We start from the raw sequence: 57,671 nt of genomic DNA, 5'->3' as shown, positions 1-57,671 counted from the left end.
CACGGCGATGACGGCGATCCCCACCGAAGCTCTCGCCGGTCCGATGGGCGTCGCCCCGCCGTCGACTGTGGGTCTCTCGGCCCCGGTCGATCAGGTCTGGTACCGCCGCGGCTATGGCTATGGCTATCGCCGGCCCTATTACGGGGGCTATTATCGCCGCGGCTACAACCCCGGCGCGGCGGTTGCGGCGGGCGTGGGCCTCGGCCTCCTCGGCGCGGGCCTCGCCGCCTCGAGCAGCGGCTATTACGGCGGCTACTATCCCTATTACGGCGGCGGCTATTATTATCCCTCCTACGGATATGGCTACGCCTATCCTGCCTACAATTATTGGGGCTGGTAAGTTCACCTCTGACAAAGTGGCGATGACGCCCATCGCGCTTCGAGACGCCTGCTACGCCGGCTCCTCAGCGTGACGGGCTTCTCCATCACTTAGGCCTCATCCTGAGGCGCGAGCGACGCTCGCGTCTTGAAGGACGAGGCCGCTTCGGAAGTTTGTCGGCAAACGGCGGCGGCGCGCAAGTGCGCCGCCGTTTTTTTAACGCCGTTCCGACTATAGATTCCGCCCCGTCGGCGTTTTTTTTTGGGAAGATCCCGGCCGCACGCAGAGGCAGAAATGGCGAAAGAAATCGCGACTACCCCTTATCAGGATCAGCGTCCCGGCACCTCGGGGCTGCGCAAGAAGGTTCCGGTCTTTCAACAGCGCCATTATGTCGAAAACTTCGTGCAGTCGATCTTCGACAGCCTGGAGGGCTTCGAGGGGCAGACGCTCGTCGTGGGCGGCGACGGTCGTTACTATAATCGTGAAGCGATCCAGAAAATTCTCAAGATCGCCGCCGCCAATGGCTTTGGCCGCGCGGTGGTCGGCCAGGGCGGCATTTTATCGACGCCCGCCGTCTCGGCGCTCATCCGCTCGCTCGAGGCGTTCGGCGGCATCGTGCTTTCGGCGAGCCATAATCCCGGCGGCCCGGAGGGCGACTTCGGCATCAAATATAACGTCGCCAATGGCGGTCCCGCGCCGGAAAAAGTGACCGAGGCCATCTACGCCCGCACCAAGGAAATAACCTCCTTCAAGATCGAAGAGACGCCGGACGTCGACATCGACACGATCGGCGCGACGCAGCTCGGCGCCATGCGCGTCGAAATTGTCGACAGCGTCGAAAATTACGCGGCGCTGATGCAGACGCTCTTCGATTTCGACCGCATCCGCGATTCTTTCCGTTCGGGCTTCTCCATCAAATTCGACGCCATGTCGGCGGTCACCGGCCCTTACGCGCACGCCATTCTCGAAGGCATGCTCGGCGCCGCGCCGGGCAGCGTGCTCAACGGCGAACCCCTGCCCGACTTCGGCGGCCATCATCCCGACCCCAATCTCGTCTACGCCAAGCATCTCTACGATCTCGCCATGTCGGACAAAGCGCCGGACCTCTGCGCAGCCTCGGACGGCGATGGCGATCGCAATCTCATCATCGGCCGCGGGCGTTTCGTCACGCCTTCCGACAGCCTCGCCATCCTCGCCGCCAACGCGCATCTTGCGCCGGGTTACAAGAACGGCATTGCCGGCATTGCGCGCTCCATGCCGACGAGCGGCGCCGCGGACCGCGTCGCGGCGAAACTCGGCGTCCACATGTATGAAACGCCGACGGGCTGGAAATTCTTCGGCAATCTCCTCGACGCCAGCCTGGTCACCATTTGCGGCGAGGAGAGCGCCGGCACGGGCTCGAACCATGTGCGCGAGAAGGACGGGCTTTGGGCGGTGCTGCTGTGGCTCGACGTGCTCGCGGCGCGCAAGCAGAGCGTCGATACGATCGTGCGCGAACATTGGGCGACCTATGGCCGCAATTATTATTCGCGCCACGACTATGAGGAAGTCGACAGCGACGGCGCCAATGCGCTCATCAAGACGCTGCGCGACCGCCTGCCTTCGCTCAAAGGAAAAACCTTCGGCGCGCTCGAAGTGTCAGACGCCGATGACTTCGCCTATCACGATCCCGTCGATGGCTCGGATTCGAAGAACCAGGGATTGCGCGTGATGTTCGCGGATGGCGCGCGCATCGTGTATCGCCTCTCGGGCACAGGCACGGCGGGCGCGACTCTGCGCGTCTATATCGAGCGCTATGAGGCCGATCCGGCGAAACAGTTCGTCGAGACGCAGCAAGCGCTGTCCGACCTCATCGCGCTCTCGCACGAGATCGCCGAGATCGAACGCTTCACGCAACGCAGGACGCCGAGCGTGATTACCTGACGCGGGCTGGAGTTATACCATTTTGGTGAATAGCGCGCATTGGGGCGTGTCATTCTCGGCGGGCTGAAAGCCCAACGGGAATTTAGAGCCACAGAAACGCAGGTTTTACCCAGCTCCCGTCATTGCGAGCGAAGCGAAGCAATCCAGGACAGCGATGCGGCCCTGGATTGCTTCGTCGGCTCCGCCTCCTCGCAATGACGGCGGTGATTTTCCTGTGTGTCCAAACGACGCGAGCGTCGGGGATGGCGCCGAAGCAATTAAGCGGATCTCGTATCAGTGGTGAGAATTGGCCTTTTTAATTCACCAACACGCCCGCGCCGCATTTCACGCCGCCGACCCAACTATCCGCCTGGCCGAGCCCGACGCCGAGGGTCTGGAGCAATTGCGACAGCGTCTGATCGATGGGCGTCGTGGCGGCCGCCAGCGTCGTCGCCACGGTCTGATCCAGGCCGGCGGGAACCAGCAGGCTGAGACCCAAGGCCGTCACCTTCAACTGTAAGCCGCCGAACAGATTGTAGAGGAGCGACGAAACGAAATCCGTGGTCGAGGTCGTCTTCTTCGTCGCCAGCAAAATTTCGGAATAGGAGAAGGAGACCGGCGTCGGCTGCAGATTTGTGATCGTCGCGTGGGCAAGGCCGCTTACAGTGGCGACATTGGCCAGATTGAGCAGTGTCGCGGGGCCGGGATTGGGCGCGCTGGTAAAGTTGGTGAACTCTGTGCCCGACACATTGCCGATCCAGGCGTCGACGACAGCCGGCGTAACGCCGAGCGTGACCGAAGAGCTGGTCGGGTCGCCCGACGCGCATTGGACGCTCGACAACTGCGCTGTTCCCGAAGCGAGCTCGACATAGAGAGGCGCATGGACCGTCGTCGAGAGGCCCGGAACCGTGAGTTCAAGCGTCAGCAAGAGCCGCGTTTGCGCGGTGTGGACAGACGCCCCGGCCGCGCCGACCGCGACCCAGCTCGTTCCGACCGGCCGCTCGCCGATCGCGAGCTGCAGGGACGCCGAAGCGACGCCGGGGAGACCGAGATTGAGGGCCGCCTCTATCTGATGCTTGCCATTCGCGATTTGCGCGATGGCGGAAACGAGGTCGAGCGCAGAGACGCTGACAGACATTGGCGCGGCGGAGCCGACTGTCATCGACCCATAGGGGCCATAGGAAAGCAACTGATTGATCGGCGCCGTCACATTCGGCGCGGCGGCGGCGATCTGCGACAGCGCGCCGATCGCAGTCGATCCGATCGTGGCATTGGCTTTGGCGGCGTCGAGCGCCGCGCCCAGAAGGTCGCCCGTCTTGAAGCTGCCCGCGGCGAGCTGATCATAGGTTACGGCGGTCAGGCTCGCGCGCGTCGCAAGCGCATTGGAAAAAGTGAAGAGGTCGATATTGGCGCTCGCGAGCGCCTGATAATCCATAAGGGAGAGGCTCAGATTGGCCCCGAGCAGCGCCCCGAGCACAGAGTTCAGGACGCCGCCGTTGAGACTGGCGAGCCGCGATCCGATGGCGAAGGAGGCCAGCGCGTTTTGCGCCGCAGTTGCCTGAGCGGAAATCGTCACGCCCTGCTGGGACGCGCTTCCGCCGGCCGCCCCGCAAGGCGATGAGCTGGCGCATGAGTCGGAGACAGCGGCGGCCGCGGCCGGCGCCATCATCGCAAAGATGGCGCTGAAAATGCGCGGCGTGGTGATCTGCGTCCTGAGCCGCACGCCATTCGACGTCGCGAGCGGCTGCACGGTAAAGCGCTTGTCGGCGGGCACGGAGGGATCGGCGACATAGGCTCCGGTTTCCACCGTCTGCAAAGCGTTTGCCGCAAATCCATTCAGCGCCAGCGTTGCAACGGCGGCGTCCTGCGCCTTGGCGAGATTGCCCGCCGCCGCGACCGCGGCGAGATCCGTAGCCGCCTGGAGCCGCCTTTTTTGATAGAAGAAGCTGCCGAGATCGACCGCCAATGCGGCGACGCCGACGACGACCAACATGGCGAGAGCCGAAAGGATCGCGACCGAGCCCTTGGCGTCGGAACAAAAGCGCCTGCGGCTGGGCGCGTTCCCCATGCGTCGTCTTTCCATCTCAATATCCGCCATTCTGGACGGCCGCGGAGCGTGTGATGGTCGGCGACGCCGAGGCGAGAACATTGTAAAGCTTGAATGCGAGGGAGGCCGACATGTCGTAGGTGAGCGTCACCCGGAATGTCCCGCCCTGCGAATTGGTCGCAACAGAGAGCTTTTGCGGGTCGAGCATCCCGTAGACGCCGACGTTCTTCGTCACATAGCTTTTGGCCAATTGGTCGCGTTCCGTGGCGCTCAGCCCGCTGACCGAAGCGCGCGCCGATTCCGCGGCGAGTTGTTGCACCGAATTATAGACGCCGAATACGAGGCCGAAGCATATGATCCCGAACAAGACCAAGAATAGGGCCGGCCCGATAAAGGCGAATTCTACCGCGACGACTCCCAAGCGATTGTCAAGGAATCGCCGATTCAGCCGTTTAGCCATTGAAGTTATTCCTGAATTTCCCACCACAGCGCAGGGCTCGAAAGTGGCGGCAAAGTCCTAATAAATGCATTATTCGAAAGGATTTATTTCGAAATATCCACGTGAAACCAGCATTGATAAGCTGAAACGCAGCCATTGAGGGCTTTGTGCAAGCGAAAGCACTGCTTTAAACGCGCGGGTGCAAATCGAGCGGATTGGAGCATTGCGGCTTGCCCGAGAGTCGAACGGGACATTAGCCTAGACTTGCTGAAAACCGTGGGAACACGAAGAATGCTCAAGTTATTTCGTCTTGTTTGCCTCCTTATGCTGATCTCGCCGCTTCCAACGCGCGCCGCCTCTTGCGGCGGCTCGGCGACGGGCTTCGGCGCCTGGCTCGATGACTTCAGGCAGGAAGCCGCCGCCAAGGGGATTTCACAAAAGACGCTCGATGCGGCGCTCGCCGACGTCGCCTATGATCGCGCCATCATCTCGCGCGACCGCGGCGCGCAGAAGGTCTTCAAGCTCAGCTTCGACAAATTCGCCGCCCGGCTGATCACGCCCTCCCGGCTGGCGCGGGGTCGCGATCTGCTTCAGCGCCATGCTGATCTCTTGCGCCGGATCGAAGCCCGCTACGGCGTGCCTGGTCCTGTGCTGATCTCGATCTGGGGCCTGGAGACGGGCTTTGGCGCTGATAACGGCAATTTCAAAACACTGCAGGCGCTGGCGACGCTCGCTTATGACTGCCGACGCTCGCCGCAATTCACGCAGGAATTGAATGACGCGCTCACAATCGTCCAATCCGGCGACATGTCGCCCGCCCGCATGCGCGGCGATTGGGCCGGCGAGATCGGGCAGACGCAGTTCATGCCGTCTTCCTATCTCACATACGCGGTCGATTTCGACGGCGACGGGCGGCGCGATCTCATCCGCTCGACGCCCGACGCGCTTGCCTCGACCGCGAATTTCCTGCGCGGCAAAGGCTGGCAGGCGGGCGCCGGCTGGGCGGAAGGCGAACCCAACTTCCCCGTTTTTCTCGAATGGAACCAGTCGCGCGTCTATGCGCGGACGCTCGCCCTTTTCGCCACGAAGCTTGCGGGCGAGCGATAATACGCGATCCGCTCGATTGGTTCGCTGTCGATCCCCACGCTCGCTCGAGCGAACGATTGGGAATGACACGAGCAAAATAGCGCTGGTTTTGCCCAGAGCCCGTCATTGCGAGCGAAGCGAAGCAATCCAGGGCAGCGATGCGGCACTGGATTGCTTCGTCGGCTTCGCCTCCTCGCAATGACGGCGGTGATTTCCAGAGACGCCGACCCAATCAAGCGGATCTCGTATGACAAGTCCCAACGCGAGCTGTTCAAACGAAAAGAGTGTTACGCTGCGCTCTTTTGATAGTCCTTCACATCCGAGAACTTGATCGCCGGATTGCGCTCCGCGTCATAATTGAGCTGGAAGGCCGAGGTGCTCATGAACACCGGCGCGCCATCAAGATCGTCGGCAATGCTGGAGCCGTTAGAGTCGACGAAGCTTTTGAGCTTCGCGGGCTCGTCGGAAGTGATCCAGCGGCAGATGGTGAAGCGCGACGTTTCGTAGCGCGTCGTCAATCCATATTCGGCGCCGAGCCGCGTCGCCAGCACGTCGAGCTGCAGCGCGCCGACGACGCCGACGATGGAGCCGGAACCGTCATGCGGGGTGAAGACCTGCACGACACCCTCCTCCGCTAATTGCTGCAAGGCTTCGCGCAGCTTCTTGGCTTTCATCGCGTCGGAGATGAGAATGCGGCGCAGGATTTCCGGCGCGAAACTCGGCACGCCGCGAAAGACGATGTCCTCGCCTTCGGTCAGCGTATCGCCGATGCGCAATTGACCATGGTTCGGCAGGCCGACGACGTCGCCCGCATAAGCCTCGTCGGCAATCGAGCGGTCGCGCGCGAAGAAGAATTGCGGCGCGTTGATCGGGATATTCTTGCCGGTGCGAATGAGCTTCGCCTTCATGCCGCGCGTGAGCTTGCCGGAGCACACGCGCATGAAGGCGATGCGGTCGCGGTGGTTGGGGTCCATATTCGCCTGGATCTTGAAGACGAAGCCGCTCATCTTCGGCTCATTCGCCTGCACCACGCGCTTGTCGGCTTCCTGCGCGCGCGGGCTCGGCGCATATTCGGCCATGGCGTCGATCAGATCGCGCACGCCGAAATTGCGCAACGCGCTGCCGAAGAAGACGGGCGTGAGATGCCCCTCGCGAAAGGCCGCGAGGTCGAAAGGCTTTGAGCCCTCCTCGGCCAGCATCGCCTCCTCGCGCCAGGCGTCGGCGGCGTTGGGCAGGAGCGTATCGAACAGCGGATCGTCGAGGCCGCTCGTTTGCAGCAGGTCCGCGTCCTTGTCGATCTGGCGCACCGTCTTGGTCGCGAAGCGATAGGTGCCGGCGAAATTCTTGCCGCCGCCGATGGGCCAGGTGATCGGCGTGGTGTCGAGGGCGAGCGTCTTCTCGATCTCGTCGAGCAGCTCGAAAGGATCGCGGCCCTCGCGGTCGAGCTTGTTGACGAAGGTGACGATCGGAATGTCGCGCAGGCGGCAGACTTCGAACAGCTTGCGCGTGCGCGCCTCGATGCCCTTGGCTGCGTCGATCACCATCACCGCCGCGTCGACGGCCGAGAGCGTGCGATAGGTGTCTTCGGAGAAGTCCTCGTGGCCGGGCGTGTCGAGCAGGTTGAAGACGCAATCGGCATATTCGAAGGTCATCACCGAGGTGACGACCGAAATGCCGCGCTCGCGCTCGATGCTCATCCAATCCGAGCGCGTCTGCTGAGCGTTGCGCTTGGCCTTCACCGCGCCGGCAAGCTGAATGGCGCCGCCGAAGAGCAGGAGCTTTTCGGTAAGCGTGGTTTTACCGGCGTCCGGGTGCGAGATGATCGCGAAAGTGCGTCGCCGCGAGACGGGGTCGCGGGTGGTGGCGGTGGTCAAGAGTGGCTCGTTTCTAGAGGAACTGGTTTGGCGATGGGATTAACGGCAAGCCGCTCCCTTCGCAACTTCCCCTGCGGGACGCCGCCTTCGTCGGCTCCTCGGCGCAAGGAGGTGGTTGCCCGATCGTCCTGCGCAACTCGCCCTGCGGCTCCGCTCCTTGACGAAGCGCCGGGGCGCGAGCAAATCTGATCAGGAGCCCCCCATGATCAAGACTATATCCGCGCTCGCCGCATTATCGCTCGCCTTCGTCCCCCTACACATCCCGGACGCCGCCGCATGGCATCTGCCGAGCAAGCGCGCTTGCTTTAGACACGCCCATGCGCCCGACTGCGGCTCATCCGCAGTGGCGATCTGCTTGTCGAGGCGCGTGTGCGCCCTCGATACTGGAAAGACCATCCACGTCTGCACAAGCTGGCGATGCCAGCCGAAAGACATGCGCCGGATGTGAGACTTTTGACTCTGTGCGCTTTCTCATCGCACGCATGATTCCATGCGAGCGCAAAGCGCGCTAAGCGAAATCCTGCGCGAGCGCGTCGCGCGTCGCCTCCGACATCACCGCCATATGGCTATAGTTCGGATGCGACAGCCCCAGGATCGCCCGTGCATTCGGCTGCCGGAAGGCCTCGACCTGCGCGTCGGTGAAGAGAAAATGCACGAATTGCACGCTGCTCGCCTTGCCGTCGGCGGTGGTGCGGTCCTGGTCGGTCTCCGCCTTGCCGATGACGCGCTCGGCGCCGATCTCGATGAAGGCGGCGTCCTCGACGCCGCCCAGCCCCGCCAGCACGCGGGCGCGGCGCAGCGGATCGTCGATCTCGATCATAAAGGTCGCGACAAGCTCGCGCCCCTTGGGGATGAGCGGATTATAGGCGGCGAGCTCTTCGGGAATCTGCGCGTCGCCGCCGCGCTCGATGTGCAGCATCTCCTGCACTTGCAGCCACATCGTGTCGAAGCTCTCGAAATAGAAGGTCACGAAGGGCCCGACCTCGACGCGGCGGTTGCGCTTGATCGCCGTGATGCGCTTGCGATGCTCCGCGCGCGTCTTGGCGTATTCCGCCCAGGGGAGAATGTCGGCTCGGGTGATTTCGGTTTTGATTGACATGAGACTCTCTCGACCCCCCAGCCTGAGTGTGAATAGCTAATCTGCCGTCGTTGGCCCCAATACCTCCCCTTTACGGGGAGGTCGGTCGCCGAAGGCGGCCGGGTGGGGTTCACGCCGCAACGGTAGTGGTGGGGCTTACCCCACCCGACCCGGCCATAGCCCGTCTGAACGACGGGCGTCTTAAAAGACGCCCTTTGGCCGGGCCACCCTCCCCGTAAAGGGGAGGGATGAGTCGCCCCACGCCCAACCGCCCTACTCGCTCGCGACGCCGTAAGCGCGCGCCATCAGCACGATCGGGTGGCTCACCCGCTCGGGCTTTGGGTTGTCGCCGGCAAGCGTCTCGATCCCCTGCTCGATGTGGATGCCCGCCAGCGGACATTCCGACACCACATGCTTCTTGCCGGCGGTATCGAGCTGGCGCATGGCCGGCTTGCCGACCTTCATCGCGGTTTCGAAATTGCCCTTCTTATAGCCCCAGGCGCCGCCATGGCCCGAGCAGCGCTCGACCACCGCAACGTCGGCCTGAGGAATGAGCCGCAGCAGCTCCGCGCCCTTTTGGCCGAAGTTCTGCGCACGTGAATGGCAGGACATATGGAAGGCGACCCCGCCCTCGACAGGAGCCATGCCTTCGGCGAGCCCCTCTTTCTTGGCGATGTCGACGATATATTCTGAGAGGTCGAAGGTGGCGTCCGCGAGGCGCTTCACGCTCGCGTCATTGGGCAGAATAAGCGGCCATTCGAATTTCAGCATCAGCGCGCAGGACGGCACCGGCGCGACAATGTCGTAGCCTTCGTCGATATAGGGCGCCAGCGCCGCCGCGACCTTGCGCGCGCCATCGGCGACCTCGTCGAGCAGCCCCTGCTCCAGCTTCGGCATGCCGCAGCAGCCCGGATAGACAACCTTGGTCTCGACGCCATTTTTAGCAAGCACCGCCAGCGCCGCCACGCCGATCGAGGTGTCGTTGTAATCGCCATAGCAGGTTGCGTAGAGCGCGACCTTGCGGGCCTTGGCGGGCGCCGCCTCGTCGCGGGCTGGCGGATTGGCCTTGGCGCGCGCTTCCAGCGTCTGGCTGGCGTATTTCGGCAGCTCGGCGTTCGGATCGATGCCCGCGAATTTTTCCTCTAACCCGCGCACGGGGCTGCCGCGGCGCGTCGCCCAATTCACGGCCCCCGAAATCAGCGTCGCCCATTTGCCGTTGCGGTCGGTCTCCGTCAGCGCGCGATCGGCCGCGCCGACGCCATTCTTCTTCGCCTCGACCGCGCGGTACCGCAGCAGCAGATGCGGGAAATCGAGATTGAACTCATGCGGCGGGACATAGGGGCACTTGGTGAGGAAGCACATGTCGCAGAGCGTGCAGGCGTCCACGACCTTCTTGAAGTCTTTGCTGTCGACCGTATCGAGCTCGCCGTTCGCAGATTCGTCGACAAGATCGAAGAGCCTCGGAAAGCTGTCGCAGAGATTGAAGCAGCGGCGGCAACCATGGCAAATGTCGAAGATGCGGCGCATTTCCGCGTCGAGCTTCGCCTCGTCGTAGAAATCGGGATTTTCCCAATCCAGAGGAAGTCTGGTTGGCGCCTCGAGACTGCCTTCTCTCATGATCGTCCTGCTTGAAGCCGCGTTTTGGCCTCTCCCCATAAAAACGGGGAGAGGCTGGTCGTCAGGGGCCAGCGAGAGGAACTGGGGCTAGCCCGGCCCCTCACCCTCGCCGCACTTAGGCGTCTCTCGACGCCCCATGCGCGACGAGGGAATTCTTCGAAAAGCTTATTTCAGCTCGTCGAGCGCCTTCTGGAAGCGGCCGGCGTGGGAGCGCTCGGCCTTGGCGAGCGTCTCGAACCAATCGGCGATTTCCTCGAAGCCCTCTTCGCGGGCCGAGCGGGCCATGCCCGGATACATGTCGGTGTATTCGTGGGTCTCGCCGGCGACGGCGGCCTTGAGGTTATCGGCGGTCTTGCCGATCGGCAGGCCCGTGGCCGGATCGCCGACGACCTCGAGGAATTCCAGATGGCCGTGGGCGTGGCCGGTCTCGCCTTCCGCGGTGGAGCGGAAAACGGTGGCGACGTCATTGTAGCCTTCGACGTCGGCCTTTTGAGCGAAATAGAGATAGCGGCGGTTCGCCTGCGATTCGCCGGCGAAGGCGGCCTTCAGGTTCTCTTCGGTCTTGCTGCCCTTGAGCGTTGCCATTATTGCCTCCAAGGAGAAATTTCGTAACGGAGCCCATAGGGCCCCGCGACGCAATCTTAGAATAATTCAAAACTGAGCCGTCGTCCAACTGAAATCTGGCGACGCGCGGTGTCTTTCCCGCCCTTTTCGCCAGCCCTTTTTCACTCCGCCTGTTTGATCCCCACGACCATTGAGTCTGGGCCCACCAGATGCTCGACGCGGGTCTCGCTGAAGCCCGCCTCCTTCATCCAGCCCTGACAGTCGGCGCCGGTGTAATCGAAGCCGCCAAGGGTTTCGATGAGCATATTGAGGCTCATCAGCAGGCCGAAAGCGTTTTGGCGGCGATCGTCGTCGATGAGCGCCTCGTAGACGATGAGCGCCCCGCCAGCGGGTAAGGCGTCATAAGCCTTCTTCACGAGGAGGCGTTTCTGCTCGAGATCCCAGTCGTGAAGGATGTGCCCCATGATGATCACATCCGTTTGCGGCAGCGCGTCTTTGAAAAAATCGCCCGCGTGGAACTGCAACCGCTCCGACAGTCCGTTCGCGGCGACGAATTCCTCGAAGATCGGCCCGACGGGCGGCAGGTCGAAGCCGCCGCCGCTCAAATGCGGATGGGCGCGCGCGATGGTGACAGGAACCATGCCCTGCGCCACGCCGACATCGACGAAGCTCTTATAGTTTCTCCACGGAAACTTCCCGGCGATGGCGTTGGCGGCGCCGGCGCTCACCCCGCTCATCGCCGCGAGGAAGCCGCGCAGCCTTGCGGGATCGGCATAGAGCGCCGCGAAGAAGTCGCTCTCTTCCTTGTTCTCGCTCTGGCGTCGGCCGGTCCTCAGCGCCTCGGTGAGATGGCCCCAGCTTTCGTAAAGCCGGGCGTTGGCCATCTCCAAAAGCCCGCCGACATAGCTGGGCCTGGCGCGCACGAGGAAGAAATCGGCGTCGGGCGCATTGCGATAGTCGCCATCCTGACGCTCCAGCAGCTTCAAAGCGACCAGCGCGTCGAAGAAATCCCGCGCCGAGCGCTCATGGAGGCCGAGCCGCGTGCGGAGCGATTCGAGATCGGCGGGGCCTTCGGCCAGCGCGTCGAAGACGCCGAGCTCGACAGCCGAAAGCAGCGCTTTGGCGTTCCAGAAAGACATGCCGAGGGCGAGAAGCTTTTCGGGCGAGGGCCTTACAGTCATGACAAACCTCTTCTCGCGACGCTAATTTCTTTTGATGGCCGACCAATATCACAGCTTCACGGCGCTCGCCGCGCGCGAGATCAAGGACATGCACTACCGCATCCGGCTCACGGCGCGGCGTTCCCCCATCGCCATCCTCGCGCCGCATGGCGGCTTCATCGAGCCCGGCACATCGGAGCTTGCAACGGCCATCGCCGGGAGGACGCATTCGCTCTACTGTTTCGAGAGCCTGACGCTGCGCGCCAAAGGCGACGGGCTGCACATCGCCTCGACGCGCTTCGACGAGCCGCAAGCCCTGCTGCTGGCGGCGCGTTCGGAGATTGTGGTCGGCGTGCATGGGCGCAAGAACGGCGCGGACCCGGCGACGGTCTGGGTCGGCGGTCTGCACGAGGAATTGCGCGACGCCATCTGCGCCGCGCTGACAGTCAGCGGATTCCAGGCCAAAGCTGTCGGAGAAGGGCATCCGCTCGCGGGTCGCGATCCGGCGAATATTTGCAACAAGGGGCGCCTCGGCGCCGGCGTGCAACTGGAGCTGCCGAGAGCGCTCAGGATCGCCTTCGCGAAGGACGCGGCAATTAGCCGCGCCTTCGCCGAAGCAGTGCGGAGAACTCTGCGAAGCTGAGGGATTTTTGAAAAATACCCCGGGGATCGCGCAGCATGCCGCTTATTTTGGCTCGGTCTCAGATTTACTTCCAGCACCCTTTAGCCTAGCCGTGCTGCGTGCTGAAAAACGCACGGTCCAAAAATGCGGCCCAAAGGAAAAAACGATGTCGCTTCCCAACCAGCCTTCCAAAATGAAGCCCCTTTTCATCGCTCTGGGCGTCATTGCTCTCATTGTCGCGCTTATCACCCAGGCGCCGTCGATCGTCCGGGCGCTGTCCGCCTGAGTTAGATCGAGTGCTTCGGGCGCGAGCTGGAAGCGCTTCCGGGGTCGCCATGGCGACCCCGTTTTCGTTTAGGGGCCAGCTCTGCGGCTGAAGGACTGGCGCTCAGCCTTTCCGCTTCTTGCCTGCGAAGGGATTATCCCCCGCCCGCCTCGAAATGCGGATCGGCACGCCCGGCAGATCGAAAGCCTTGCGTAGCCCGTTGATCAAGAACCGCTCGTAGCTCGACGGCAATTCCTCGAGCTGATTGCCGAACAGCACGAAGTGCGGCGGGCGCGATTTCGCCTGGGTCATATAGCGGATTTTGATGCGCCGGCCCGAGACGGCGGGCGGCGGCGTCTCTTCCACCGTTTGCAGCAGCCAACGATTCAAGCGCGACGTAGCGATGCGCTTGTTCCAGACCTCGTGGGTCGCGACGATCCCCTCCATGAGCCTGTCGAGCCCCTGTCCCGTCGCGCCGGAAACCGGCACGACCGGGCAGCCGCGCACCTGCGGCAGCAGCCGCTCGGCGTCCTCGCGCAGCTTTATCAGCGTCGCGTTTTTGTCCTCGATCAAATCCCATTTGCCGAGGCCGATCACGAAAGCGCGGCCCTCGCGCGCGGTGAGATCGGCGATGGTCAAATCCTGCTTTTCAAAGGGGATTGTGGAGTCGATGAGCAGGACCACCACTTCCGAGAAACGCACGGCGCGCAGCGCATCGGCGGCGGAGAGCTTTTCCAGCTTGTCGATCACCTTGGCGCGCTTGCGCAGGCCCGCCGTGTCGAAGAGCTTGATCTTGCGGTCGCGCCACAGAAAGTTGACGCCGATCGAGTCGCGCGTAATGCCCGCCTCGGGGCCGGTCAGCAGCCGCTCCTCGCCGAGAATACGATTGATCAGCGTCGATTTGCCGGCATTGGGCCGCCCGACGACGGTGATGCGCAGCGGCTTGGTGACGTCGAGATCGCTGCCGTCCTCCTCGTCGTCGTAGAGATTCTCGTCCTGATCTTCCTCCTCCTCGGCGGGCTCGGCGGTCTCTTCGGGCAGCGCCTCGCGCAGCGCCGCGTAGAGCTCGCTCATGCCCTCGCCATGCTCGGCGGAAAGCGGTACGGGATCGCCCAGGCCCAGCGAATAGGCCTCGAAAGCCCCCGCCTCGCCCGCCTTGCCCTCCGCCTTATTGGCGATGAGGATCACCGGCTTGGCGGCGCGGCGCACGAGATCGGCGAAATATTTGTCGTCCGGCGTGACGCCGACGCGCGCGTCGATGACGAAGAGAATGGCGTCGGCGGAGAGGATCGCGCTTTCGGTCTGGGCGCGCATGCGCCCTTCCAGCGTCGCCGCGGCGCCTTCCTCCAACCCGGCCGTGTCGATGATTGTGAAGCGCAGATCGGCGAGCTTGGCCTCGCCCTCGCGGCGGTCGCGGGTGACGCCGGGGCGGTCGTCGACCAGCGCCAGCTTCTTGCCGGTTAGCCGGTTGAAGAGCGTCGACTTGCCGACATTGGGCCGGCCGATGATGGCGAGCGAGAAGGACATTTTTTCAGTTTTCTCCGGAACACCCGCGGGCATAACACAGATAAGCCGGCGGACGACCAGTTTACCCAAAAAATGGGGCCCCCTCCCTGTCCCTCCCCCGCTTCGCGGGAGAGGGGACGCTCATGATCGGCCTTGTCGATGAAGGCCTCAATCTGCCCCCTCTCCCGCGAAGCGGGGGAGGGTTGGGGAGGGGGCCGCGGGAATCTAACGCCCCAGCGGCGCCCGTCCGCTTGCCCTCAACTCAAACCGGCCGGCCGATGCTGACATAGCGCAGGCCGTAACGCTCGGCCTCGGCCACCGGATAGACGTTGCGCAGATCGACGAGGATCGGCTCGGCGAGCAGCTCCTTCACCCGGCCCAGATCGAGGGCGCGGAATTCGTCCCATTCCGTCACCAGCGCGACCGCATGGGCGCCCTTCACGCAATCATAGGCGTTGCCGGCATAGTCGATCGTCGGCATGAGCGCCTTCGCCTGCGACATGCCTTCGGGATCATAGCCGCGCACCGAGGCCCCGGCGTCGAGCAGCGCCTGCACGATCGCGAGCGACGGCGCGTCGCGCATGTCGTCGGTATTGGGCTTGAAGGTCAGGCCCAGCAGCGCGATCGTCTTGCCGCGCACCGAGCCGCCGCAGGCCGCGATGATCTTGCGGCCCATGGCGCGCTTGCGCTGATCGTTGATGCTGACCACGGTTTCGACGATGCGAACGGGCGCCTCGAAGTCGTGGCCGGTCTTGACCAGCGCCAGCGTATCCTTTGGGAAGCAGGAGCCGCCATAGCCCGGCCCGGCGTGCAGGAACTTCGAGCCGATGCGCTTATCGAGGCCGATGCCGCGCGCGACATCCTGCACATTGGCGCCCGTCGCCTCGCACAGATCGGCGATCTCGTTGATGAAAGTGATCTTGACCGCCAGAAAGGCGTTGGCGGCGTATTTGATCAACTCCGCCGTGCGGCGCGCGACAAAGACCATCGGCAGGCCGTTCAGCGACAGCGGGCGATAGATCGCCGCCATGACCTCTTGGGCGCGCTCGCTCTCGACGCCGAGCACGACGCGGTCGGGCCGCTTGAAGTCCTCGATCGCGGCGCCTTCGCGCAGGAATTCCGGGTTGGAGACCACGTCGATCTGCAGGTCCGGGCGCGCCTCGCGCACGATGCGCTCCACCTCGTCGCCGGTTCCGACCGGCACGGTCGATTTATCCACGACCACGAGCGGCCCGGTCGCAGCGCGCGCGACTTCGGCCGCAGCCGCGAAAACGTAAGAAAGGTCCGCATGGCCGTCGCCGCGACGCGAGGGCGTGCCGACCGCGATGAAGACCGCGTCAACGCCCGCCACAGAGGCTTTGAGATCAGTCGAGAAGCTCAGACGCCCGTCGCGGACGTTGCGTTCGACGAGCTGCTCGAGCCCCGGCTCGTAGATCGGCATCACGCCCGCTTCGAGCGCTTTGATTTTCGCCTCGTCGAGATCGACGCAAACGACCGTATGGCCGAAATCCGAAAAACACGCCCCGGACACGAGACCCACGTAACCACTGCCAATCATCGCAATGCGCAAAATCCACTCTCCCTCGGTTCGTGGGGGCGTTCGGCCGACAGGCTCTCGCAGCGGAAAGAGTTCCGCACAGGCGGGTTAGCGACCCAGTATTACAGATTCTTGTCGGCGATCTCTGCCAGGCTTCCTTACAGAAGCGAGGCGGGAAAGTCGACTTGGGGTTGAACGCTGGAGCGGCGACGGCTCTCGACATCGGACGAGCATGTGCTAACTAGTTATCTGACTAGTTCGAGAGAAAGCAGCCGATGAGTAGCTGGCCAGTGCAGGACGCCAAGGCGCGGTTCAGTGAATTGCTTGAGACCTGCCTGAAGGAAGGCCCGCAGATCGTCACGAAGCGGGGCGCGGAAACCGCCGTGCTCGCCCCGATCGGGGAGTGGCGGCGCCTGCAACAGGCGGCGCGGCCGAGCCTCAAGGAACTCCTTCTCGCGCCAGCGCCACGGGGCGAATTGCTTATACCCAAGCGCGGGGCCCGGCGCCGCCGCTCGCCGGTCGAGATCGACTGAGCGCATGTATCTGCTCGACACCAATGTCGTCTCGGAGCTTCGTCGCCCGAAGCCTCATGGCGCGGTGCTGGCGTGGCTCGAAAGCGTCGACGACGCCGACCTGCGCCTCAGCGTCGTGACCATCGGCGAAATTCAGGCGGGCTTAGAGATCACCCGCGAGCGCGACGAGGCGAAGGCGCGCGAAATCGAAAACTGGCTGGAGCTTGTAGCGCAGTCCTACAATGTGCTGCCCATGGACGCCGCCGCCTTCCGCTGCTGGGCGCGCCTGATGCACCGCCGCTCGGACGATTTGGTAGAAGATGCAATGATCGCGGCGACCGCGATGGTGCACGGGCTGACGGTAGTCACGCGGAATGTGCGGGATTTTGAGGCGTTTGGGGTCCGAGCACTCAACCCGTTTGAATTAAAAAGATAAAGGAACGCGCTTCCTTGGGTGATCGTTTCGTGATGATCTCTGGCTGTTCTGGCGGCGGAAAGTCGACCCTGCTGGCTGAGCTTAGCAGTCGTGGATATGCCGTGGTGGACGAACCAGGGCGGCGCATTGTGAATGAAGAATTGGCAGCCGGGGGCACGGCTCTCCCTTGGGTCGATCTGGCGGCGTTTCTTCGCCGCGCCATAGATACGGCTTTAGCTGACCGCGCCTCTGCAGCAGCTCATGAAGGATGGGTGTTCTTCGATCGCGGTCTCGTGGACGCGGAATCCGCCTTGGAGGCTCTGACGGGAGAGCCGATCTCGCGATCACTTTGCATGACCAATCGCTACCATCACCGCGCTTTCATGGCTCCGCCCTGGCCCGAAATTTACGTGACGGACGCGGATCGCCGGCACGGATTGGACGCTGCAAAAGCAGAATATGATCGCTTGATGAGGGCGTTTCCCGCCCTCGGGTACGATGTAATCAGCTTGCCGAGGTCCACGGTATCGGCGCGCGCTGATTTCGTTCTAGCGTGTCTCGGTAACGCTCTGCCGAGCGGCTAACAGCGGATGAGTCGCGAAACGTCGCGAAGACGTCACTCCCGCTCGATTGTTTAAAAAAAAAGATACCCTATTGATCTAGCTTGGTTATTTATCGCCCGTAGCCCAAGAAATCGGATTGCGGGTGCGACCGTAGACATAGCCATGCGCTTCGCCGCGGAAAATCGCTCTCCTTCTTCGACGCTCGGAAAGGCGTAGGTGGACGTTATGAACACCGGAGGGGTCAGAGCGCCCAAGAAATTGCTCGCCTCCTGACCTTCGTGAATCGCGCGCGTTGCAAAACCGCGCTTCTTATTTTTCAGCCTTTCACGCATGAGGGTCCCCCTCCGCGTTGCGGATTCGCATACGTACGTCGACGATCTTGAATCCGTCACCGGATGCGATTAGCGGATTAATGTCGAGTTCGTCGAGCCAGCTCGCGGCGGCGAACCATTGAGAGACGTCGGCCAGAAGGCGCGCAAACATTAGAATATCGATCGGCGGCGCGCCTCTGAACCCTGCGAAAAGCCTCCGCCCCTTCAGCTTCTCCACCATGCGCACGGCTTCGTCTATGTCGATCGGCGCCAAGCGGACGCCGATGTCGTTGAAGGCTTCGATCCAAACGCCCCCCAGACCGGCGAGCACGATCGGACCGAAGGAGGGATCGCGTCGGCCGCCGATGACGAGTTCGAGGCCCGGCTTCGCCTGCCGCTGCAGGAGCGCCGGTCCCGGTCCGAGCCTTTGGCTGAAATCCATGAAAGCGCCGACGACTGAATCACGGTCAGCAAGACCGAGGCGCACGGCGCCCTGGTCACTTTTGTGGATCAATCCAGGGCGCTCCGCTTTGAGGACGACCGGGAAGCCCATCTGTTCCGCAGCGGCGGCGGCTTCCTCTGCGGATGAGACGACGACCAACGGCTCGATGGGGAAGCCCGCCTGCGCGAGCAGTGAAAATGCCTGAGGCGTTGGCGCCCAGCCATCCGCGTCGCACAGCGCCGGCGCCGCGCTCGAAGCGGCAACCGTATTTTGTCGAGCATCTGCGGCTCGAGCGGTGGTCGCGGCGAGCGCCGAGGCGGTCCCCGCCGGCCACAGATGACAGGGTATTCCGGCCTCGAGCAGGCGCGCGCGATTGGCGTCGGCCGACCTTGGCGCGACCCAGCAAATGTGAAGCGGCTTTTGCGACCCTGCATCCCGAGACTTGCGAAGCGCGACCGCAACCGCGTCGCCCACTTCCGGCATGAGCGCGGAGCGTTGCAGCAACACGGGAACAACCGCGTCGACTTCGTCGCTCCTCATGAGCGCTTCGACCGCAGCCCCATACATTTGCGGAAATCGCGCCCAGTCGGTCGTCACGTCGATCGGGTTGGCGGGCGATCCATGCGGCGGCAGCGTCTGTGCAATTTTTTGCTGCAACTCCGGCGAGAGTTCCGGAACGGCGAGGCCTTGCGATTCCAGTAGGTCGGTCAGTTCGACGCCGACGCCGCCCGAATTGGTGATGATGGCGATCCGTCGCCCCCGCAAGGGCGGCTGACGAGCGAGAGACGCTGCGACCTCGAGCAGCGAAAATCCGTCGTCGACGACATGCGCGCCAGCTTGACGCAGCGCTGCCTCGGTGACCACGGCGTCGCTCGAAAGCGCCGCCGTATGACTCGCGGCCGCGCGTTGCGCCGAAGGATGCCTGCCTGTCTTCAGCGCGACGACCGGCTTGGACGACGTTATCGCTGCAATCGTCTCGAAAAGGCGACGGCCATCACGAAACGACTCGAGCAGCAGCGCAATGACGCGCGTCTCGGGATCGCTGCCGAGATAGGCGATGATATCCGCTTCATCGACGTCTGCCTTGTTCCCGAGCGCCACGATTTTCGAGAATCCCATGCCCTCGTCGATCGAGCGGGAATAAGCGGCCATCCCATAGGCGCCGCTCTGCGTGACGAGCGAAATGCCGCCTGTTCTCGGAAGTCCGATGGAAAGCGAGGCGTTGAGCCCGCAATGCGCATTGATGACGCCAAAGCAGTTGGGCCCGACGACCCGAACGCGATGTGTTCGCGCGGCCTCGATCGCCTTTCGCTGCAAGAGGGCGCCTTCCGCGCCTGTTTCGGCAAAGCCGCCGGAAATGACGACGGCGACGGGTATGCTTGCGCGGCCGCAATCCTCAATGACCGATGGGAGCGTCGCGGCCGGAGTCACGATGATGGCGAGATCGACAGGCGACGGCGCCGCGTCGAGACGCGGAAAGGTCGGACGGCCGAGCAGTTCGGTTGCGCTCGGGTGGATGCCGATAACGTCTCCGGCAAAGCCCGACTCGGCGGAAGCGAGGTTGCTCAGGAACAGCGCGCCGGCTTTGCCCGGCGTAGCCGACGCGCCGACAACCGCCACGCGGCGCGGGTTGAACAAAGCTGTGCGCCAATCGCTCATGACGCCTCCATGCCGGTTGTGAAAAGCGCCGGCGACCCGCCGGTGTGGAGGAACAAAACGTCGTGCGCGCTTGCATAAGCGCCACGCGCGCACAGGGCGCAATAGCCCGCCATTGCCTTGCCGGTGTAGACGGGATCGAGAAAGATCGCCTGCGCGCGGGCTGTCGCTCCGATCGCCTCTTGCCCCTCGCGCGACGGAACGCCACAGCCCGCGCCAATGAAGCCGTCGTGAACGCGAAACGCCACGGAGTCTACGTTGACGTCACTGCCGATCAGCGCCGCGCTCGCCGCCGCGAGACGGCGCGCCTGCGCCGTCGCTTCCGATGCAGGCCTGCTCACCGTAAAGGCTTCGATCCGCCATGGGGCGCCGAACAGCGCGGCGCCGAGCAGCCAACCGGCGAGCGTCGCCGCGCCGCCGACAGGCATGACGACGCATCCGGGCGACACGCCAAGCGCCGCGCATTGCGCCATGGTCTCGCGCACGGCGAGCGCGTGGGCGAGCGCTGCAAGCGGACAGGCGCCGCCGCGCGGGATCACATAGGGGCGCCCGCCACGCGAGCGGATATCGGAGGCGGCCTGTTCCAGGCCGGCGTCAACCGAGGCGCGATCCGCGTCGCCAGTGAATCGAATGACCGCGCCGAGCATGACCGTGAGGCGGTGATTGCCTTCGGCGCGCGGCGAAGGCGCACCCCAATAAACTATGCGGCTGGCCAGCCCCTCAAGTGATGCGATCGCGGCGGTTGCGCGCACGTGATTGGACAAAACGCCCGCGCCAGTCACCAGCGTATCCGCGCCTTTTGCAAGGGCGTCCGCTACGACGAGGTCGAGCGCGCGCACCTTGTTGCCGCCAAAGGCGACGGGGATCAGATCGTCGCGCTTGAACCAAAGTCTCGGACCGCCGAGCGCAGCGGACAATCGCGGCGCCGCGTGTAAGGGCGTCGGCTCGGGGATAAGCGACAGCCGTGGCAGAGCGTCCAGTCGCGTAGCCCATCCCGTCATGTCGGCGCCTTCTGTGCGAGCAGACGATCGACGAGCGCGACGCATTGACCCGTCTGCGCGGATGGATCGAGCAGCCGCGCGATTTCGTCGTCGCCAAGATGCGACCGTATGGTCTCGTCACGCGCGACGACGTCCGGGAAGGAGCGTCCCTCCGCCCGCGCGACAGCCGAAAGGGACATCACGACTCGATGCGCCTCGGGTTTGCCGATGCGCCGGGCGAGCGCAATCATCACGCCTTCCGAAAGAGCGAAACCGCCATTCGCCGCGAGATTGACGCGCATGCGTTCTGTATCGACTTCGACAGTCTCGAGCAGGGCGGCTAGGAGCGAAAGGGCTTTGCCGGCGGCCATGGTCAGCTCCGGAATCGCGTTCCACTCTACTTTCCAGGACCGTCCGTCGCGCTCGTGATCATGCACCAGACTCTCGAGCAGCAGGTTCGAATTGGCGCGCACGACGCGGGCCAATGTTCCGAGATGCTCCGCCGTCTCGGGGTTGCGCTTGTGCGGCATGGTGATGCTGCCGACCCCTTTGGCGAGCGCCGCCTCTCGCAGCTCACCGATCTCGTCGCGTTGCAGATTGTATATCTCGTGGCCAATGCGGTCGGCGGTCGCCGACACGAGCGCGAGGAGTTGCCCCCACTCGGCATATCGATCCCGGCTTGCGGTCCAGGACATATCGGGGACAGCCAGGCCGACGCGCTCCAGGAAGCGCTGTTGCAGCGCAAGCGCATCCGTCCCGAGCGCCGAAAGGCTGCCGACGCCGCCGCAAAGTTGACCGACATCAGTGCGGGCGGCGGCTTCGTCGAAGCGCATTCGATGGCGGCGTAACTCCGCAAGCCAACCGGCGACCTTGAAGCCGAAGGTGATCGGGAGGCCCTGCTGGCCATGCGTCCGCCCGGGCATGATCGTCTGTCGGTGACGCCGGCATAGGGCTTCGCAAGCTGTCATCGCGCGTTCAAGATCGTCAGTGAGCAGACGACGAGCGGCGCGCAGGGCAAGCACGAGCCATGTGTCCGTGACATCCTGCACGGTGGCGCCAAAGTAAAACCATTCGGAGCCAGACGAAGCGCAACGACGCGCAACCGCGGCGATGAGACCAGCCGTCGAATGCGCGGTGGCTTCATATCCATCGCGGCACTCAGCCAGAAAGTCGTCGTCGACGCACAGCGAGGCGCACGTTGTCTTTATGTCCTGCGCCGCGTCGGATGGAATCACGCCGTGCTCGGCCTGAACTTCAGCAAGGATGGCAAGAAGCTCGATCCATCTGCGGGTGCGCGGAATGTCGTCGAAAAGCTCGCGCATCTCGGGCGTGGACCAGGCGCCGCCATAAATCGCGGAGGCAAAGGACCAGCCTGTCATCGGGCATCCCCCGCAAAGCTGCGCGCCTCGGCGAAAAGCGCATCGATTGCGGCCTTCCGGTCGGCCCGCCTCTGCGCAATCTGTCCCCGGCGCTCGCGCGCCGCTCTGCTCAACTCTTCCGCCATCGCGGCCATTTCCTTCGGCGAGGCGCATCCGACGTCTTTTCGCGCACCCACGCAACGCGTCAAATCGAGCGCTAAGGCGAGTATGTCTGCTGTGTTTATGACTTCCTCTCCAGCCCCGGCGCTTCGCAGCGCGGCGCCCAGGTCTTCCGGCGTCGCATCCGCGAGCGTCCGCCCTTGCGCCTCCAGATTTGCAACGAGCCGACCAACCGCGCCATGCGCACGCCGATAGTCGATCTTGGCTTCCGCGGTAAGTCGTTCAGCAAGGTCGGCGGCGCAGACCCCGCGATCTTCGAGCGCCTGCAAGGCGCGCTTCTGGTTGAATTCGAGATCGTCGACGCATTCGGCCACGAGCAGAGCCGCCTCTCCCGCGGCGCGCAAAGCCTCAGGGATTGCGCCGTAAGCATACAGGCGATTATCCATCTGCCCGGACGGCGTGCGCCCCGCCGCGGCAACCCCGGCCTGCACGCCAAGGAGTCGATTGGCCGTGGCGCGCGCAAAAGCGAGAGCGAAGGGGTTGCGCTTCTGCGGCATGATCTTGCTGGCGCGAGAATGGCCGTCGGCCAGCCGAACGAAGCCGAACTCGGCGCTCGCGAAGATCATCAAATCTTCCGCGAGGCGACTGAGATTAACGCACACTGAGACGGCGATTGCGCAGGCCTCGATGGCGAGATCGTGCATCCACATGGCGTCGCGCGCGTGCCGCACCGGCTCGGTGAAGCCCAGGCGCCTTGCAATCGCCCACCGATCTTGTGCAATCACCGAACCATTAGCGCTTCCGATGCCGGCCGGACATTGGTTCATGCGCGCATGAAGCTCGGTCGCCCGGTCCCAGTCGCGCAGCAACGGCCAGGCGAAGCTTTGAAGATAGTGCCCGAATGTCGTTGGTTGCGCCGCCTGCAGATAGGTGTAGTCGGGCATCACGCTGTCCTTGTGGCGTCGGGAGACAGCGCTCGAGGCCTCGACTGCCGTAGCGAGCGCGTCGCACAGATTGCAGAGCGCGTCGCAGACCTTCAGATGATATGCCGTCGTCAAGGCTTCGCGCCTTGCGCGCGCTACCCCTAGCCAGCCTGCGGCCGCCGTCTTGCGCGTGAGCCAGGCCTCCCGATTCGTGTAGAGATCCCCAAATTCGGGACCGGGTTCGAAATCTCCGGCCCGTTGCAAGTCGAGCAGCGCGCCGATCAGCTCGCGCGCCGGCGCCTGCGGAATGACCCCGGCGTCGGCGAGGCAAAGCGTGTGGGCGAGATCGACCCAGCCGACCATCTCGGCAAGGCCCATCTGTGCGTCGAGTTCCTCGCTGAACGCCAGGGCGACGAGGCGCGCCGACGGCGATTGTGAAAGGCGCTCGCCGATCTCCAGCGCCCCAGCGCGCGGATCGTCGCTCATTCGTCGCTCGCAGTTGATGAAAGAGTTTTATCTTCGATGCGTGCGGGGTCCCAAACCCCGGCGTCCCTCGAATGCTTGGCGACGGCTGCGAAGCTCTCGAACCGCAGGCCGCAGCGTAGCGCCTCGAGCGCCAGACACTGGTGAGGCGGAATATTGCCGAGGCTCACATTGGCGCCGAAGCGACAGACGAGATAGGCCTGCTGCGCGCGTAGCGGCGCCTCCCAGATCATGCGGGACGCAGCGTCCCCGACGAGCCGCGTCACCTCATCCAGATAGGAAGAACGAATGTCGCCCGCACGATCGTAAATTCCGACGCCTTGGCCGCTCTCCCTTCCTTCGATGATCACCCATCTCGCGCCCCATTCGAGGTCGCGCAGGACCTGCGCGGCAAGTTCGTCGGCGACGGGTTGTCGGGCCGGATCCTTTCGTCCCACCTCTGTGATCGGCTGCAATCCGGCGTTTCTGGCGCAATCGATCATCCGGCGGCGGCGTTCCCCGGGGAGGTCGATCGTGCCCTCGGAAATTTCAACGGCTTCAAATCCGAGCTCGGCGGCGCGCGTCATGAAGACGCGGCAATGCTCCTGCACGACGGCCGCCTCGAGAAGGGTCCCGCCCGGATAGGACACAATATTGTGGCTGCGCAGCAATGAAAGCTTTGCTTCGAGCGCAGCGCGCGGCATCAGGGCCGTCGTCCCGAAGCCGAATTTCCAGTGGTCGATATGGTGGGCCGCGAGGTCGAGTATATCGCGCATGGCCGACAGGCCGAGGCCGGTGTCGATCACCATGGTCACGCCGGCGACGCGCGGCCGGCGCAGGCGTCGATTGACGATCGCATCGAGCGACCAGACGCCTTTCCAGGCGGAGTCGAGGCTATTCACGACTGCGCCTCCAAATGCTGGGACAGCGCCCGGAGGGCGCGTTCGACCATCGGCAGGTCCGCTCCCCACGGCACGATGAGCGTCTCCCCGTCGCGCTCGATGTCGAACTCGAGCAAACAGCATTTCAGAATAGTCGGCTCGCTTCGTCCTCCGGCGATGACGCGCGGACACATTTCGATACGTGGCGGCTCGTCGCCGTAATAGTGTCGGTGAAACTGAAGGCTTCGTTCGCAGCCGATCAAGGTCCACGCTTCGCGCGCCGGCGGCCGCTCGTCGAGATAGTGGATCGGCGCGCCGAGATCGTCGAGGCCGCCAGATCGGCAGGGTACGAGAAAGGCCGCGGGCGTTTCGCCTCGTACGAGCGAGGTCAGTTCGACGCGCTCGAGGATCGGGACGATGGGCGGCAGATCGGCATAGCTGAGCACGTGGCGCACCAGATCGAACAGCTTGGGAGGCTCCGGCGGCGTAACCTCGACCACACGCAGCATGAGAGGCCGCGGATGGTGGATGAAATTCACGTGGTCGAACTTGCCCTCGCAGATCAGTGTGCGATCGGCGCCGACATTATGTTCGAGCGCCAGCCGCGCCAGCGCCGAACGGTTGCCGCAATCGGTCTCAGGATCACGGACATAGACGCACGTCTCGGGGAGACCCAGCACTTCGACGCCCATAATCGGCGAAAACAGCGGCGCGCGGTCCTGCGCATTCACCGCCACGACGGCGCGCCGGGCATCGGGTCCGCAAAGAACAATGAATTCCGTGCGTCGATAAGTTTCGCGGCCCAGCAGATGCCCGACGATTGCCGCTTCGGTCATGTCGCCGGCGTAGGGCTGCACGCTGACGCCACGGTAAGGCAGGGGAACGACATTGAGCCTGTCCCGATAGGCCGGCGCGCGGGCAAGCCGCTCTCTCATTACGCGCGCTCCTCACGCTGCTCGACGAGGTCGAAGCGCCGCTTCAAATCCACCGGCCGGATTTCCTTCTCGTGCACGCGCAGCGGATCGAGCTTGCGGATCAGATCGACGACGGACCGCGTCGGCGGCGCGATGACGCCGACGCGATCCGCCATCGGAAGCGCAAAGCCGGTGTTTTCCTGCGCGTCCTCGATCGTCGTGTCGGGATAGAGCGCGACGAGGCGCATATGGCCATCCGCCTCGTAATCGAAAAGGCCGAGCTCTGTAACCAGAAACTGCGGGCCGCGGCCGCGATGGCCATATGCCTTTCTGGGCCGTCCCGCAGCGTCGCGATGGCCGAGATTGGTGATGAAGTCGCAAGCCTCGACCAGCCGAAAGCGGCGTCGTCCCTTCGCGTCGATCTCGGCGCGATGCGCGGGCGTCCAGAGGGTGACGCGTTGCGCATCGCATGAGAGATTGCCGCCGCCGCCGCCGCCCGGAAGCTTCATCGCCATGCGCGGCGCGCCGAGCGCCGTCACATTGCAATTGCCCCACCGATCGATCTGCAGACCGGAAAGGAACATCCGCCCAAGCCGCCCGGCCGCTGCGAGATCGAACAATTCTTCGATGCCGAGCGAAGCGGCCGCGCCCTGATCCATGGCCCAGTCATTGGAAGTGGGCGTCAGGAAACGCGGCGCGGGGTCGACCCCGTAAGTGGCCCCGGCGACGAGCCCCATGCGCGGCGCATGCGTGCGCTTGGCGACATGCATCGCGAGTTGCACGAGGGGTGAGCCAAAACCGTGAAAGACGAGCTCGCCGTCCTGTATGGTGCGCGTCAACGCCGTGATCATCATTTCGCCGAGAGTGCAGCTTGCAATCATGCCGGCGCCTCGTCGCGATAGAGGTTCATCCAGGCGTCGTCGCCATTCGCCCAGGACGCAAGCCGCGCGCGCGTGGCCTCTCCGCCGATGCGTGCAAGATAGGCGTCATGGGACGCGGCGCCGTGCACGAAGACGTCGAGGTAGTTGCTCTTGAAGCTTTCAGCGCCTGCACGCGCCGCCGCGTGGTAGAGCGCCGTATGCGGCCGGTCGTATCCGTAGAATGGATAGCATGCTGTCGGATGGGCGCCCATCGGCGCTTCGCAGATTGCTGCGACGTAGAAATAGGGAAGAACAGCGCCGGTCATGCCCTGCAGGTCCTGCGTTGTAACGATCTTCTCCACTGTCGCCAGAACGAGTTTCGACGCGCGTGCGAAAAGCAGATCGGCCACCGGCGGCCCTTGAATGACGAGATTTCCCCTCTCGTCCCCATATTGGGCATGGATCAACGCGACGTCTGGCTCCAACGCTGGCACGAGCAGCAGTTCCTCCCCGGTAAAGGGGCAGGTCATAAGCCTGTATTCAGGGTGCAGCGTCATAAAGCCCGTGCCGCGCACGGAGCGTATCGGCATGAACGGCAATCCCTGGATCGCCGCGCGCAACTGCTGCACCAGCGTATAGCAGCAGCTGTCCGCCACTTCGACGGCGCCAGATTCGAGCGCGCGACGGTAGTTTGGCGCAAGGCCAAAATCCTGCTCGAAACCGACATAACTCTCGGCGGAACGCGCCAGGGCGCCGCCCGCGCAGAGAAGGTCGACGTCGATGCCATGCGCCGAACCGACGACCGTCAGACCCGTCGCCCCTCTGCGCAGCAGCGCGCGCAAGAGCGCCATGGGTTCGCGAGACGACAGGCCGCCGCCAACCGCGACGATGGTGCCGTCGGGGACCATGGACGCAAGTTCGTCCAGAGTGCGCCGCTTGTCCGGCTCGGTTCGAATTTCGCGCGGCGACGTCATGGGGCCCCCGCGGACTGGCTGCGGATCATGTCGGCGGCCTTTTCGGCGATCATGATAACCGGCGCGTTGGTGTTCCCGCTGACGATCGTCGGCATCACCGAGGCGTCGACGATCCTCAGTCCCGTGACGCCCTGCACGCAAAGTTGGGCGTCGACGACGGCCATGTCGTCGCAGCCCATCTTACAAGTTCCCGCCGGATGCCAGGTCGTGGACGCTGTGCGGCGCACAAACGCTTCGATTTCCGCCAGGCTTCTCGCCGCAACGCCCGGCGCAATCTCCTCGCCGCGAATATCGTCGAACGCTTTGGCGTGGAGAAGCTGCAAGCTGCATTGCACGCCCTCGATGGCGAGTCTCAAATCGTCGGGATCCGCAAGGTAGTTGAAGTCGACGGACGGCCGATCGAGCGGATCCGACGATAAGAGCGAGACGGAGCCGCGGCTGCGCGGGCGATTGACATAGGCGGTGAACGTCAGACCGTGTCGATTGGTCGGCCCTGCTTCCGGATAGTCGGGCGCGAGCTGGGCGAGGAAGAAAAGCTGCAACTCGGGGCTTGCTTCCCGAAGTCTCACGAAAGCGCCGGCCTCCAGAAAATTGGACGCCAGCGGCCCGCTTCGGTCCTTTTCATATTGCCGCCGCGCCGCCGCCTTCTGCGTTTCATCGAGGCCGCCAAAGGTGCGCGGCTGCGTGATCGCGCATCTGACCCGCGTATGCAGATGGTCCTGCAGGTTCTTCCCGACGCCAGGCAGATGGACGCGGACGTCGATGCCCTGCCTGTCGAGCTCCGCCTTTGGCCCAATGCCCGAAAGCATGAGCAAAAGCGGCGACCGCAACGCGCCCGCTGAGAGAATGACTTCGCTTTCGGCGCGCGCGGTCTCGGCCGAGCCGAGTCGCACATAGTGGACGCCGACCGCGCGGCGTCCGTCGAAGCGCAACCGCGTCGCGCGCGCGTGCGTTAACGTAGTCAAATTCTTGCGATGGCGTGCTGGCGCAAGAAATGCGTCTGCGGCGCTGCATCGCGCGCCATCGGCGATCGTCGCTTGCAAAGGACCGCAGCCTTCCTGCGTTTCTCCATTGAAGTCCGGGTTGAACGGAAGGCCGATCTCGTTTCCTCCCGCGAAATATCGCTCGAGCAGCGGACCGGGCTTGTGACTCGAGACTGCAAGCGGCCCGTCGACGCCGTGGAAGCGGTCCGAAAAATCACGATTTCCTTCCGATTTGCGGAAATAGGGCAGCACGTCCTCGTACGACCAGCCCTTCGCGCCCGCCGCCGCCCAACCATCGTAATCGCTGCGATTGCCGCGGATGTAGATCATGTAGTTGATGGCGCTCGACCCGCCGAGCGCGCGGCCTTGCGGCAGGAAAACCCGCCTTCCATTCAAATTTGCTTGGGGCGGCGTGCGGTCGCCCCAGTCGAAAGCGCTGTCTTGCAAGCTTCCATACAGCGCCGGCGTCCGAACGAGCGGCAAGTCGCTCTCGCCGCCCGCTTCAAGTAGCAGGACGCGGCAATTCGGGTCCTCGGTCAGCCTGTTCGCGAGCACGCAGCCGGCCGATCCAGCGCCAACGATGATGTAATCGTAAACAGCTTCGCCCATTGTCTAGCCGTCTATTGGAGCACACGTCGGCGCGGACGCCGCCGCAGGCCCGCAACACAGGCAGCCAGACCCGTGGCCCTCTTCCCACGGGTGTCTCTCCGCCATCGTCAGCTCGGGCGTTGCGCGTCGGACTTTGCAGTTGCCGCAAACCCATTCCGCGGGCATGCGGCAGCCGTCGAGGACGAGCGTCCTCGTGACGTTCCCGCAATCGGGACATGCAATGACAAATACGGGCATGGGCGCGGCTCCAGCGCGATCAAAGGGGCGCGGCGGGTACCTACCGCCGCGCCGCGAGAGGATCACTCGGCCGCGATTGGTTGCCTTATTTGTTCACGCACGAGCTTCACGCCTTCCACGAGAGCGTGCAGCTTGTCCTGTGCAATGTAGCGTTGCAGCAAGATGAGGCCGCAGTCGGTCGTCACGCCGAGACGGTCTGCCGGAATGACCTTCAACAGATTATTGATGCGCTCCGCCACCTGCGTCGCGGTCTCGGTGATGGTGCTTTTGACGTCGATGACGCCGGCCCAAAAATCGACATTGTCGGGAAGCGGGAATTCCTTGAAGGCGTCGAGGCCCGACATGTCGTCGATGCGGCGACCGCAGTTCTCCAGGTTCAAGACGTTTATGTTAGCCTCGTAAGCCTTCGGCACGATTGCGCGAGTCGCCGCCGGCGCCTTCGCGCTATCCTTACGCTTGGTCAGGTCATAAATCTCGCCGGGCTTACCAGTCTCATCAGGATAATAGGCAGGCGTGCCGCCCCAATTGCCCCAGCACACATGCACGACGATGCGCGCGTTTTTCACGCCCTCGACGGCCGTGTTGAACGCCTCAATGGCCCAGTCCTCGAAGAAATAGGGCCAGGTGAACTCGTCGAGCTGAATGAAGTCGACGCCGAGCGCGTCGACTTCGCGAATGTCCTCGTTCATTGCGGCGGCGATAGCGAGGGCGCGATCGCGCGAGCTCTTATAGAAGAGGTCGTTTGTGCACTGCGCAAGAACTTGAACGCCGGTATACTGAACTTTCGTCGGTTTGCTCGTGGCGCGCTTCAAGGCGCGCGCTTGCTCAACCATGATGGCGCCACGGCGCTTGATCTCCTGCTCGACCGTGCCCGTGTGGAGGCGGCTGTAGATCGGGAAGCCGAGATGACCGCCGCGCAGATTATATCCGAGCCTCCGGAAATAGTGATACACGGCCGTGTCCGCATAATTATCGCCATGCACACGGCCGTCCGAGATAATATCCAACCCCGCGCGTTCCTGATCGTTGGCGATCGCGCCGATAGCATCCTCTAAAGCTTCGCGGCTAAGCGAATCCGGCGGCTCCCGATTGCCCTCGAACTGCCTGGCGAAAGAAGCGTCCCACCAGCGCGGATTGGGATAATTGCCGACCATGCTGGTCGGAATCAATATATCTCGGCCACTGATCTTCATGGGTCCCCTCCGTCGACTTTTTCTTCGAGCTTCGATTGGACCGCATCTCATCCATTCAAAAACCGAAACTGATGAAAGTCAACGCAGGGACGCCGCGTTAGGTTCCTTGCACGCACCCGACGGGAGGCAAAGCAGCGTCACAGCGACGGGCCTCGACCGTGTAGTCCCATTGCCGATTATGTCGGTCCGCCGCGCGCCTCGATCACCCAAATGAATGAAGCGGAGTTCGACTTTTCGCTGGGCGCGCCTTGTTCGAAAAAACGCGATCACGCTTTTCGGCTATGCGGGTCTCGCCTTGGGGATCGTCATCAGGCAAATGAAAGGGCATGGATGACCTTTGGTTCGTCATCATCGCCAGGGCAAAGTTTCTGATCCGTAGCGCCATCGAGATTTGAAGGCGCCTGGTTTTGACGGCTCCAATTTTCTGGAGTGTAATTCCAGCTCACCCGGCACGCCATCGAACGCCTGATCAAATCTGTCGGCGAGTAGCGTAATTGGAGAATGCGATGACGCTGCGTCGGGGCTTTCTAACCATCTCGCAATGGGCGGAGAAAATCGACAACGCGCTTGCGCATCCGCAGGACGTCGGTCCGATCCGCAACATCGACGCGGGTGACGAACGTCCCTTCGACGCCATTTTCATTGGCGGCGGCGCCGCGGGCAGGTTCGGCGCGGCTTATATGCGCGCAATGGGCGGAAGGCCGCTGATCATCGATCGCTGGCCCTTCCTGGGCGGCTCGTGCCCCCATAACGCCTGCGTGCCGCATCATCTGTTTTCGGATTGCGCCGCTGAGCTCATGCTCACGCGCAGCTTTGCTGGGGAGCTGTGGTTCCCGGATCTCAGGGGGAAGATCGTGAGCATCAAGGAGGTGGTCGACCTCTTCCGCAAAGGACGCACGGGCCCACACGCCGTGATGAATTATCAAAGCAAGGAGCAACTCGATCTCGAATTCGTGCTGAATGCGCCGGCGCGCATTCTCGATGCGGAGGCGGTGGAAGCCGCGGGCGAAATTTTCCGCGCGCGCGCCCTCGTGCTCGCCTGCGGCGCCGCGGCGGCCCCATTGGATACGCCGGGCGCGCATCTTCTTGGCGTGCACACCTATGCGAGCATTGTCGAGACGCTCGACAAGGAGCCCGGGCCGACGATCGTCGTCATCGGCGGCGGCAAAACGGCTGTGGAATATGGCTGCTTCTTCAATGCAACCGGCCGCCGTGTCGTGATGCTCGTGCGCCATCGCCCGCTCGACATGATCGCCGACGGAGAGACGCGCGGCTATGCCCTCGATCGCATGCGGGAACAGGGCGTCGAAATCGTCGAGGGGGCGCATGTCGTCGAGATCATCGGAGACGCCGAGGGCCGCGCCGCCCGTGTGATCGCGGAGACGTCGACAGGGCGTCTCGAAATCGAAACGGACTTCGTCTTCCACGCGCTCGGGGAGCGGCCGCGCTCGGACATGGCGGTTGAAACACTGGGCGTCGAGGTCGACGCAAAAGGCGCGATTATCGTGGACGACGCGTTGAGGACGTCGATCCCCGGCGTCTATGCGGTCGGCGACCTCATCGGGGCGCCCATGGAAATGTTCAAGGCGCGCAAGAGCGGCGCCTTCGCCGCCCGTTCTATCATGGGCGAGGCGGTGAAGTATCGCGCGGCCGACTGGCCCGACTTTCTGCATACGCATTATGAAGTCAGTTGGCTTGGTCTGGGCGAGGAGGCCGCGCGGGCGCGTTACAGCAATGTCGTCATTCTCAAATTGCCGCCGGACACGCCCGACGGGCTGAATGTGGGGCTGCCGGCGGGCGACCGTACGATGCTCTACGCAATGGCGCGCCCGCACATGTCCGGTTTCCAGAAACTGATCCTGGACGGCGACACCCGCCGGGTGATCGGCGCTCATCATGTCGGCTACGGCGCGAAGGATGCGTTTCAATATCTGAATGCGCTCGTCAAGCGCGGCCTGACGATCGATGAACTCGGCGATCTGGACGAGCTGTTCCTGAACCCGACCTATTTCATTCAACTGGCGCGGCTCCGAGCGGGCCAGAGAAAACTCACGAGCATGTAGCGACGCGCAGATGACCGGACGCGTTTCAGGAAAGACGATCATCGTGACGGGCGGCGCCGGCGGCCTCGGCCGCGCGATCTCGCAATTGCTGGCGAGCGAAGGCGCCGCGGTGGGTATCATCGACGTCAATGGCGCGGGCGCCGAGGACGTCGCGCGGTCGTTGACGGAGGACGGCGCGAGATCGATTGGCTTGGGAGCCGACGTTTCGGACTGGCGCGCAATATCGAGTGCGGCGCGGCAGGTCGGAGAGGCGCTGGGAGACATCGACGGATTGGTCAATAATGCCGGCGTCGCCGCGCTCGGCTCTGTGCACGAAGCCGACGAAGAGTCCTGGCGAAGGATCATGAGCGTCAATGTCTGCGGCGTCGTCATGACTTCCAAGGCGGTGTTGCCCGGCATGATGGAACGGCGCCGCGGCGTGATCCTCAACATCGCGTCGATCGCAGGCCTGGTCGGCATCCAGAACATGGCCGCCTATTGCGCATCGAAGGGCGCCGTCCTCAGCCTGACGCGCCAGATGGCCGCCGACTATGCGTCCTTCGGGATTCGGATCAACTCGATTTCGCCCGGGACTATAGCTTCGACCGAGATGGGCCTGCGCCTGCTTGGCGGCGACGCTTCCCCCGAAGCGCGGTCACGCCGTTTGGCAAGGTATCCCATGGGTCGATATGCGACGGCGGAGGAAATCGCCCAGGCGGCGCTCTTCATGCTGAGCGACGAGGCCAAATTCGCGACGGGGAGCAATCTGATCCTGGATGGCGGCCTCACAGCGGTGTGATTTGCATTTAGCTTGTCAGCGCTGGCGTCCGCCTGAAGTAGGTTGGCCCCGTCATCTTTTCTACGCTATCTCGCTCCAATGCCCTCCACGGTGTCCTATTCCCCTACTCCCACTCGATTGTTCAAATCATGCCTAACATATTGACTTAATTGGCTTTCTTCGTCGGTTCTGCTCATGATCGCCTACACCAAAGGCCGTCAAAATGCTACGCTTTTGATTTCAAATGGAATTTACCCAAGAAATTTTTTTTGCATGGCGGCATCTATCGGCCTCGATTGCCTCTCCGAGTACCCTCTCAAGCGAACAGCGACGTCGCCGCACGCCCTACAAAAGTACCGTCATCGGCATAACAAAGTTCCTCCTCTTGTGCGAGGACCTACTCCACCGACTTGTCGATGAACCCGAGCGTGTTGGCGTTCTCCACCAGCGTCCGCACCTTCGCCCGGTCGAGCCCTGATGGAACTTCGGCGTCGATCTCGAGCCTCAGCTTCACCGAACTCCCCGGCAGCGTTGTGAGCTGCTCGACGATCGCTTCGACAATCTGATGGATGTCGCGGGCTGGGCGCTCCGGCGAGATCATCACGCTACCTGTGAAGCGGGTTGGCTTCCTCTCAGCAGGCGCGGTCTGGGGCGCGCTACCCTCCGGCTGTGCCCCCGTGTCTGACGCTTTCTCGCCCGGGCCTTGTGTGCCCCCGCCGCCTCCAGCCAGTACCGGAGCCGGTCGATGGGCCTCGGCCACGGCAGGTTTCACGATGACGCTGTCGCTGTCGATCACGACTGCCGCGTTAGCGGCCCGCTCGATGGCAAGGCCCAGATAGGTGTCAGACTTCTCGTCCCATCGCTCGGCATAGGCGAATGGCCCCGGGATCATCCCACTCACGGAGGCCTGCACCGCCTTGATCAGAACCTCCTGCTTGTCGTCAAGGCCGGTGTTCGGTTGCTGGTGCGTCGGCGCCGTCCCGATGAAAATTGCGCGCGCGACGCGTCTCGTCGCCGAATAGCGGTTCAGATTCGGCGCCGACTGGTCGATCTTATAAGGCGTGGACGCCGTGCCATCGACATCGCCGGCGATGATCGATTGCCAGCTCAAGTCGAGGTAGTGGAGCAATTCCGGCTCGACGCGCGGCGAACTCACGGCCACACTGCCGGGCATGATCATCACAGAGGGGTCGCCATTCATCCAAAGCTCATGGATCGCTTGCGCCATCAGGCGAAGCACGCCGCGCGTGCGCTGGAACTTCTCCAGAGACCCCCAACTCGTATAGAGTTGGTCGAACAGCTCGGGATGGATCGGATAGGCCTTTTCCAGCTTGCGCCGGTAATCCTCGTCGGCGCAGCCCTGCGGGAAGTCGTTAGCGTTCTCGCGATAGAGCTTGGCGAACTGCTTCAGCGTGTTGTCCCGGTGGTGGAATTTGTCATCGGAAATCTCTTTGAACAACCGCCGCCGGACGATCTCGTAGCTCTCCTCCTGGCTCGCAGGCCGCCACGACGATTCAACACGGCTGAAGGTCTGCTTCAGTCGCGCGAGCGCCTCCTGTCCGCCTTCGCCGCCAACCTCGATCTGCGAGGCTGGCAATGACGCGACCAGCAAGGTGCCGGGGCTCGACTTCACCGCTTCGGTTAGCGATTGGACGAACGACAAGTTCGCATCAAACGAACCCGACGGTAGCCCTTCGACCCGATAGATCTGCCGCAGATAAGCCACCCACTCGTCGATCAGGATCAAGCATGGGGCGTATTTCTTGAAGATCGTTTCGAGCAGGTGCGAGCCCGGCGCGATGCCGTTGGCGTCATTCTCGGCGATCATGTCGAAGGCTTCGGCGCCCCCGAGCTGCCAAGCCAGCTCTCCCCATGTCGTCCGGATCTTGCGGCCGCCCTCTGCATTGAGGACGTCCTGCGGCCCGGCCGCATCGCGCAAGTCGGGATCGACGCCGGTCGACCGCTACTCGACTCCCTCTCGCAGCTTCTCGGCTATGTCTCCTTCTTCGAGAACGTCATCCAGATTGCCATTCTCCTCATCGCCTGGCTCATCGTTCTCCTGAGCTTCTTCATTCTGGCGATCCAGCTCTTCGTCACGCTCGTCGAATTCAAACTGACGACGCTTGCCGGTTTCGTCCTCCTTCCCTTCGGCCTCTTCGGCAAGACCGCCTTTCTCGCAGAACGCGTCCTTGGCAATGTCGTCTCGTCGGGCGTAAAGGTTCTGGTGCTCGCGGTCATCATCGGCATCGGCTCGACGCTCTTCGCGCAATTCACGCAAGGCTTCTCGGGCCAGCTCACCGTCGACGACGCCATGGCGTTGGTGCTTGCTGCCCTCTCCCTTCTCGGTCTCGGAACAGAGCAGCAAAGGCGCTGGTTTTGCTCACAGCCCGTCATTGCGAGCGAAGCGAAGCAATCCAGGGCAGCGATGCGGCCCTGGATTGCTTCGTCGGCTCCGCCTCCTCGCAATGACGGCGCTGCGTGAACCCCACCCGGCGGCCTTTGGCCGCCGACTTCCCCGTAAAGGGGAGGTATTAGGGCTCACAACGTCAGATCGTTACAGCCTCGAAAGGGACTAATACTCGTCGTCCCAGCCCCTCACGCAGAGGCGGGCCCCGCCAGCCTGTCTCGTAGCGCCACTTCCGCGCGCAGCAGATTTGCGCGCGCCTGCGCGAGCCACAAAGCGCGCGTCTCCGGCAGGCGGTACAGCCCCTCGCCAGAAGCAAGAAAGCTTTCGAGCATCTGCATGCGGCCGAGATAAAAGGCGCGTTCGGGCACCCAGCCATATTCGAAGTGAATATCGTCGAGATTGCTCTCGAACAACGGCCAGGGCGCGGCGAGCGACGAGAGGTCGAGATCAAGGAAAAACTCGAGATCGCGCGAAAATCCCGGGTAATGTTCAGTCGCGGCCTTCGCCTTCATATGCTGCGCCGTCGCCATGATGAGGTCGTGGATCGCCTGCCCTTCGACCTCGTCGAAGCGAGAATGAAATTCGAACAGCACCGCGCTGGCGCGCACATTCTCCGGGTCCGTGCGCGGGCGTCCGTCGCCGTCGCGCGTGAGATAGACGGAATCGTGCCAGAAGATCGCCGCCGCCACGAGGTCGACGCGCGTCGCCAGATGCGCCAGCGCATCGAGCTTGGTGAGCAGATCGACGATATGTCCCCATGCGTGATAGGCGCGCTGCGGCTCGTTATAGGCGAGGTCGATCGTCGAGAAAGCCTGCGCATCATGCCGCGCCGCGATAAGCGACCAGTATTTTCCGACGATTGTTTCTGTCATGCGCTGGCGGCGATCTTTCGGTGCGGAGGGTTGAGATGCGCGTGGCGCAGGAGAGGCGGCGATCACTTGCTCAGGAGATTCCATACCGAAGACCAACCTTCATGCAAGCCCTGCTGAGCGAGCGCTGAATATCGTTTTCCCATCGCCAGATAGAGCGCAGGCCAGGCGCCGGGAGCCTTCAGGGCCAGCTCGGCCGCGCACTCGGCGGCGGCGTCGAATCGGCCCGCTTCATAATGGGCGCGCATGGCGTCATGCGTTGTGCGCCAGCGCACATACGCATCCGTTTTCGCGACATCAGCGTCCCCCGCCAGCGCGAAGACCTGCGTCGGCTCGCTCCGCCCGGCGACGACGATGCGCCCGAGATCGAGCCAGGCCATATCGGGAACCGCCTCCCGGACGGCGCCAGAGGCGATGATGTCGGTCGAGAAAGCCTTGCTCGCGCCCTCTAACCGCGAGGCGAGATTCACATTGTCGCCCAGGATCGAATAATCGAAGCGCCGTATCGAGCCCATATTCCCGACGCTGCAAGGGCCGATGTTGAGCCCCAGGCCCATCGCCGCCTCGACATGCAAACGCCCGGCGGCCTGCGCCGCTTGCGCCCGTTGCGCGTTGAACCGCGCCATTTCGGCCCGCATGCGTAGCGCCGCCTCGACGGCTTTGCGCGGATGATCCGTGACGTCGAGCGGCGCATTCCAGAAGGCGAGGATGGCGTCGCCCATATATTTATCGACCGTGCCTTCGCATTCGAGAATGGCGTCGGTCATGGGCGTCAGATAGTCGTTCATGAATTGCGTGAGCTCGCGCGCGCTCATGCCTTCCGAAATTCCGGAAAAGTTGCGCAGGTCCGAGAAAAGCACGGTCAATTCGCGCGTCTCGCCGCCGAGAACGAGACGCTCCGGATGTTCGGCGATGCGGTCGACGACTGCGGGCGCGACGAATTTGCCGAAGGCGCGCCGAACCTGACGCCGCGCGAGGATTTCTGTGCGCCACAGCGTCAGCGCGCCGACGATATAAGCGCCGATGACAACGAGGCTCGGATAGGCTGGATCAAGCAGAAGGCCCTGCTTTTCGAAAAGATAGAAAGAGCCGCCGAAGAACGCGCCGATCGCAGCAAAAGCGAAAGCCGCCGACAAAAGCTGGGGCGCGGCGAAGAGCAGCGGCATGGTCAGCGCAAAGGCGACGATGGCGACGACATACTCCAGCCCCGGCGCCCAGTCCGGTCGCGACAGAAGCGCGCCGCTCGCGAGCGACTCGACGATCTGCGCATGCACGTCGACTCCGGGCGTCACGGGGTCCAGCGGCGTCGCCCGCACGTCGCCGAGCCCCACGGCGAGGGCTCCGACGAAAATGATGCGCCCCTCGATCTCGCTGCGCAAAACTTGGTTTTCCAACACCGCCTTGGCCGAGATGTCGCGGGCCCGCGCGCTGTGGCTGTAACGCGGACGCACCTCGGCGTTGGGGCCGGTCGCAATCTGAAAGGCGCCGACCTTCACCGCATTGACGCCCGTCTGCGCGCCAAAAGCCGTCTGGCCGCTGGCGTTGGAGGATCGGATGACGATGCTCGGCTCGCCCTGCGCAACGCGCAAGGCTTCGAGCGCGAGAGACGGCGCGAGCGCCGCGCCGAGGCGAGAGAGCAAGGGCACCCGGCGCACGACCAGATCGCGGTCCGGCAGCCAGTTCGTTGCGCCGAGGCCCTGGGCATTGGCGGCGAGCGCCGGCAGCGGCGCAACGACCGCCGGGAAGGCGTAAAGGAAAGGCGCCGGATCGTCGCCCGCCGTCACGAAACCGCCTTTGGCGGAAAAATCGTTCGCTCCCGTCGGTGCGAGCGTCGCGCCGAGCACGACTGGCGCGCCCTTTAACGCATTTGCGAAGGCGATGTCGCCGTCGGGCGCCTTGGCGAGGAGCTTCGAGACGTCCGCCCGCAGCCTGGCGTCCTCGAGCGCATCGACGAGCATATGCGGGCTGGCGCGGTCGGGCTCGGAAAAGATGAAGTCGAAGGCGATGGCGCCGGCCCCCAGCGCGCGCAGCCGCTCGACCAATTCGGCGAGCCGCGTTCGCGGCCAGGGCCACTGGCCGTAAGCTTTCAGGCTCTCCTCGTCGACGCCCACCACCCGCACGGGCGTCTCGGGATCATAGACGCGCGGCGCGGCGCGCTGAAAATTGTCGAAGACGACATTACGCATGTCGTCGAGCGCCCGCGGCTGCAGCGCGCCCCATGGCAGGAAAAGCGCGGCGGCGACGAACGATGCGACGAGAAATGCCTGCTTGCGTGTGAGCATCTCTTTAAACGGCCGGGCCAGATCGATCGACGCCTGGCCCAGCCGTCACAACCATCAAAGGCGCGGGCGGCCGCAGAGCTCGCCTCGGCAGTGCTCAGGCGGCGGCGGGGCCGGCGGCGGGAACGGCTGGTTTTCGACGTTGGCGCTGCTCTGAACCAGGGCGTTTCCGGCCCAAACAGGCCCCAATGCATCGAGGCCGGGCGGCGGTTCGACGGAAGGCGCGCGATCGTGCCCGAGCAGAAGCTCGGCCTCCTCCTCGCGCGGCTTCTTCCTGGCGCCGCCGGACTGGCCCTTCAGGCTCGCGAGCTGCGCGTTCATGGCGGCGACGATTTCCGGCGGCACGCGGAAAGGCTCGGAGACGCCGCCGCTCCGGGCGCATACGCCGAAGCCCGGGCGGTTCAGTATTTGAGAATTCCCCTGAACCCCCACAACCTCGGTCACGCCGTTCTGGTGGTAGATGAGCGCCTCGCATTCGCCGCCGAGGCGCACCATGATCGACCCGCCGCGAAGGCCGATCGACGCTGTCGGCGTTTTGAATGTGGCGCCGGATTCATGACTGACGCCTCCGCCCACAAAACGCATCACGCCCTTGGCGAGACTGACGCCCTGGCTGCCACTCGCGCCGTTGTAAACGAAATCATCGATGACGACCGAGCTGCTGCGGCCGACCGTCATCGTCGAGGCGTCGTTGAAAACGATCAGCGCGCTGCCCTCGCTGGCAGTCTCTATCCGCTCGCGCTTCTCGACGCCGAGGCCGACGGAGAGCGGATGTTTCGCCGCGCCGGGCGGCGTGCCATGCGCGGCGACATTGACGGCGCCGATATTGCCCACTTTTTCCGCGTTGGCGGGGAAGCAGGCGAAGAGGCCGATGGTCGCAAGCGCAAGAACAGAAACATTCCTCATAGCGCGGCTCCCTTAGAATTTCGCCGTCGGACCGAAGGAGACGGAGACATTCTGCGTCTTGAAATTCGGCAGGTTGGAATCATTGCGCATGAATTCGAGATTGCCGGCAAAACCGAAGGTCTCGGTGATCGGCGCGTCCAGCATCAGCCCATAGTTCCAGGCGGAGTCGTGGCGCGCGACGAAAGGGTTCACGAGGAGATTCGCTGTGTCGAAGGCCAGACTGGTGAAACGCGCATAGGGGGCGATCGTCCAACGGCGCGCGATCATCGGATGGGGCGGCTCCACTTCGAGCCGCAACATCGCTTGCACGTCAACCTGATCCGAGCTTTGCGCGGCATAGCCCGCCGTGGCGCGCGAATAAGCGACGCGGCCGTCGAGCCGGACGCTATCGAGCAGGCGATAGGAGCCGCTCAGATAACCCGTAACCACGTCGCCCGTGGCCAGCGTCGACAGCGTCCGATAGGGCGACGGTCCGAAGACGCCTCGGACGGGATCGACCCATAGGCCGCGCCATTCGGCGCCGGGCTCCAACCAAAAATCCGGGCCGAGGTCCGCCCGGACGCTCGCGCCCGCTCCGCCGGCGTTGAGGTAATTGTTGGAGCCGAGCATGGAGACGGCGCCGGTCAAATAGGGCCGCACCGACAAATTGCTGACCAGCGTCTGCGGCACGAAGAAGCGCGGCCCGATCGTGGCGGCGAAAAGCGCCACGCTATATTGCGGCAGGCTGAACTGCTCGGTCGCATAGGCCGTGACGCGCGTCTCGAGCTGGTCGCCGCGCTGGCCGCCGAATTCCCAATCATGCGCGGCGAGCACGAGCTGGAAGGCGTTCATGTCGCCCTTGCGCGGCCCCGCCGACGCCAGCCCGATTCCGCCGATCTGGAAGAGATTGCCCGCCGGGAAATAATTGGCGTTCGACTGGGCGCGCAAACCCGTATGGATGCGCACCGACAGGCGGCTCGACTGCATACGCTTCTCGATGTCGGGAAGCTGCGCGTCGATCTGCGCGCTCTGAACCGCATCGAGGTCCCCGGCGGCCTTGGCGGCGCGCAAATGCCCGGCCGCCACCTCCCACGCGCCGAGGCGCGCATAGAGGAAACCCAGCTCCTTGCGGGCGCGCGTCAGGTTCGGATTGAACATGAGAACCCGCTCGAGCGCGCCGATGGCGGCCTCGTAATCGCGCAGCTCCGTCGCCAAAATCACGAAGCGATAGGTCGCTTCGTAATCCTCGGGACGCGCCTGGATGTGGCTTGCGAGACGGTCGCGCTCGGCTCGAACGTCCTGCGCCGAAGCGGATGCGCAAAGCGCGACGAGGGCGCAAAGGCCGCCCAAAAGCTTCTCGGATACGTATCTACTTTTAAAAAACAAACGCCTACCCCCCGGATGGACGAGCCTTTTCCAGCGGCGTCGAAGCTGACTCAAACGCCGCCTTGCGGCAAGCGCCCGAAAACATTGAGATTATCCGCCCCGACTCGAAGTAACATTTTGTTAAAAGGTTATTTTCAGCTCGATCGGCTCGTTTCGCCCCGCGTTTTCTCCGAAAGGAGAAGAGAAACTGTCTGGCAGTGTTGCAGATGAAGCACAGCAGGTAGCGCTGCCATCTCGGGCGCGCCGCTGACCATACTCGCGCTCGGCGCGGCCCAGCTCGCTCGATTCCTGGGCGGGTTGCCTCGACGCCGCGTGGCCGGCGCCGGGCGCCGAACGGCCCGGCGCGCGGGTTTCACGGCGAGGAGCCGTCGCAGCACGAGCAGCAAATCCGCTGCATCCGCCGCCGCGCCCCGGCTGACCGCGGCGCGCAGGTCGGCGACGATCTTCACCCGCGCGACGGCGCTCGAACGCCTGGAGCGGCGATAATGCGCGAGCATCCGCTCATGCTTTTTGCTGGGGCTGACGCCGAGCACAATCTCATGCGGCGCCAAGCCCGCGACGTCCACGCAGCGTTCGATCGGCGTCAACCGGGGAGTCATCGGCGTTTCCTCGTCCTCTCTACCGCTCCCCGAATGTGAGAGAGACCCGGATTTAACGCTGTGCGCCGCCGCACATGGCTCATTCGGCGGCGTTCATTGCGTCGCGCACGCGCTTTTCGAGCACGTTCGGACGCAGCAGGACGAGGCCGCCGCGGACTTTCTCGGCGAGCCCCTCCTCCGTCATGGCGCCGAGCTCGCGGCTGACCTGCTCGCGGCGGCAGCCGATGCGGGCGGCGAGATCGTGCTGGAAGGGCGGCGGCGAGACGATGGACTGGCCGTCGTGCCCCTTGCGCGGCGACGCCATGCGCAGCAGCTCCGCATAGAGGCGATGGCGCAGATCGAGCACCGAGCGCTCGAAGAGGCGCACATTGAGCTCGCGCACGCGGGAGGTGAGAAGCCGCATAAGCCGCTCCGCGATCTCGGGCGAATGCAGGACGATCTCGCGAAAGGCCGTCGGCGGCACGAGTAAAAGCTCGGCGTTGGTCAGCGCCGTGACATTGGCGGAGCGCTTGGCGCCGTCAATGGCCGCCATCTCGCCGAAGAAGTTGCCGGGGCCGAAGTCGCCGAGGATCATCTCCTTGCCCGCGGCCGTGCGGATGAGAACGCGCACGTCGCCGCTCACGATGAAGTAGACGTCCGTCGAGGGGTCGTCGAAGTCGAGAACCAGCTCACCCTCGGAAAAGCGCTTACGTATGCATTGCCGCCCGAAGGTCTCGCCGCGTGAGGGATCGAGACCGGCGAAAAAAGGGATTCCATCAAAAACCGACAAGGATTTAAGCTCCGTTGTGACAAGGAATGTTTGAATAGTAGACGCCGAAATAGCCCGCCGTCGAGGGGCAACGCGCGCTATCTTGGCTTGCGCGGGAGAGAATTCGGGCGAGCGTCAACTTGGCCGAACCGGGCGGTCATGAAACGGCGAGACAAGCGAGAATTCGATAATGGATTTGCGGCTCGCGACCTTCAATCTGGAGAATCTCGACTGGTCGGCGGCCCACGAGGCCGCTTTCGCGCAGCGCCGCGCGGCGCTGCTGCCCGTGCTGGCGGCGCTCGACGCCGATGTTCTTTGCCTTCAGGAAGTCGGCGCGCAAAAGCCGCATAAGCATAGCGCCCGCGAATATCTTGCGCTGGACCGGCTGCTGGCGGACACGTCTTACCGGGACTATTTCCGCGCAACGAGCGTGCGGCCGGGAACAAGCGCGCCGGCGGATGTGCATAATCTTGCGATTCTCAGCCGCTGGCCCATCCGGGCGACACGCCAGATTCACCACAACATCGTCGCGCGCTGGTCATGGCCGCCGCCGCGCGAGGGCGATGTGGAGCCGGCGCCGATCGTCATCGAATGGGACCGGCCGCTGCTTTACGCCGCGATTGATTTGCCGACCGGCGCCGTTCTGCATGTGATCGATTTGCATTTGCGCGCGCCGCGGCCCGCGCCGGTCGCGACCGCGCGCGGCGAAGGTTCGAGCAAATCGCAAATCGAAGGGCAATTTATTGCGGCGCAGAAGCGCGAGGGCCAGGCGCTGGAGGCCCGGCTCTTCGTCGAGACGCTCTTCGACGCCGAGCCCGAGGCCCGCATCGCCATTTGCGGCGATTTCAACGCCGATGAATATGACGCGCCGACCCGGTTATTGCGCGGCGGCGACAATGAGCTGCAGCAAGGCGCGCGGGCGCTTGCGCCGTTGGAGGAGCGTGTCGAGGCTGGGCGGCGTTACACGGTTTTGCACGCGGGAAGGCCGAAGCTGATCGACCATATTCTTGCGTCGCCGGTGTTAGCGGCCGCGTGGCGGGAGACGCGCATTCTCAATGAGGGGCTGCAGGACGAAGTGTTTGCGCCGGAGCCGGTCCTGGGATCGTTGCATGCGCCGATTGTTGCGGCGTTTGCGGTTGGGTAGGCCCTCATCCGACCCTCGCTGTCGCGAGGGCCACCTTCTCCCGTAAACGGGAGAAGGAATCGCGCTGAAAGATTTGTGATCCAAAACCGGGACGGCTCTCCCTTCTCCCGCCTGCGGGAGAAGGTGGCCCCTGCGTCAGCAGGGGTCGGATGAGGGCGCGCTCACGCCCGCTCCCCATCCAACCCGATCCGATGCATCAAATAACACAGACAATCCAACTCCACCGCGCGCGGATCGACCGTCAGCATCGCCGGGATCGCCGGACGCGACAGCCTGATCTCGCCATCCGCATAATCGAAATATTCACCCGGCGCCGTCTCCTCGCCTTCGCCCGGCAATATGTCCAGCTTCACCCCCGCGCGCGCCTTGCCGAAAGAAACGCCGGGCGCCAGCTCGCTGAAATTTAAGTGGTCGATGTCCGCGCAGAACATGAAGTCCGCCTGCGTCCCGTCGAAGGAGAAGCTCGTTCCCTTCGGGGGCTTAACGATCGCATAGGTGCGCAGCAGATCGACGTCATGCGGCGCCGGCGGGTGGTCGGGGAAATGCGAGATCGACAGCGCCGCCTCGACAAGCTCGATCGCATGTTGCGTGGCCGAGCCCGCGCCGGCCTTGCCGCATTCGACCGTCATCGCCGGACAGAGATCCGCGAAGGCAGCCGCATGCGTCCCGACAGGCCGCTGCGAGTGAACGACGATGCGCGAGAAGAGACCCGCCAAAGAGATGAATTTCGGGTCGAGCTTTTTGATGCAGGCGTAATGCGGATTGAAGCCCGTGTTGTTGTGGATGTCGATGCTGGCGAAAACGCCACGTTTTGCCGCATAGTGGTAAATCCAGCGCGCCTGAATCGCCTGCGGGTCGTCCGGATAAAGCGTGCCGGGCCAGACGCGATTATAGTCGAGCTGGTCGGGAAGCGTCCGCAAATCGGCCGCGGCGGCGCGAATATTGCCGACGAAAAACAAAAGCGACCGCGGCAGGCCCCGTTCAATGTGGCGGCGCAGCACGGACTGCATGGCGGCAAGGCCGCTATATTCATTGCCGTGCAGCAGCGTCGAGACGAACAAGGGATGCGGGTCATGGCCCTGGAAGTCGAAGAGCGTCGGCCCGGGCAATATGTCGATGAGCTTTTCTGGCGGGCAGTCGAGAAATCCCGCCGGCAGTCTGTCCATCACGGCGCAGGGCGCGTCGATTGCATCCATTCTCACAAGTCCCATTCATGTACGGGCGCGCCGCTGCGCTGCCCTTCGCAATAGGCGGCCATGAGCGCGAAGAGATCGCCGCCGCGGGCCTCGAGCGCCTGACGCTGCCAGGCCGCGCCGGTTTGGCGTGAGCGCACACGGGCTTCTATCACATCGAGGAAGCCGCGCGGATCATCGACGCCAAGATCGGCAAGACCCGCGCGCGCCGCAGGAATAAGCCGTTCGAGCAGCAGGCGGTCCGCGCCGATCTCCCCCTGCCCTGGCCAGTAAAGCACGGCGTCGAGCCCCAGGCGCGCGGCCGTGTAAAAATTCTGCTTCGCTTCCTCGAAGGACAGCCCGCCTGTTCCGGTCTCGCCGGCGAGCGCAAGCGCGCGCGCAAGGCCGAGATAGAGCGCGGCGTTCGCCATCATGTCGACGAAGCTCGGCCCCGCCGGCAGAATGCGATTCTCGACGCGCAAATGCGGCGCGCCGTCTTCGTCGAAGCCGATGAGCGGCCGGTTCCAGCGCCAGATCACGCCATTGTGCAGGCGAAGGTGACGCAGCGCCTCCGGGGCTTCCTCGAAGGCGACGGGGAGCAGCGCGTCATAGTCACGCGCATTCTCTTCGAAAACCTCCATCAGCGAGCGCGCGGCGAAGCCCGACCCCATGCAGACGCGGGCCGGTCCCGGCGCAACCACCGACTGCTCGAAGAGCGGAATGCGCGTCTCCTCCCAGAGCGTCTTGCCGAAGAGGAAAGGCGCATTGCCGCAAGCGGCGAGGATCGGCCCCGAGGCGGCGATGGAGGCATTGTAATAGAGATGCGCGAGATCGGCCGGCGCCTTGAGATGCACCTGGAAAGAGGTCGTCGCCGCCTCCAGCATCACGTCGCTGTGCTCCGACACCAGATGCTCACGCCCCAATATATCGACGCGCAAGGGCCGGCCGCCGCGTGATCGCAGCACTTCGCTGTTCAAGGCGTAAAAGCGGTTGAGCGGCGACATATTAACGAGCGTCAAATCCTCGTCGCGGATCGTGGGAAGCGTGCCAATGGTGACGAGATTGGCGTCGAGCCGATGGGCCACACTGTTGCACTGCGCCCAGACGCTGGTCAGCGCATCAAAGGCGCGCCCCAGCGCGTCGCCTTCGAGGGAAAGCGGATCGCAGTTGAGCTCGAGATTGAAGCGCGACAGCTCCGGCACGACGAGCGGATTGTCGAGCGCTTCGAGGAGCTGCTGGTTGATCGAGGCGGGGAAGTAATTGTGATCGAGTATCCAAATCTCGATCTCGAAGCCGAGCATATGACCGGCCGCCGAAAAACGGCCCGAGTCATAAAGCGCGCGGGCGATAGCGGTCTCTTCCGCGACCCGGGCGGCGAAGCGCGCCTTGTCCGCCTGCGTAAAGCCCGCCGCCTTGATTTCCTGACCCACGACGCCGCCTCCGTCACTCCCTCTATTACGTAGACGCGGCGATGGGAAAAGCGACGATGGGGCGCGGGGCGACGGGCAATAGTTGTATAGCGACTCGGCGTGATGATCCCCCATACCTCCCCTTTACGGGGAGGTCGGCGGCCGAAGGCCGCCGGGTGGGGTTCGCGCCGCAACGATTGTGGTGGGGCTTTACCCCACCCGACCCCGCTTGCGCGGGGCCACCCTCCCCGTAAAGGGGAGGGATGGGATCACGCCGCGCGTTACCCAATGTCCTAGCGCCTCACCGCCCAAGCTCACTTCATAAATTTTAGCCTGTACGACGTTCTCCAAACGCCTCCTGCCGCGCTTGCGCTGGAACAGCGCTCGCAAGCGTGCGTTCTGCCTCCGAGTGAAATTTCCTACGGAGGCCAACATGGGCAGCCTGCTGCACTATGCGATCTTGTTTCTCGTCGTCGCCATCATCGCCGCCTTCTTCGGTTTCGGCGGCGTCGCGGGCACGGCGATGGAAGGCGCAAGGATTCTGTTCTGGGTGGCGCTGGTTCTCTTCGTCATCTCCGCCGTCATCAGCTTCGTCCGACGAGCCTGACGCGCCCGTTATTCTCTTCGGTGCTCCCAACTGGACCGGCGTTAGCCGGCCCTTTTTTAAGGAATCGACGAAAGCGCGGCGAGCCAGGCGTCCGGCGAGGAATCGCTCGGCGCCCGCCAGTCGCCGCGCGGCGAGAGCGATCCGCCGGAGCTGACCTTTGGCCCATTAGGCACGGCCGTGCGCTTGAACTGGCTCGTCGCGAAGAAGCGGCGCAAAAAGACCGCGAGCCAATGCTTGATCTCTGGGAGGTCGTAGGCGACGCGGTCCTCATCCGCGATCACCGACGGCCATTGGCCGGCGCGCGCGTCTCGCCATGCGTGCCAGGAGAGAAAGGCCGTCTTCGCCGGATCGAAGCCATAGCGCGTCGTGTAATAGAGGTTGAAATCCTGCAGCGCATAGGGCCCGACGAAGGCCTCGGTGCGCTGCGCTTCCTCGCCTGGGATCAGCTCGGGTGAAATCTCGGTTGCGAGGACGTCGGTCAGCACCGACACCGTCTCGGCCCCGAAACGCGCATCGCGCGCGCACCAGCGGATGAGATGCTGGATCAGCGTCTTGGGCACGGATGCGTTGACGTTGTAATGCGACATCTGATCGCCCACGCCATAGGTGCACCAGCCGAGCGCCAGCTCGGATAGATCGCCCGTGCCGATGACGATGGCGTCGTGAAGATTGGCGAGCCGGAAGAGGAGCGACGTTCGCGCCCCCGCTTGCACATTCTCATAGGTCGCGTCGTAAACGGGCGCGCCGCGCGCCGCCGGATGGCCGATGTCTTCCAACATCTGCTTGCAGGCCGCTGAGACGTCGATCTCCTGCGCCGTGACTCCCAAGGCGCGCATCAGCCGCCAAGCGTTGTTTTTTGTGCGATCCGTCGTCGCAAAGGCGGGCAGCGTATAGGCGAGGATATTCGCGCGTGGCAGTCCGAGACGCTCCATCGCCGTCACTGCGACCAAGAGAGCCTGCGTCGAGTCGAGACCGCCAGAGACGCCGATGACGACCTTCTCGATGCGCGCGGCGCGCAGGCGTTGCTCGAGCCCGTGCGATTGAATGTTGAAGGCCTCGAAGCAAAGCTCGGCCAGCCTCGCCTCGTCATTCGGCACGAAGGGGAAACGCGGAACGTCGCGTAGGAGGCCAAGGTCCACGTCGCGCGGCGCCGCCAGCTCGAATTCGACGCGGCGATATTGCGTCGCGCCCGCCTCCACATCGGCGCAATCGCCGAAAGTTCCCTGCCGCGCCCGCTCGGCGAGAAGCCGTCCGAGGTCGATGTCGGCGAAGACCATTTGCTGTTCGTCGGAAAAGCGCGGCGCCTTGGCGAGGAGATCGCCTTTCTCAAAGATCAATGCCTCGCCGTCCCAGGCAAGATCGGTCGTGGATTCGCCCTGCCCCGCCGCGGAATAAAGATAGGCGGCGAGGCAGCGCGCCGAATGCGCGGCGCACAGCGTCTGCCGATAGTCCGACTTGCCGACGATGGCGTTGGAGGCGGAGAGATTGAGCAGCACCGTCGCCCCGGCAAGCGCCGCGCGCGACGACGGCGGGATCGGAACCCAGACATCTTCGCAGACTTCCAGATGGATCACGAGGCCGTCGACATCGGAGGCTTCGAGCAGCACGTCGGAGCCAAAAGGCGCGACCTGCCCGGCAAGCGTTATCTCCTCGCCGGCGATGAAGGCCCCCGAGGCGAAGTGACGCTTCTCGTAAAACTCGCGGTAGTTCGGCAGATAGATCTTGGGCGTCACCGCCAGCACGCGCCCGCGCAAGATCGCCACCGCGCAATTATAGAGGCGACCGCGATGACGCAGCGGCGCGCCGACCACAATGATGGGCTGCAGCGCGCGGGAGGCGTCGATCAGCACGCCAAGCGCAGTCTCGACGGCGGCAAGCAGCGCCTCCTGCTGCAAAAGATCGTCGATCGCATAGGCGGAGAGCCCCAGCTCGGGGAAAAGCACGAGCGAGGCCCCGCGTTCATCTGCGTCGCGCGCCATCTCGATCGTGCGGGCCACATTGAAGGCGGGATCGGCGACGCGGACGGAGGGACAGGCGGCGGCGGCGCGGATGAAGCCATGCGTATGCAGCGAGAAGAAGGGATGGTTCATATCAGCCCGCGTCAGCGACCGAAGCGCAGTGGAGAGACGGCGGGATAATGCCTCAAAGCCGCGTGGATTGGCAGTCCCCGATAATGCTACTGAACCTTCACGATCTGGCGCGCGTCGAAAAACGGGTTCGCGCCCTGCTCGCCGTCGTGAAACATGACGACCGTCACCGCGAAATTCGCCGTGGCGGGCTGGCCCGGCGTGATGGTTTGCGGCGGTCCGGCGGCCCAGTCCGTGAAGCGGAACAGCGTGTAGCCGCGCGCGAGCGTCTCCTTGGCGGCGCGCGCCAATGCTTCCTTGAGCGCCGTCTCATCCGAGAGCTTATCGGCGCCCTGGAAATCGAGCCGGACCATATTCGGCCCCAGGGCGGAAATATTGGTCGGGAGGCAGGCGGAGAGCGCAACGGCGGCGGCAAGGAGCGCGCCGGAGAGGACCGCGCGCAGGCTCCTTTGCCGCTTCAACGCCACCTGATGTGAAATCTCCTCGTGCACTGGAACTGGAAACCTATCCTTTTTGGAGTGGGTCAGAGCCCTGAAAGCAAGGCAGCCGCGAGGCCGTCAGATTGCTGACAAAGTGGCCGATAACGCCCCTCGCGCTTCGAGACGCCTGCTAGGCAGGCTCCTCAGCGTGAGGAGCTTCTGCAACTTTGTCAAACACTTAGGCCTCATCCTGAGGAGCGAGCGAAGCTCGCGTCTCGAAGGACGAGGCCGCCTCGGAGATCTGTCAACAAACTGGCGGCGGCGAGGCCGTCAGTCGCGCTCATATTGAGGCAGCCGCCATTCCTCGCTCTTCGCCGACACGCTCCACTCCCTCCAGGACGCCAGGGATTTGATCGCGTCCATATAACGCTGCGATTCCTCCGACACGGGGACCATGTAGGCGTCGAACCGCTGGACGACCGGCGCAAACATGGCGTCGGCGGCGCTGAATTGCCCGAACAGAAACGGCCCGCCATGTCGCCCTAATGCGTCGCGCCACGCCGCATCGATGCGGGCGGCGTCGGCGCGGGCCGTCTCCGTCAGCGACATCGGGCGCGGCGCGCGGCCGAAATTCATGCTGCATTCGCTGCGCAATGCGGCAAAACCCGCGTGCATTTCGCAGGCGAGCGAGCGCGCATGAGCGCGCGTTTCTCGTTTGCGCGGCCAGATCACAAGATCGGGGTAGAGGTCGGCGACATATTCGATAATCGCCAGCGAATCCCAAACGCTCGTCTCGCCGTCGTGAAGGATCGGAACCTTGCCGGCGGGAGAATGCGTCAGCAGAGCGCCTTTGGAGTCCTCCCGATAAAGCGGGATGACGATCTCCTCGAAGGGGACGCCGAATTCCTTGAGCAAAATCCACGGCCGCAGCGACCAGGTCGAATAGCGCTTATTGCCGATGACGAGCGTCAGCACGGAGTGATCCTTCATAGTCTCAAAAAGAAAAGGGCGGGGTCTCCCCCGCCCTCAGAGTGCTGACAAAGTGGCAATGACGCCCCTCGTGCTTCGAGACGCCTGCTGCGCAGGCTCCTCAGCATGAGGAGCTTCTGCAACTTCGTCAAACACTTAGGCCTCATCCTGAGGAGCGAGCGACGCTCGCGTCTCGAAGGACGAGGCCGCCTCCGAGGTTTGTCAACAAACTGAGGGCGGGGTCTCCCCCGCCCTTCCTATCACATCTGATCGCGACCGCTCAGCCCCAGTGCGCCAGAATGGCGAGCAGCAACAGCGCGACGATATTGGTGATCTTGATCGCCGGGTTCACGGCCGGGCCCGCGGTATCCTTATAGGGGTCGCCGACGGTGTCGCCCGTGACCGAGGCCTTATGCGCCTCGGAGCCCTTGAGGTGCTTCACGCCGTCCTTGTCAATGAAGCCATCCTCGAAGGACTTCTTGGCGTTGTCCCAGGCGCCGCCGCCCGAGGTCATCGAGATCGCGACGAAGACGCCGTTGACGATGACGCCCAGAAGCAGCGCGCCGACCGCCGCCAGCGCATTGGCCTTGCCGCCGCCGAGGATCAGCACGAGGATGAACATCACCACCGGCGCCGCAACCGGCAGGAGCGAAGGCACGATCATCTCCTGGATCGCCGCCTGCGTCAGCATGTCGACCGCGCGGCCGTAATCGGGACGCGCCGAGCCGTCCATGATGCCGGGCTTCTCCTTGAACTGACGGCGCACTTCCTCCACGACCGAGCCCGCCGCGCGGCCCACCGCCGTCATGGCGATGCCGCCGAAGAGGTAAGGGATCAAGCCGCCGAAGATCAGGCCCGCGACCACGAAGGGGTTGGAGAGGCTGAAGTCGATATTCTCCATCCCCTTGAAGAAGGACACGCCGGTGGCGGCGAAATGCTTGATGTCGTTCGTATAGGCCGCGAACAGCACCAGTGCGCCGAGGCCGGCCGAGCCGATGGCGTAGCCCTTGGTCACGGCCTTGGTGGTGTTGCCAACGGCGTCGAGTGCGTCGGTGGATTGACGCACCTCCTTCGGCAGGCCCGACATTTCGGCGATGCCGCCAGCGTTGTCGGTCACGGGACCGAAGGCGTCGAGCGCGACGATCATGCCGGCGAGGCCGAGCATGGTGGTCACCGCGATCGCCGTGCCATAGAGGCCGCCGAAATTATAGGTGAGGATGATGCCGAGCACGATCACCAGCGCCGGCCCGGCGGTCGCCTCGAGCGACACGGCGAGACCCTGGATGACATTGGTGCCATGGCCCGTCACCGAGGCTTGCGCGATCGACACGACGGGGCGTTTGCCCGTGCCGGTGTAATATTCGGTGATATAGACGATCGCGCCCGTCACGATCAGGCCGACAATGCCGCAGAAGAACAGGCCCACGCCATAGACCGACTGGCCGTTGACCTTGCCGACCTCGCCGAGGCCCACGGTGAAGAGCGTCGCGATGAACAGGCCGATGATGGAAAGAACGCCCGTCGCGATGAGGCCCTTGTAGAGGGCGTCCATGATCGAGTCGTCTTTGAGGCCGATCTTCGCGAAGTAAGGGGCGGCGAACTTGCCCCATTCCGTGTCGTCCTGGCCGAGCTTCACGAAATAAGTGCCGGCAATGGAGGTGAGGATGGAGAGGCCGCCGATGGCGAGCGGGTAGATCACCGCGCCATACAGGCCTTCCTGGCCCGCAAAGAAGATCGAGGCCAGAACCATGGTGGCGACGACGGTGACCGCATAGGTCTCGAAGAGATCGGCGGCCATGCCCGCGCAGTCGCCGACATTGTCACCGACATTGTCGGCGATGGTGGCCGGGTTGCGTGGGTCATCCTCCGGAATGCCCGCCTCGACCTTGCCGACGAGATCGGCGCCCACATCGGCGCCCTTGGTGAAGATGCCGCCGCCAAGGCGCGCGAAGATCGAGATGAGCGAGGCGCCAAAGCCCAGCGCAACAAGCGCGTCGACAACCGCGCGGTCGGACACCGAATAGCCGACGAACCAGGTGAGGATGGCGAAATAGATCGCGACGCCGAGCAGCGCGAGGCCCGCAACCAGCAGGCCCGTAACGGCGCCCGCCTTGAAGGCGATGTCGAGGCCGCCCGCGAGCGACTGCGTCGCCGCCTGCGCGGTGCGGACATTGGCGCGCACCGAGACATTCATGCCGATATAGCCGGCTGCGCCCGACAAGGCCGCGCCAATGGCGAAACCAAAGCCCACGGACCAGCCCAGAAGAATGACCAGCAGAACGAAGATCGCCGCGCCGACATAACCGATGGTCTTATATTGGCGATTGAGATAGGCCTGCGCGCCCTCCGCCACGGCGCCGGAAATTTCCTGCATGCGCTGCGAGCCGGGATCGGCCGCGATCAACTCTTGGGAAGTTTTTACGCCATATGCGATGGACATAAGTCCGAAGACGATGGTGAGAAAAAGGACCATTTGGGTTCGCCTTTTCTTTCTTCGACCAGCGGTCGAGCGGTTCGCGCCACAAAGGGCTGTCGCGCAAATGGAAAAAGGAAACGCGTCCCGGCCGCTGGAATCGTCCGGGCGCGCGAAAGTTTTCCGGGGGCGATTTGTGCCAGACTCCGGGGCTCCCGGCAATGGCGCCACCGGGCGCCCTCAAAAGTGGCTGAAGGATAATTTCTTGAAAATCAGCGGCTTTTTTGCTGCGCTGCGGAACTGTGGCGCGGCCGGGCCGGCGAGGATTTCTCCAATTCGCGTCACCGCGTCTGGCGGAGCGAAACCGGGGCCGGCCGTGAAGAGAATCTCATAGTCGTCGCCGCCCGTCAGCGCGGTCTCGAAAAGGCTTGGCGCAAGCGCAATCGCCTCGCGCGCGGCGTCCGACAGCGGGACCATCGGCGCCTCCACCACCGCGCCCACGCCCGAGGCCGCGCAAAGCTTGGCGAGATCGCCGGCGAGCCCGTCCGAGACGTCCATTGCAGCGCTGGCGTGCTCGCGCAGCAGCGAAACGAGATCGAGACGCGGACGCGGAAGCAGATAGCGGTCGAGGAGAGACGCGCGGGCGAGAGGCGAAAGTCGCGCCGCCAGTTTTGCATCGCGGCGTAGCGCGAGGCCGAGCGCGGCGTCGCCGATCGTCCCGGACACATAGATGGCGTCGCCGGCCCTGGCGCCGGTGCGCGGCGCGAAACGCGACGTGCGGCCGAGCGCGGTGATCGAAATCGTCAACGGGCCCGGGGTCGCCGTCGTGTCGCCGCCGATGAGCGGCGCGGCATAGGTTGCGGCGTCTTCCGCAAGGCCCGCCGCGAAGGCCGAGAGCCAATCATTCGTCCAGTCGGTCGGCAGGGCAAGCGAGAGGAGAAAACCGATCGGGGCGGCGCCCTTGGCGGCAAGGTCGGAAAGATTGACCCGCAGCGCCTTGCGGGCGACGGCGCCCGGCGGATCGTCGGGAAAGAAATGCACCCCCGCAACGAGCATATCGACGGTGGCGACGGTGGCCTCGGGCGAAGGCTCAATGAGCGCGGCGTCGTCCTTCAACCCCAAGGCCGCCGGCCCAGCGATGGGGGCGAAGACGCGGGCGATGAGTTCGTCTTCGGTGTAGCGGCTGGGCATCATGGTTCCTCCTTCTCCCGCTTTGCGACGCAAAACCGGGGAGGGATGGGGAGGGGCAGTTCGGCGCCCGACATCCGAGCCAGAACCCCTCCCTCCCCGGCTTGACAGGGACAATCCCATTGCGCTTCTTGGCGCGCAATCGCCGGGCCTTTCCGGCATCCTTTACATTTCCAACCGAAAGCGGCCCATGCATCGCTACCGTTCGCATACCTGCGGAGAGCCCACCGAAGCGCTCGCGGGTCAGAAAATCCGCCTCTCCGGCTGGTGCCATCGCATCCGCGACCATGGCGGCGTGCTGTTCATCGACCTGCGCGACCATTACGGCCTCACCCAATGCGTGGTCGACCCCGATTCGCCCGCCTTCGCTCAGGCTGAAAAGCTGCGCTCGGAATGGGTCGTGAGGCTCGACGGCGAGGTGCGCAAGCGCCCGGCCGGCACCGAGAACCCCGACATGCCGACGGGCCACGTCGAAATCTATGTGAATGAGATCGAGGTGCTCGGCCCCGCGGGCGAGCTGCCGCTTCCTGTCTTCGGCGACCAGAATTACCCGGAAGACATCCGCCTCAAATATCGCTTCCTCGACCTGCGCCGCGAGAAGCTGCACGCCAACATCATGCTGCGTGGGCGCATCATCGACTCGATCCGCTCGCGCATGAAGGCCGGCAACTTCTTCGAGTTCCAGACGCCGATCCTGACCGCCTCCTCGCCCGAGGGCGCGCGCGACTTTCTGGTGCCCTCGCGCCTGCATCCCGGCAAGTTCTACGCGCTGCCGCAGGCGCCGCAGCAGTTCAAGCAGTTGCTGATGGTCGCGGGCTTCGACCGCTATTTCCAGATCGCGCCCTGCTTCCGCGACGAGGACGCCCGCGCCGACCGCTCGCCCGGCGAATTCTACCAGCTCGACGTCGAGATGAGCTTCGTCACGCAGGAAGACGTGTTCGAGGCGATGGAGCCGGTGCTGCGCGGCGTCTTCGAGGAATTCTCGAAGGGCAAGCCGGTCACGCAGAAATTCCCGCGCATCCCCTTCCGCGAAGCCATGCTCAAATATGGCTCGGACAAGCCGGACCTGCGCAATCCGCTCGTCATCGTCGATCTCTCCGCCGAGTTCGAGGGCGAGAACGTCAGCTTCAAGGCCTTCCGCGGCAAGACCGTGCGCGCCATTCCGGCGCCGGGCGCGGCGTCGCAGCCGCGCAGCTTCTTCGACAAGCTCAACGACTGGGCCCGCGGCGAAGGCGCGCCGGGCCTGGGCTATATCATCTTCGAGGAAGAAAACGGCGCGCTGACCGGCAAGGGGCCGATCGCCAAGTTCATCCCCGCCGACGTGCAGGCGGTTATCGCCGCCAAGGCCGGCGTGAAGGCGGGCGACGCCGTCTTCTTCTCGGCGGGCGAAGAGACTCCCGCGGCGAAGCTCGCGGGCGCCGCGCGTCTGCGCATCGGCAATGAGCTGGGCCTGTCGAAGACCGACGTCTTCGAATTCTGCTGGATCGTCGACTTCCCGATGTACGAGTGGAACGACGAGGACAAGAAGATCGACTTCTCGCACAATCCCTTCTCCATGCCGCAGGGCGGCATGGAGGCGCTGGAGACGAAGGACCCGCTCGACATCCTCGCCTATCAATATGACATCGTCTGCAACGGCGTGGAGCTCTCCTCGGGCGCCATTCGTAACCATCGCCCCGAGATCATGAAGAAGGCCTTCGAGATCGCCGGCTATGGCGAGGATGTGCTGATCGAGAAATTCGGCGGCATGTATCGCGCCTTCCAATATGGCGCCCCGCCGCACGGCGGCATCGCGCCGGGCGTCGACCGCATCGTGATGCTGCTCGCCGAGGAAGAAAATCTGCGCGAGGTGACGCTCTTCCCGTTGAACCAGCGCGCCGAGGATTTGCTGATGGGCGCGCCGAGCGAAGCGACGATGAAGCAGCTCCGCGAGCTGCACATCAGGCTGAACCTGCCGGCGGAGAAGGGGGCGTAAGGCCCCGTCTACGCCGTCTCGCGTCCGGGGTCGCTCGCCTCCGAAGAGGGGTAGTGGAACGACGCATAGCGGATGATGAAAACCGCAAGCGCCAGGATCAACGTGCCGCCGGCGAGGATCAAAATTCCGAAGTCCGGCGGCGCGTCCTTCTGGACATAGCCGATCATATGGCGCGTCAGCGCGGTGATGCCGACGTAAAGCAGAAAACGCACCGGCATGTGATTTGTCTTGAAATAAATCCCAACCATCGAGCCGATCTCGAGGTAGATAAAGAGCAGTAGGAGATCCTCGATCGATGCGTGGCCCTTCCCGGTCATCTCGATAAAGGCCTTCGCCGCCGCCCAGACGGTCGCACCGCCGATGGCGAAGAGCCCTAGGAAGTGAAAGCTCTCCGACAGAAAATGCCCGAGGGGATGCGCGAAGCCGCGCATGCGCCGCATCGCTTCGCTGGACTCCGGAGCGCGATCGCTGGCCATATGTCTTCCCTTCCCCGCTTCGCCTTCACAATAGAAACGGTCGCGCGCGCCTGCTTGCAAGAGAGTTTATCGCTCGGCCCCCGGGGTGAAAGGCCGCACCCCGTCCCTCCCCCGCTTAGCGGAAGAGTGGACGACCAACTCGATAAAAGCCACGCTCTACCGCCTCTCCCGCGGCAGCGCGGGAGGGTTGGCTGGCGTGTGCACAAATCTTCATGTCGCGGCCCTCGTCATGGCCGGGCTTGTCCCGGCCATCCACGCCGAGCAACCGTAGCTAGTGCTGGGCAGTAATCGCACTATGCACCCGCCAGAGGCGCGGGACTAGCCTCCAAAGCCTTGCATGAACTTATCCAATGATAAGGCGTCTTGTGAGCCGTGCACCTGAGCTTGGGTGGCGGGGACAAGCCGGGCCATGACGCCCCCAAGATGCGTGACTCCCTTGGGAGTGATGGGAGGGGGTCAAATATGAATCGCCCGCCCGAAGGCGTTCAGCACGCTCTCATGCATCGTCTCGGAGAGCGTCGGATGCGGGAAGATCGTCTGCATCAGCTCCTCCTCCGTCGTCTCCAGATTCATGGCGATGACGAAGCCCTGAATCAGCTCCGTCGCCTCGGCGCCGACGAGATGCGCGCCGAGCAAGCGGCCGGTCTTGGCGTCGAAGATCGTCTTCACGAGCCCCTCGGGCTCGCCAAGCGCAATGGCCTTGCCATTGCCGAGATAGGGGAAGCGTCCGACCCGGACCTCATCGCCCGCGGCCTTCGCCTTCTCCTCGGTGAGGCCGACCGACGCCACCTGCGGATGGCAATAAGTGCAGCCGGGAACGAGGGATTTGTCCAGCGGATGCGCCGGCAGCCCTGCGATCGCCTCAACACAGGCGACGCCCTCGTGCTCCGCCTTATGCGCGAGCATCGGCCCGCCCGCCACGTCGCCGATGGCGTAGACGCCCGGAACATTGGTGCGCCCGAGCCCGTCCGTCTTGATGACGCCGCGCTCCAGCGCGACGCCCAGCGCCTCGAGCCCGATGTTCTCGACATTGGCGACGACGCCCGCGGCCGACAGCACGCGCTCGACCTCCAACGTGCGTGTCCCGCCGTCGGCGCCCTTGAGCGTAACGACGACGCCGTCCGCCTTCTTCTCCAGACCAACGACAGTTGTCGCCGTCTCTATGACAATCCCTTGCTTCTCGAAGCTCTTGCGCGCGAAAGCGGCGATCTCGGCGTCTTCCGCGGCGAGAATTTGCGGCAACGCCTCGACCAGCGTCACCTCGACACCGAAGGTCCGATAGAAGGAGGCAAATTCAACGCCGATGGCGCCAGCGCCGACGACGAGCAACGACTTCGGGAACCGTTCGGGCTTCAGCGCGTCGAAGTAAGTCCATACCAGCCGCCCGTCGGGCTCCAGCCCCGGAAGGAC

48 protein-coding genes and 1 pseudogene (2 of these 49 only partly in view) are annotated in these 57,671 nt (G+C 64.0%); 14 read left to right on the top strand and 35 right to left on the bottom strand.

Annotated features, from left to right (window positions below):
* Both JJT62_RS15835 and JJT62_RS15830 read left to right on the top strand, forming a co-directional pair.
* Positions 1 to 340: the 3' portion of a hypothetical protein gene (locus JJT62_RS15835; protein WP_202073733.1), read on the top strand. It extends 47 nt beyond the left edge of the window; only the last 340 of its 387 coding nucleotides appear in the window; its start codon lies beyond the left edge, outside the window; the stop codon is at positions 338 to 340.
* A gap of 273 nt (positions 341 to 613) precedes the next feature.
* Positions 614 to 2,242 (top strand): alpha-D-glucose phosphate-specific phosphoglucomutase, encoded by a 1,629-nt coding sequence (locus JJT62_RS15830; RefSeq protein ID WP_202073732.1) that lies wholly within the window; start codon positions 614 to 616, stop codon positions 2,240 to 2,242.
* Between the two features lie 295 nt (positions 2,243 to 2,537).
* Here the strand turns inward: JJT62_RS15830 and JJT62_RS15825 are convergent, their stop codons facing one another.
* Complete coding sequence (locus JJT62_RS15825; protein ID WP_202073731.1) at positions 2,538 to 4,289, bottom strand: pilus assembly protein TadG-related protein; 1,752 nt, start codon at positions 4,287 to 4,289, stop codon at positions 2,538 to 2,540.
* A gap of 16 nt (positions 4,290 to 4,305) precedes the next feature.
* Positions 4,306 to 4,728: a TadE/TadG family type IV pilus assembly protein gene (locus JJT62_RS15820; RefSeq protein ID WP_202073730.1), complete on the bottom strand. Its 423-nt coding sequence runs from the start codon at positions 4,726 to 4,728 to the stop codon at positions 4,306 to 4,308.
* Between the two features lie 270 nt (positions 4,729 to 4,998).
* Between JJT62_RS15820 and JJT62_RS15815 the strand changes: the two genes are divergently transcribed.
* The gene (locus tag JJT62_RS15815; protein ID WP_202073729.1) at positions 4,999 to 5,814 is read left to right on the top strand and encodes a lytic transglycosylase domain-containing protein; all 816 of its coding nucleotides are present in this window, start codon (positions 4,999 to 5,001) and stop codon (positions 5,812 to 5,814) included.
* Between the two features lie 266 nt (positions 5,815 to 6,080).
* Here JJT62_RS15815 and JJT62_RS15810 read toward each other — a convergent pair whose 3' ends face one another.
* The 5 genes from JJT62_RS15810 to JJT62_RS15790 all read right to left on the bottom strand — a co-directional run bounded on the left by JJT62_RS15810 (position 6,081) and on the right by JJT62_RS15790 (position 12,107).
* Positions 6,081 to 7,667: a peptide chain release factor 3 gene (locus JJT62_RS15810; RefSeq protein ID WP_202073728.1), complete on the bottom strand. Its 1,587-nt coding sequence runs from the start codon at positions 7,665 to 7,667 to the stop codon at positions 6,081 to 6,083.
* Positions 7,668 to 8,175: 508 nt separating this feature from the next.
* Positions 8,176 to 8,766: a DUF3501 family protein gene (locus tag JJT62_RS15805; RefSeq protein WP_202073727.1), complete on the bottom strand. Its 591-nt coding sequence runs from the start codon at positions 8,764 to 8,766 to the stop codon at positions 8,176 to 8,178.
* Positions 8,767 to 9,018: 252 nt separating this feature from the next.
* Positions 9,019 to 10,362: a heterodisulfide reductase-related iron-sulfur binding cluster gene (locus JJT62_RS15800; RefSeq protein WP_202073726.1), complete on the bottom strand. Its 1,344-nt coding sequence runs from the start codon at positions 10,360 to 10,362 to the stop codon at positions 9,019 to 9,021.
* A gap of 165 nt (positions 10,363 to 10,527) precedes the next feature.
* Positions 10,528 to 10,947 carry a rubrerythrin family protein gene (locus JJT62_RS15795; RefSeq protein WP_165051722.1) on the bottom strand — a complete coding sequence of 140 codons (420 nt, stop codon included), beginning with the start codon at positions 10,945 to 10,947 and terminating at the stop codon, positions 10,528 to 10,530.
* Between the two features lie 140 nt (positions 10,948 to 11,087).
* Entirely contained in the window at positions 11,088 to 12,107 is a 1,020-nt protein-coding gene (locus JJT62_RS15790) for a methyltransferase (protein WP_202073725.1), read from the bottom strand.
* 34 nt (positions 12,108 to 12,141) lie between these two features.
* Here JJT62_RS15790 and JJT62_RS15785 point away from each other — a divergent pair, with 34 nt between their 5' ends.
* Positions 12,142 to 12,729 carry a poly-gamma-glutamate hydrolase family protein gene (locus JJT62_RS15785; protein ID WP_202073724.1) on the top strand — a complete coding sequence of 196 codons (588 nt, stop codon included), beginning with the start codon at positions 12,142 to 12,144 and terminating at the stop codon, positions 12,727 to 12,729.
* Positions 12,730 to 12,736: 7 nt separating this feature from the next.
* Positions 12,737 to 12,994 carry a hypothetical protein gene (locus JJT62_RS15780; protein WP_202073723.1) on the top strand — a complete coding sequence of 86 codons (258 nt, stop codon included), beginning with the start codon at positions 12,737 to 12,739 and terminating at the stop codon, positions 12,992 to 12,994.
* A 102-nt stretch (positions 12,995 to 13,096) separates the two neighbouring features.
* Here the strand turns inward: JJT62_RS15780 and der are convergent, their stop codons facing one another.
* Entirely contained in the window at positions 13,097 to 14,500 is a 1,404-nt protein-coding gene (gene der / locus JJT62_RS15775; RefSeq protein ID WP_202073722.1) for a ribosome biogenesis GTPase Der, read from the bottom strand.
* 241 nt (positions 14,501 to 14,741) lie between these two features.
* A complete protein-coding gene (locus JJT62_RS15770) occupies positions 14,742 to 16,049 on the bottom strand; it encodes a UDP-glucose/GDP-mannose dehydrogenase family protein (protein ID WP_202073721.1) in 1,308 nt (435 codons plus the stop codon).
* A gap of 242 nt (positions 16,050 to 16,291) precedes the next feature.
* On the opposite strand from JJT62_RS15770, the gene JJT62_RS15765 reads away from it, so the two are divergent.
* The 3 genes from JJT62_RS15765 to JJT62_RS15755 are packed head-to-tail and all read left to right on the top strand — an operon-like array spanning position 16,292 to position 17,527.
* On the top strand, positions 16,292 to 16,549 hold the full coding sequence (locus tag JJT62_RS15765; RefSeq protein WP_202073720.1) for a type II toxin-antitoxin system Phd/YefM family antitoxin: 258 nt from the start codon (positions 16,292 to 16,294) through the stop codon (positions 16,547 to 16,549).
* Positions 16,550 to 16,553: 4 nt separating this feature from the next.
* On the top strand, positions 16,554 to 16,964 hold the full coding sequence (locus JJT62_RS15760; RefSeq protein ID WP_202073719.1) for a type II toxin-antitoxin system VapC family toxin: 411 nt from the start codon (positions 16,554 to 16,556) through the stop codon (positions 16,962 to 16,964).
* Between the two features lie 32 nt (positions 16,965 to 16,996).
* Positions 16,997 to 17,527 (top strand): AAA family ATPase, encoded by a 531-nt coding sequence (locus JJT62_RS15755; protein ID WP_202073757.1) that lies wholly within the window; start codon positions 16,997 to 16,999, stop codon positions 17,525 to 17,527.
* A 303-nt stretch (positions 17,528 to 17,830) separates the two neighbouring features.
* On the opposite strand, the gene JJT62_RS15750 is transcribed toward JJT62_RS15755, so the two are convergent.
* The 10 genes from JJT62_RS15750 to JJT62_RS15705 form a co-directional block, all read right to left on the bottom strand.
* Positions 17,831 to 19,918, bottom strand: coding sequence for an acetate--CoA ligase family protein (locus tag JJT62_RS15750; RefSeq protein ID WP_202073718.1), 2,088 nt, complete (start codon positions 19,916 to 19,918; stop codon positions 17,831 to 17,833).
* On the bottom strand, positions 19,915 to 20,916 hold the full coding sequence (locus JJT62_RS15745; RefSeq protein WP_202073717.1) for a 1-aminocyclopropane-1-carboxylate deaminase/D-cysteine desulfhydrase: 1,002 nt from the start codon (positions 20,914 to 20,916) through the stop codon (positions 19,915 to 19,917). The genes JJT62_RS15750 and JJT62_RS15745 overlap by 4 nt, the downstream gene beginning before the upstream one ends.
* The gene (locus tag JJT62_RS15740) at positions 20,913 to 22,274 is read right to left on the bottom strand and encodes an adenylosuccinate lyase family protein (RefSeq protein WP_202073716.1); all 1,362 of its coding nucleotides are present in this window, start codon (positions 22,272 to 22,274) and stop codon (positions 20,913 to 20,915) included. Before JJT62_RS15740 ends, JJT62_RS15745 begins: the two co-directional genes overlap by 4 nt.
* Positions 22,271 to 23,782, bottom strand: a complete 1,512-nt coding sequence (locus JJT62_RS15735; RefSeq protein ID WP_202073715.1) for an argininosuccinate lyase — start codon at positions 23,780 to 23,782, stop codon at positions 22,271 to 22,273. The genes JJT62_RS15740 and JJT62_RS15735 overlap by 4 nt, the downstream gene beginning before the upstream one ends.
* Positions 23,779 to 24,660: a phosphosulfolactate synthase gene (locus JJT62_RS15730; protein ID WP_202073758.1), complete on the bottom strand. Its 882-nt coding sequence runs from the start codon at positions 24,658 to 24,660 to the stop codon at positions 23,779 to 23,781. Before JJT62_RS15730 ends, JJT62_RS15735 begins: the two co-directional genes overlap by 4 nt.
* A complete protein-coding gene (locus JJT62_RS15725) occupies positions 24,657 to 25,574 on the bottom strand; it encodes a hypothetical protein (protein ID WP_202073714.1) in 918 nt (305 codons plus the stop codon). The genes JJT62_RS15730 and JJT62_RS15725 overlap by 4 nt, the downstream gene beginning before the upstream one ends.
* Positions 25,574 to 26,434: a CoA transferase gene (locus JJT62_RS15720; RefSeq protein ID WP_202073713.1), complete on the bottom strand. Its 861-nt coding sequence runs from the start codon at positions 26,432 to 26,434 to the stop codon at positions 25,574 to 25,576. Before JJT62_RS15720 ends, JJT62_RS15725 begins: the two co-directional genes overlap by 1 nt.
* Positions 26,431 to 27,387 carry a CoA transferase subunit A gene (locus tag JJT62_RS15715; RefSeq protein WP_202073712.1) on the bottom strand — a complete coding sequence of 319 codons (957 nt, stop codon included), beginning with the start codon at positions 27,385 to 27,387 and terminating at the stop codon, positions 26,431 to 26,433. The genes JJT62_RS15720 and JJT62_RS15715 overlap by 4 nt, the downstream gene beginning before the upstream one ends.
* Positions 27,384 to 28,979 (bottom strand): GMC family oxidoreductase, encoded by a 1,596-nt coding sequence (locus JJT62_RS15710; RefSeq protein ID WP_202073711.1) that lies wholly within the window; start codon positions 28,977 to 28,979, stop codon positions 27,384 to 27,386. Before JJT62_RS15710 ends, JJT62_RS15715 begins: the two co-directional genes overlap by 4 nt.
* Before the next feature lie 299 nt (positions 28,980 to 29,278).
* Complete coding sequence (locus tag JJT62_RS15705) at positions 29,279 to 30,409, bottom strand: cobalamin-independent methionine synthase II family protein (RefSeq protein WP_202073710.1); 1,131 nt, start codon at positions 30,407 to 30,409, stop codon at positions 29,279 to 29,281.
* Positions 30,410 to 30,915: 506 nt separating this feature from the next.
* On the opposite strand from JJT62_RS15705, the gene JJT62_RS15700 reads away from it, so the two are divergent.
* Both JJT62_RS15700 and JJT62_RS15695 read left to right on the top strand, forming a co-directional pair.
* The gene (locus tag JJT62_RS15700; protein WP_202073709.1) at positions 30,916 to 32,472 is read left to right on the top strand and encodes an FAD-dependent oxidoreductase; all 1,557 of its coding nucleotides are present in this window, start codon (positions 30,916 to 30,918) and stop codon (positions 32,470 to 32,472) included.
* 10 nt (positions 32,473 to 32,482) lie between these two features.
* Entirely contained in the window at positions 32,483 to 33,250 is a 768-nt protein-coding gene (locus tag JJT62_RS15695) for an SDR family NAD(P)-dependent oxidoreductase (RefSeq protein WP_202073708.1), read from the top strand.
* Between the two features lie 376 nt (positions 33,251 to 33,626).
* On the opposite strand, the gene JJT62_RS15690 is transcribed toward JJT62_RS15695, so the two are convergent.
* Positions 33,627 to 35,168, bottom strand: a complete 1,542-nt coding sequence (locus tag JJT62_RS15690) for a DUF499 domain-containing protein (protein ID WP_246744939.1) — start codon at positions 35,166 to 35,168, stop codon at positions 33,627 to 33,629.
* On the opposite strand from JJT62_RS15690, the pseudogene JJT62_RS15685 reads away from it, so the two are divergent.
* Positions 35,139 to 35,582: pseudogene (locus tag JJT62_RS15685) on the top strand (type IV secretion system protein); the annotation flags it as partial. The gene JJT62_RS15690 and the pseudogene JJT62_RS15685 sit on opposite strands and share 30 nt — an antisense overlap.
* Positions 35,583 to 35,824: 242 nt before the next feature.
* Here the strand turns inward: JJT62_RS15685 and JJT62_RS15680 are convergent.
* From JJT62_RS15680 to JJT62_RS15655, 6 genes are all read right to left on the bottom strand, one after another.
* On the bottom strand, positions 35,825 to 36,508 hold the full coding sequence (locus JJT62_RS15680; RefSeq protein ID WP_202073707.1) for a hypothetical protein: 684 nt from the start codon (positions 36,506 to 36,508) through the stop codon (positions 35,825 to 35,827).
* A 62-nt stretch (positions 36,509 to 36,570) separates the two neighbouring features.
* Positions 36,571 to 38,787, bottom strand: a complete 2,217-nt coding sequence (locus JJT62_RS15675; RefSeq protein WP_202073706.1) for a CHASE2 domain-containing protein — start codon at positions 38,785 to 38,787, stop codon at positions 36,571 to 36,573.
* Positions 38,788 to 38,841: 54 nt separating this feature from the next.
* On the bottom strand, positions 38,842 to 39,690 hold the full coding sequence (locus tag JJT62_RS15670) for a FecR domain-containing protein (RefSeq protein ID WP_202073705.1): 849 nt from the start codon (positions 39,688 to 39,690) through the stop codon (positions 38,842 to 38,844).
* Between the two features lie 12 nt (positions 39,691 to 39,702).
* The gene (locus JJT62_RS15665) at positions 39,703 to 41,019 is read right to left on the bottom strand and encodes a tetratricopeptide repeat protein (protein ID WP_246744938.1); all 1,317 of its coding nucleotides are present in this window, start codon (positions 41,017 to 41,019) and stop codon (positions 39,703 to 39,705) included.
* A 170-nt stretch (positions 41,020 to 41,189) separates the two neighbouring features.
* Complete coding sequence (locus tag JJT62_RS15660) at positions 41,190 to 41,654, bottom strand: hypothetical protein (protein ID WP_202073703.1); 465 nt, start codon at positions 41,652 to 41,654, stop codon at positions 41,190 to 41,192.
* A gap of 79 nt (positions 41,655 to 41,733) precedes the next feature.
* Positions 41,734 to 42,423, bottom strand: coding sequence for a Crp/Fnr family transcriptional regulator (locus JJT62_RS15655; RefSeq protein WP_202073702.1), 690 nt, complete (start codon positions 42,421 to 42,423; stop codon positions 41,734 to 41,736).
* 169 nt (positions 42,424 to 42,592) lie between these two features.
* Here JJT62_RS15655 and JJT62_RS15650 point away from each other — a divergent pair, with 169 nt between their 5' ends.
* A complete protein-coding gene (locus tag JJT62_RS15650; protein WP_202073701.1) occupies positions 42,593 to 43,546 on the top strand; it encodes an endonuclease/exonuclease/phosphatase family protein in 954 nt (317 codons plus the stop codon).
* A 161-nt stretch (positions 43,547 to 43,707) separates the two neighbouring features.
* Here the strand turns inward: JJT62_RS15650 and JJT62_RS15645 are convergent, their stop codons facing one another.
* Both JJT62_RS15645 and JJT62_RS15640 read right to left on the bottom strand, forming a co-directional pair.
* A complete protein-coding gene (locus JJT62_RS15645) occupies positions 43,708 to 44,742 on the bottom strand; it encodes a M14 family metallopeptidase (protein ID WP_202073700.1) in 1,035 nt (344 codons plus the stop codon).
* A 2-nt stretch (positions 44,743 to 44,744) separates the two neighbouring features.
* Positions 44,745 to 46,148, bottom strand: coding sequence for a hypothetical protein (locus JJT62_RS15640; RefSeq protein ID WP_202073699.1), 1,404 nt, complete (start codon positions 46,146 to 46,148; stop codon positions 44,745 to 44,747).
* A 412-nt stretch (positions 46,149 to 46,560) separates the two neighbouring features.
* Here JJT62_RS15640 and JJT62_RS15635 point away from each other — a divergent pair, with 412 nt between their 5' ends.
* Positions 46,561 to 46,734, top strand: coding sequence for a DUF1328 domain-containing protein (locus tag JJT62_RS15635; protein WP_165048148.1), 174 nt, complete (start codon positions 46,561 to 46,563; stop codon positions 46,732 to 46,734).
* A gap of 56 nt (positions 46,735 to 46,790) precedes the next feature.
* On the opposite strand, the gene JJT62_RS15630 is transcribed toward JJT62_RS15635, so the two are convergent.
* The 5 genes from JJT62_RS15630 to thiL form a co-directional block, all read right to left on the bottom strand.
* On the bottom strand, positions 46,791 to 48,824 hold the full coding sequence (locus JJT62_RS15630) for an NAD(+) synthase (protein ID WP_202073698.1): 2,034 nt from the start codon (positions 48,822 to 48,824) through the stop codon (positions 46,791 to 46,793).
* An 86-nt stretch (positions 48,825 to 48,910) separates the two neighbouring features.
* Positions 48,911 to 49,312, bottom strand: coding sequence for a hypothetical protein (locus JJT62_RS15625; RefSeq protein ID WP_202073697.1), 402 nt, complete (start codon positions 49,310 to 49,312; stop codon positions 48,911 to 48,913).
* A gap of 258 nt (positions 49,313 to 49,570) precedes the next feature.
* On the bottom strand, positions 49,571 to 50,215 hold the full coding sequence (locus JJT62_RS15620; RefSeq protein ID WP_202073696.1) for a glutathione S-transferase family protein: 645 nt from the start codon (positions 50,213 to 50,215) through the stop codon (positions 49,571 to 49,573).
* Between the two features lie 274 nt (positions 50,216 to 50,489).
* Positions 50,490 to 52,682 (bottom strand): sodium-translocating pyrophosphatase, encoded by a 2,193-nt coding sequence (locus JJT62_RS15615; RefSeq protein ID WP_202073695.1) that lies wholly within the window; start codon positions 52,680 to 52,682, stop codon positions 50,490 to 50,492.
* A 180-nt stretch (positions 52,683 to 52,862) separates the two neighbouring features.
* The gene (thiL, locus tag JJT62_RS15610) at positions 52,863 to 53,813 is read right to left on the bottom strand and encodes a thiamine-phosphate kinase (protein WP_202073756.1); all 951 of its coding nucleotides are present in this window, start codon (positions 53,811 to 53,813) and stop codon (positions 52,863 to 52,865) included.
* A 187-nt stretch (positions 53,814 to 54,000) separates the two neighbouring features.
* Here thiL and aspS point away from each other — a divergent pair, with 187 nt between their 5' ends.
* Positions 54,001 to 55,785 (top strand): aspartate--tRNA ligase, encoded by a 1,785-nt coding sequence (gene aspS, locus JJT62_RS15605; protein ID WP_202073694.1) that lies wholly within the window; start codon positions 54,001 to 54,003, stop codon positions 55,783 to 55,785.
* A gap of 8 nt (positions 55,786 to 55,793) precedes the next feature.
* Here the strand turns inward: aspS and JJT62_RS15600 are convergent, their stop codons facing one another.
* Together JJT62_RS15600 and lpdA are read right to left on the bottom strand one after the other, a co-directional pair.
* Entirely contained in the window at positions 55,794 to 56,261 is a 468-nt protein-coding gene (locus JJT62_RS15600; protein WP_246744937.1) for a phosphate-starvation-inducible protein PsiE, read from the bottom strand.
* Positions 56,262 to 56,717: 456 nt separating this feature from the next.
* On the bottom strand, positions 56,718 to 57,671 hold the 3' portion of the coding sequence (lpdA, locus tag JJT62_RS15595; RefSeq protein WP_202073693.1) for a dihydrolipoyl dehydrogenase. Its footprint extends 486 nt past the window's final position; only the last 954 of its 1,440 coding nucleotides appear in the window; its start codon lies beyond the right edge, outside the window; it ends in the stop codon at positions 56,718 to 56,720.

The sequence above is a fragment of the Methylocystis sp. Sn-Cys genome, assembly GCF_016745395.1.
Lineage (GTDB): Bacteria > Pseudomonadota > Alphaproteobacteria > Rhizobiales > Beijerinckiaceae > Methylocystis > Methylocystis iwaonis.
This window is presented reverse-complemented; position numbering and strand designations above follow the sequence as displayed.

Coding starts and splice junctions, on each gene's coding strand:
- JJT62_RS15830 (WP_202073732.1), top strand. CDS start 614: ATGGCGAAAGAAATCGCGACTACCCCTTATCAGGATCAGCGTCCCGGC.
- JJT62_RS15825 (WP_202073731.1), bottom strand. CDS start 4,289: ATGGGGAACGCGCCCAGCCGCAGGCGCTTTTGTTCCGACGCCAAGGGC.
- JJT62_RS15820 (WP_202073730.1), bottom strand. CDS start 4,728: ATGGCTAAACGGCTGAATCGGCGATTCCTTGACAATCGCTTGGGAGTC.
- JJT62_RS15815 (WP_202073729.1), top strand. CDS start 4,999: ATGCTCAAGTTATTTCGTCTTGTTTGCCTCCTTATGCTGATCTCGCCG.
- JJT62_RS15805 (WP_202073727.1), bottom strand. CDS start 8,766: ATGTCAATCAAAACCGAAATCACCCGAGCCGACATTCTCCCCTGGGCG.
- JJT62_RS15800 (WP_202073726.1), bottom strand. CDS start 10,362: ATGAGAGAAGGCAGTCTCGAGGCGCCAACCAGACTTCCTCTGGATTGG.
- JJT62_RS15795 (WP_165051722.1), bottom strand. CDS start 10,947: ATGGCAACGCTCAAGGGCAGCAAGACCGAAGAGAACCTGAAGGCCGCC.
- JJT62_RS15790 (WP_202073725.1), bottom strand. CDS start 12,107: ATGACTGTAAGGCCCTCGCCCGAAAAGCTTCTCGCCCTCGGCATGTCT.
- JJT62_RS15785 (WP_202073724.1), top strand. CDS start 12,142: ATGGCCGACCAATATCACAGCTTCACGGCGCTCGCCGCGCGCGAGATC.
- der (WP_202073722.1), bottom strand. CDS start 14,500: ATGTCCTTCTCGCTCGCCATCATCGGCCGGCCCAATGTCGGCAAGTCG.
- JJT62_RS15765 (WP_202073720.1), top strand. CDS start 16,292: ATGAGTAGCTGGCCAGTGCAGGACGCCAAGGCGCGGTTCAGTGAATTG.
- JJT62_RS15760 (WP_202073719.1), top strand. CDS start 16,554: ATGTATCTGCTCGACACCAATGTCGTCTCGGAGCTTCGTCGCCCGAAG.
- JJT62_RS15755 (WP_202073757.1), top strand. CDS start 16,997: ATGATCTCTGGCTGTTCTGGCGGCGGAAAGTCGACCCTGCTGGCTGAG.
- JJT62_RS15750 (WP_202073718.1), bottom strand. CDS start 19,918: ATGAGCGATTGGCGCACAGCTTTGTTCAACCCGCGCCGCGTGGCGGTT.
- JJT62_RS15745 (WP_202073717.1), bottom strand. CDS start 20,916: ATGACGGGATGGGCTACGCGACTGGACGCTCTGCCACGGCTGTCGCTT.
- JJT62_RS15740 (WP_202073716.1), bottom strand. CDS start 22,274: ATGACAGGCTGGTCCTTTGCCTCCGCGATTTATGGCGGCGCCTGGTCC.
- JJT62_RS15735 (WP_202073715.1), bottom strand. CDS start 23,782: ATGAGCGACGATCCGCGCGCTGGGGCGCTGGAGATCGGCGAGCGCCTT.
- JJT62_RS15725 (WP_202073714.1), bottom strand. CDS start 25,574: ATGAGAGAGCGGCTTGCCCGCGCGCCGGCCTATCGGGACAGGCTCAAT.
- JJT62_RS15720 (WP_202073713.1), bottom strand. CDS start 26,434: ATGATTGCAAGCTGCACTCTCGGCGAAATGATGATCACGGCGTTGACG.
- JJT62_RS15715 (WP_202073712.1), bottom strand. CDS start 27,387: ATGACGTCGCCGCGCGAAATTCGAACCGAGCCGGACAAGCGGCGCACT.
- JJT62_RS15710 (WP_202073711.1), bottom strand. CDS start 28,979: ATGGGCGAAGCTGTTTACGATTACATCATCGTTGGCGCTGGATCGGCC.
- JJT62_RS15705 (WP_202073710.1), bottom strand. CDS start 30,409: ATGAAGATCAGTGGCCGAGATATATTGATTCCGACCAGCATGGTCGGC.
- JJT62_RS15700 (WP_202073709.1), top strand. CDS start 30,916: ATGACGCTGCGTCGGGGCTTTCTAACCATCTCGCAATGGGCGGAGAAA.
- JJT62_RS15695 (WP_202073708.1), top strand. CDS start 32,483: ATGACCGGACGCGTTTCAGGAAAGACGATCATCGTGACGGGCGGCGCC.
- JJT62_RS15680 (WP_202073707.1), bottom strand. CDS start 36,508: ATGACAGAAACAATCGTCGGAAAATACTGGTCGCTTATCGCGGCGCGG.
- JJT62_RS15675 (WP_202073706.1), bottom strand. CDS start 38,787: ATGCTCACACGCAAGCAGGCATTTCTCGTCGCATCGTTCGTCGCCGCC.
- JJT62_RS15670 (WP_202073705.1), bottom strand. CDS start 39,690: ATGAGGAATGTTTCTGTTCTTGCGCTTGCGACCATCGGCCTCTTCGCC.
- JJT62_RS15660 (WP_202073703.1), bottom strand. CDS start 41,654: ATGACTCCCCGGTTGACGCCGATCGAACGCTGCGTGGACGTCGCGGGC.
- JJT62_RS15650 (WP_202073701.1), top strand. CDS start 42,593: ATGGATTTGCGGCTCGCGACCTTCAATCTGGAGAATCTCGACTGGTCG.
- JJT62_RS15645 (WP_202073700.1), bottom strand. CDS start 44,742: ATGGATGCAATCGACGCGCCCTGCGCCGTGATGGACAGACTGCCGGCG.
- JJT62_RS15635 (WP_165048148.1), top strand. CDS start 46,561: ATGGGCAGCCTGCTGCACTATGCGATCTTGTTTCTCGTCGTCGCCATC.
- JJT62_RS15630 (WP_202073698.1), bottom strand. CDS start 48,824: ATGAACCATCCCTTCTTCTCGCTGCATACGCATGGCTTCATCCGCGCC.
- JJT62_RS15615 (WP_202073695.1), bottom strand. CDS start 52,682: ATGGTCCTTTTTCTCACCATCGTCTTCGGACTTATGTCCATCGCATAT.
- thiL (WP_202073756.1), bottom strand. CDS start 53,813: ATGCCCAGCCGCTACACCGAAGACGAACTCATCGCCCGCGTCTTCGCC.
- aspS (WP_202073694.1), top strand. CDS start 54,001: ATGCATCGCTACCGTTCGCATACCTGCGGAGAGCCCACCGAAGCGCTC.
- JJT62_RS15600 (WP_246744937.1), bottom strand. CDS start 56,261: ATGGCCAGCGATCGCGCTCCGGAGTCCAGCGAAGCGATGCGGCGCATG.